Raw genomic sequence first — 57,671 nt, 5'->3', positions numbered from 1 at the left:
CCCCCCTTAACAAGGGGGGAACTTCTGGAGGGGGATCCATCGATAGCACTTCGGGATTGGGTACCCCCCTAACCCCCCTTAACAAGGGGGGGACTTCTGGAGGGGGATCCATCGATAGCACTTCGGGATTGGGTACCCCCCTAACCCCCCTTAACAAGGGGGGAACTGGAGTTGGGGGAACTGGAGTTCACACAACTTCAGTTGAACAGGTCGCCCGTAGCCAGATTATTGACAATTGGGTATCTCAGGATAAGCCAGAGCACTTGAAGACCATACGCGATCGCATTCTCAGAAATGAGCAACGGGCGAGTAGGCTGTTGGGATTGTATCAGCAGGTATTAGATCAGGGTAGTCTTGCCGCTGATGGCAGTGAAGAACAGACAGAATTAAGGCTATCGGGGTTGGTAGTGGAGCGGGATGGCTGTTTGACCGTTAACAACCGGATTTATGGCAGTGTTTTTGATCGGGATTGGGTTAAGCAAGAATTGGCTAGACTGCGTCCCTATTCTGAAGCCTTTACTGCTTGGGTTGAGTCTGGGTGTCAGGATGAAGCTCGTTTGTTGCGGGGGGTGGCGTTAGAGAATGCTCAAGCTTGGGCTAGGGGTAAAAGTTTGAGCGATTTGGATTATCAGTTTTTAGCTGCTGGTCAGGAATTAGACCGCCGGGTATTGGCAGAAGAAAGTCAGATATTAGCGGAGGCTAATGATACGTTAACTGAGGCTCAAAAGAAAGCAAAGCGAATCATCAGCATAGGTGCTATTCTAATGGGTTTGTCCTTAATTGTGGCTGTGGTAACTGGGATCAAAGCTAGAGAGAATTTTCGAAAATCAAAGGAAGCTCAAACAGGTACCCAACTAGAACAACAAGCGCTTAGTATTTTACGGCGGTTACCAGGGGATAATGGTTACTATGGCAATCGAGAGCTTTTATTCTCAGCCATGGATACTGGGCAACAGCTATATAATATCGTGAAAGATGGTCGCCCTTTGGATAACTATCCTGCCATCAGTCCTATCTATGCTCTACAGCAGAGTCTTAGTAAATTCAAAGAAAATAGACTTTTTCGAGGACATCAAGGCCCGGTACAAAGTGTAAGTTTTAGCCCCGATGGTCACATGCTGACTACGGCATCAGACAGTAATATCAGACTTTGGGATTTACAGGGCAATCCATTAGCACTGTTTCAAGGACATCAATCCTCGGTATTAAGTGTAAGTTTTAGCCCCGACGGTCACATGCTGGCTACGGCATCATATGACAATACTGCTAGACTCTGGGATTTACAGGGCAATCCATTAGCTGTGTTTCAAGGACATCAATCCTCGGTAAATAGTGTAAGTTTTAGCCCCGACGGTAAAACCCTGGCTACGGCATCAGAGGACAAAACGGTCAGACTCTGGGATTTACAGGGCAATCCATTAGCTGTGTTTCAAGGACATCAATCCTCGGTAAATAGTGTAAGTTTTAGCCCCGACGGTAAAACCCTGGCTACGGCATCAGAGGACAAAACGGTCAAACTCTGGGATTTACAGGGCAATCCATTAGCTGTGTTTCAAGGACATCAAGACTGGGTAAGAAGTGTAAGTTTTAGCCCCGACGGTAAAACCCTGGCTACGGCATCAGAGGACAAAACGGTCAGACTCTGGGATTTACAAGGCAATCAATTAGCTCTGTTTCAAGGACATCAAAGCTTGGTAACTAGTGTAAGTTTCAGCCCCGATGGTAAAACCCTGGCTACAGCATCATGGGACACTCTCAGAGTCTGGGATTTACAGGGGAATCTATTAGCACTGTTGAAAGGACATCAAGACTGGGTATTAAGTGTAAGCTTTAGCCGAGATGGTAAAACCCTGGCTACAGCATCAGCAGACAAAACGGTCAGACTCTGGGATTTACAGAGCAATCAATTAGCTCTGTTTCAAGGACATCAAGGCTTGGTAACGAGTGTAAGGTTTAGCCGAGATGGTAAAACCCTGGCTACGGCATCATGGGACAAAACGGTCAGACTCTGGGATTTACAGGGCAATCCATTAGCTGTGTTGAGAGGACATCAATCCTCGGTAACGAGTGTAAGGTTTAGCCGAGATGGTAAAACCCTAGCTACGGCATCAGAGGACAAAACGGTCAGACTCTGGGATTTACAGGGCAATCCATTAGCTGTGTTGAGAGGACATCAATCCTCGGTAACGAGTGTAAGGTTTAGCCGAGATGGTAAAACCCTAGCTACGGCATCAGAGGACAAAACGGTCAGACTCTGGGATTTACAGGGCAATCCATTAGCTGTGTTGAGAGGACATCAATCCTCGGTAAGTAGTGTAAGTTTTAGCCGAGATGGTAAAACCCTGGCTACGGCATCAGAGGACAAAACGGTCAGACTCTGGGATTTACAGGGAAAGCAATTAGCACTGTTTCAAGGACATCAAGGACATCAAGGTCCGCTAACTAATTTAGTAAGTTTTAGCCCCAATGGTAAAACCCTGGCTACAGTATCAGGAGACAACATGGTCAGAGTCTGGGATTTACAGGGAAAGCAATTAGCTCTGTTTCAAGGACATCAAGGTCCGCTAACTAATGTAGTAGTAAGTTTTAGCCCCGATGGTCAGATGCTGGCTACGGCATCATGGGACAAAACGGTCAGACTCTGGGATTTAGAAGGAAATCAATTAGCTCTGTTTCAAGGACATCAAGACCGGGTAAATAGTGTAAGTTTTAGCCCTAATGGTCAGATGCTGGCTACGGCATCAGTGGACAAAACGGTCAGACTCTGGGATTTACAGGGCAATCCATTAGCTGTGTTTCAAGGACATCAATCCTTGGTAAACAATAGTGTAAGCTTTAGCCCCGATGGTAAAACCCTGGCTACAGCATCAATGGACAATACGGTCAGACTCTGGCCAGTGGAGGATTTAGGTCAGATGCTGGTTAGGGGCTGTAAGTTGCTTGAAGATTACTTTGTGGAGAATTTTGAAGCTTTAGAAAGCTTAACTACATGTCAAGATTCAGTGGACAAAGTAGCAGTAGCTCCCGGTCTTGTTAAGCAAGGTGAGAAGTTAGCAAAAGAAGGGGATGTCGATGGTGCTATTGCTAAGTTTAAAGAAGCCCAAGAATGGAATTCTGACCTAGAATTCGACCCAGAGAAAAAAGCCAAACAACTAGCAGCACGCGCTAAACTTGAACAAGGTGATAAGTTAGCAGAAGAGGGGGATGTCGATGGTGCTATTGCTAAGTTTAAAAAAGCCCAAGAATGGAATTCTGACCTAGAATTCGACCCAGAGGAAAAGGCAAGAGCGATCGCTAAAGTTAAACAAGGTGAGCAGTTAGCTCGAAAGGGTCAATTAACCAAAGCCCTATCTCTCTACAAACAAGCACAAAAACTAGATCCAAACCTAGAAATTTATGCTTATGATTGGAACTCACTCTGTTGGTTTGGTAGCCTCCATGGATATGCTGTTGAGGTGATGGATGCCTGTGAAAAAGCAGTAGCAAAAGATTCTGAAAATGGAGGTATTCTGGATAGTCGTGGTTTGGCTAGAGCCCTGACTGGGGATACCGCAGGAGCCATATCAGATTTTCAGGCATTTGTAGATTGGACCGACAATGATAAGTTGAAAGCAAAACGGCAAAAATGGATAGATGAGCTTCGGGCTGGTAAGAATCCTTTTACGGAAGAGGTGTTGAAGAGTTTACGTTGGGAGTAAGGGTAGGGAAGGTAAGAGGCAATACGCCCAAGTCAGAAGTTAGAAGTCAGAAGTCAAAAGTAAGCTATGACTAAGTTTCGGAGTTTAGGAGCGATGCAGCGCGGTCTTGGGGGTTTCCCCCACTCGCTATTGCATCAAGACAATGTCAAACATCTAAATGCATAGCGCTATAAGAGGCAAGAGGTAAAAAATCTTGTAGAACTGGCATCTTGCCAGTGTCAATATCTGGCATTTTGCCAGTGTCAATATCTGGCAAAATGCCAGTGTCAATATTTGGCATCTTGCCAGTGTCATGCTTATGGTCGGGCGGGCAGGATGCCCACTCTACTGATATTGATTAGGCAGTAGAACTGGCATCTTGCCAGTGTGAATATATTGTCGCGCGGGCATCTTGCTGTAGAACTGGCATCTTGCCAGTGTGAATATATTGTCGCGCGGGCATCTTGCTGTAGAACTGGCATCTTGCCAGTGTGAATATATTGTCGCGCGGGCAGGATGCCCACTCTACTGATATTGATTAGGCAATAGGCATGCTAGCAATAGGCAAGAGTTTCCCGACTCCCGATTCCCGACTCCCGAAAAGTTTGTTACAAAATTTTTCAAAATATGTTATAATATAATATTTTTTGTGTTATACTATAAAAGTGGGCGCTGAGACGCCCAGAGTCAAGAGCTAGCCCGCTGAGAGTCCAAAATCTACGGGCTAGCTCTGGCTCCCCAATCACAAGGAGATACTTTTATGATGACGTATTCTGAACGCCTTCATCCATGGGTGGTCATGCGGCTGTTACCAAAAATGCAGCGGGTAGTTGTTGCTCGCTTCCGCAATCGGTCGGATGCGGAGGGACATTTGTGGGCCTTGAAACGATTAATGCCTGATGCAAAATTTGTGATTGTATTCGATGTTGGTAATAATAATCCGATGGATGAAGAATCCTAGGAATTTACATGCATCTTGGTGGAATGGGCATCTTGCCCGTTCCACACTGAATACTGATAGCTGTTAGCGTAGCGTGTGCGTAGCGCTTAAGCTGATAGCTAAACATACGGCGGTTTGCATAACTATCAAGTACACTGACTTTTATCCCTATTCCCTATTCTCTATTCCCTCTTACCTGCTCCCTGCATCGCTGCTCCCTAAAACCTAGATATTTATACCTCACAAGTCGTAGAATTGCTTTCAAACATCATGCTAGTCTTAAAATCTTGCGCCCTAATCTTATTCACAACTTGTTTGATCAGTTTTTCTTGGGCAGGCTTGGCTTTATTTACTCGCCCTAATGGAATCCCAAATGGTGTGCGGATCCTGTCTGTATTATGGACGCTATTAATAGTTCTACAGGTCAGTACCATCGTTCTTACTGAAGAAACCAATCTAATCCTAGGTTTAATGGGACTGAGCATCTATATCAGCTCACTAGTTTTGTTTTCGTGGACAGTTAAAACAACTAAGGAAAAGCCTTTGTCTCTTTGCTATTCCGATGATTTACCAAACCACATCTTTACCACTGGCCCCTATAAATTCATTCGTAATCCCTTTTACACATCCTACTTACTCTGTGTGCTAGGTGGTGTTTTTGTTACTAATCAACTCTGGCTACTAATCACAGTAGTAGTAATCTTTGTACCCTACTATCAAGTTGCTCGCCAAGAAGAGGCTAAATTTTTAGCTAGTAGTTTTGCGGCTGACTATAAAGTGTATAAAGAAAACACAGGAATGTTTTTGCCTAAGTTATTGCTGTTTTCTTAGCCTGGGCGGCAGGAAACGTGCAACAGCAAACGGGCAAGATGCCCGTTCCACCAAGATGCCCGTTCCACCAAGATGCCCGTTCCACACTGAATGCTGATTGCTGATAACTGATAGCTTATATTAAAATGGCCACAACCGTTGCAGCAATCGCCAAATTTTAACCACTAGCTCTTCTATCCAAAGTATGGTGATGTCTAACCACTCCAGCACTCGTTCTAAAGGATGTTTAACATATCCTTCTGGAGTTGCTTTAGTTTCAATCCAGTCTTGATTTGGCTCTACATCACTATGGTTTCTAGAGTTAGCGATCGCACTATTTTCTTCTCCCTTAGATCCGTTAACCTTGGTGCTACCAGAGTTAACAACTGCTAGCGGTTGATCTTGAGATTCTTTGGGAGTAGTTTTTCCTAAATTATCCTGAATTTGGGACAGGTCTGGTGATTTATCAGTTTTAGAATTTCTCTTCTGGCTGATCGATGGTCTTGCTTTAACTTTTGAGGATTTATTTCTCGATATAATCAGCTTACCTGGAGCCTTTAGTAAGTGCAGGTATCGCTTAAAGAGGGTCCAAATAGACTTTTCTGACTTCACAGGAATCTTGCTGTTGAATCCTTCGGGTAACTGATGTCTATTATATTTAAGATTAGCAACCGGTAATTCTGCCTGATTTCCGGAGTTGGAGGTTGAGGCAGAGAAATTTTGGGAGTGGTCAGATCCATCTGGATTGCCCCATAAATCATTATCGGTTAACCAAGGCTCCAATTCATCTGATTTAGACCCAGATGGTGTTGAGGTGGATGATCTTAATGAGGGGGAAAGTGGAGGGGAATTATCTCCTGATAGCTGATGGGCTTCTGGGTATAAATTATCCCTGTTTCCTCCTGGTAAAACCTCTCCAGAACCAGAAGCAATTTCAGATTGGTCTGAGGAACTACTCAAACTAAAATTAGATGCTTTTCTACCAAAGAAATAGTCAATCGCAGCATAGATTAAGCTTAAAATTTTAAGTCGGTTAGTGTCAGACCCAACCGTTACCTCCTCTGAGCTATCACCCTTAATAAATGGTTTTTGTAGGGCTTGCCTCAGCTTAACCACCACTTCAGACCCTGGTAATAATTGGTGTGATTCCAGTTCTAGCAATTTGTTATCCAGGAAAGTTAATAGGTCTTGAATTGGGCTAGAAGGTGATAGCTGGAATGGTTTGGGTTTAGGTTGTCGGTGATTAGAGGTGGCTGATTTACCCTTGGAAACAGCTCGAATGATCCTCGATTCCCCGAAAAGATTAATTGCGATCGCTACAGGACTAGTTTGCACCCAGGCCATTAATCGCCAGAATAGCCTGATGGGTGGCAAAATAGGGGGGTGATCTAAGGTAGCAAGGGAAGGGGATGCTTTTTTGCCATCTAACGAGTGGGCTAAACGCCATTTACGCATTAAGTCAGCCACCTCCCAGCTAATTCTGGATGCTAGTTTTTGCTGCTGCTGGGGTGTCAATATATCCAGAATTTGGTTTTGCACTGTCACCAGCACTAGACCCCGGTTGTCCAATAAACAAGCTACTCCCTGAATCAGCATATGCTCATTAGTCGGGGCTTGAGCTGGGGTTTGATTTGGAGTTGCCCATTCTCCTGCGGTTACAGCTTGCCCATTATTTAGGCTGACAGGTTGCCCGTTATTTAGGGATGTTCCCCTTTGCCGTTCGATTAGGATAGGTTGCCCGTTATTTAGGGTAACAGCTTGCCCATTAGACGGTCTTAGGTTGTCTAGACCAAGTTGAAGGTTAAAGCTGCCAAGGTTCAACTCTTGTAAGACTCGCTGAATTGCTGTATCTGCTTCTGGCGGTGTTTCCTGGGTCTGGGCGTGGCTAAATGTCCTTAATTGGGGCAATCCAGCTTTTACTGAAGAGGAGATTTGACGCCCAGCCGATAAACTAGCTTGCACTAGCAGGTAAACCGGATAAAGTAAAATTTGTCCTCCCCATACCGCTGCAACCTTTAAATGCCGTGTTGTACGTTCAATTTGGTCAACAAACCGTTGAGATTGTCGATTGATAAAGTTAAACAATCTACTGCGATAGGGACCTTTGGCAGGGGAAGACATGATGGTTATTGCTTGGGTGAGGGATTAGCTATAGCGATTTGTATCTCGATTGTGAACACACTTATTGCAGGAAAAGGCAAAAGGCAACAGGCAACAGGCAACAGGCAACAGGGGCAAGAGCTCCTCAATTTTATTGTCCAATAAAAAAAGAGCTTTTAGGTTTACATCTCAAATACAAACGCGCTTATCAGCCTGATCGACATTTAAGCTGCATCTATACCAGGAACTGGTTATTGGTTGACAGTTGACGGCTAGCGCTCATAGCACTACCCATTAAGCTGTTTGACATTGATACAAGCTCAAAAGCTGTTGTAGTCAACTTTTAGGTGCGACCCGTGGCGAATTTAATTCTTCATGGGTCAAGGGCACCTTTGCCTCTAGCATGCATGCCTCTTGCCTTGCGCGTAGCGCTATAACTTTCAATAAACCACCAATAACAAATTAATCATAGTCGGTGCCATTGATTTTAGGGAAAATTTGACTAATCTTATTCCAATTACTTAAACCCAATGGATCAGATTAGGATTATTGATGGAATTAATCATGCGATCGCAAAACTCCGTGCTTTAACTCAAACAAATGTTCAGCAGGGTTGGCGATACTGTAATGAAGATATTCCTTACCCTGTGGCCACTCAACCAGAGTGCTGGGAGAATTGGTCAATAGCCCAACGTAATGACAAGGATTACATTACTTGGTCTGCTGGCAGACAAGTGATCTGGTTAACTCAACGATTCCTAGTACCCCAGGATTTGCAGCGCTATCCTTTAGCGGGCTTAGGATTACGTTTGGTATTGACGTGGTGGGCAGAATCGGCTGAGATTTTTGTCAACGGTCAGCTGGTACAAGAAGGGGATTTGTTTGATTCCTCCACACGGATGCTGCTAACTTCAACAGTCGTGCCAGGGGAAGAGTTTGCCGTAGCCCTAAGGTTGGTTAGTCCTGGTCATGATATCGGGGGATTAATGCGATCGCAAATCCTCTACGAAGCCACCAATCATGATATCGATCCAGGCTTTGTAGCTGATGAATTGGCTGTCTTACAAAAGTATAGCGCTAACTTTGAACCCGAAAAATTAGCGACTCTAGCTAAGGCTGTGGCTGAGATTAATTGGGATATGGTTTCACAGCCGACAGAATTTATGCGATCGCTTACCCGATTGCGCCAACAACTCAGTACAATTGAGAATTCAAACTTCAGAATTCAAAATAGTCAAAACTCTATCCAAATGCTAGGTCATGCTCACCTTGATCTAGCTTGGTTATGGCCAGTGAGCGAGACCTGGGACGTAGCTGTGCGTACCTTTGAATCAGTATTAAAGCTACAGCAAGAATTTCCAGATTTCACCTTTTGCCATACCACACCTGCCCTTTATGCCTGGATAGAGCAGCATCGCCCTGACTTATTTAAAGCGATTAAACAACAAGTGGCTGCTGGTCGCTGGGAAATTGTGGGGGGGATGTGGGTAGAACCGGAATTAAATTTAATTGATGGTGAATCAATTGTCCGACAAATCCTCTATGGTCAACGTTACGTCCAGAAAACCTTCGGTCAGTTAACCACAGTGGCATGGGTAACCGATAGTTTTGGCTTCTGTTGGCAACTACCTCAATTGCTCAAACAGGGTGGAATTGACTACTTCGTGACCCAGAAGCTGCACTGGAACGATAGCACCAAATTTCCCTATGGTGCTTTCTGGTGGCAGTCTCCCGATGGCAGTCAAATCTTCAGCCTAATGTCTCCCCCTAACGTTGCTGGTGTTATGGATACAAATCCCATTACTATGGCAAGCTATGCCATTGATTGGGAAATTCAAACTTCACTCAAGGAGGCATTTTGGTTACCTGGTGTGGGAGATCATGGCGGTGGTCCCACCAGGGATATGTTACAAGTAGCAAGACGTTGGCAACAATCCCCATTCTTCCCAAAGCTGGAATTTACCACGGCCAGTGAGTATTTGTTGTTCGCGAAGCGTGGCCTTTTGGCCAAGGTTAGTAGGTTGAAAAGCCCAACCACTAAAGAGATTCCGGTCTGGAATGATGAACTCTATCTAGAATTCCATCGGGGTTGCTATACCACTCACGCTGACCAAAAGCGCTATCTACGTCGTTGTGAGGGGTTATTGTACCAAGCAGAACTGTTTGCAGCCCTGAAAACCATTGCGACAGGACAAGCTTATCCTAAGACTGAACTAGAGCAAGCCTGGAAAAAGGTGTTATTTAATCAGTTTCACGATATCTTACCAGGAACATCAATTCCGGAAGTCTTTGTAGAAGCTAATCAGGCTTGGGAGGAAGTAGAGGAAGTGACGGGAGATATATTGGAGGAATCATTAAATGCGATCGCATCCAAGATCACCCTGCCACCACCACCAAAACCCAATGCTCAAGCGATTATTGTCTTTAATCCTCTCAATTGGCAGCGTTCAGAAGTAATTGCGATTTCTTTAGCTGTTTCGTTACCTGTTTCTATACCGGTCGAGTCAATCGAATGGGAAGTGTATGACTGTTTTGGGGAAAAGATAGTCTCTCAAGTTAGCCACGATCAAGCCCAAGATATCCCAAACCATGACAATAACAATGAAAATCTCTCCTATTCTCAAATAGAATTGCTGTTTCTAGCCAGTAATATTCCTTCGGTAGGATATCGTGTTTTTTGGTTGTGCAGCAATGATGTGGAGTTGACCATAGAGCTATCTCCCGATTCCCGATTCCCGATTCCCGATTCCCTCCTGGGAGGGGTTAGGGCGTGTTTTCAAAGTTTTCCGCAAGATTTAGATCCCCCCCAGCCCCCCTTAATAAGGGGGGAGCCAAACTCAAAGTCCCCCGAGCGAGCAATCCCTCGCTCGGGGGATTTAGCCCCCCAGCCCCCCTTAATAAGGGGGGAGCCAAACTCAAAGTCCCCCTTTTTTAAGGGGGATTTAGGGGGATCTCCGAGTTTGAAGACATGCCCTAGGGGTGGGTACCGATTCCCGATTCCCAATTCCCGATTCCCGATTCCCGATTCCCGATTCCCGATTCCCGATTCCCGATTCCCGATTGAAGATTTAGTCTTAGAGAATCAATACCTACGAGTAGTGGTAGACCCAGAAACTGGAGATTTGAGTAGTGTCTTCGATCAGGTTAATCAGCGGGAAGTGCTTAGTGGTCCTGGAAATCAGCTACAAGCTTTCGAGGATAGTGGTCAATATTGGGATGCATGGAATATAGACCCAAATTATGCTGACCATCCTTTGCCGAGCACTGAGCTGATCGGGATCGAGTGGGTTGAAACAGGAGTATTGAGTCAGCGTTTGCGAGTGGTGCGTCGGCTGATGCGATCGCAATTTTGTCAGGACTATATCCTCTGTGCTGAATCTCCAGTCCTCAAAATTGCCACTACCGTAGACTGGCAGGAACGCCATGTATTAGTCAAAGCTGCTTTTCCATTAGCCATTGATGCGGATTATGTGTCCTATGAGATGCCTTGTGGGGTAATTCCACGTTCTACTAGACCCCAAACCCCTGCTGAACAAGCTAAATGGGAAGTACCTGCTCTGCGTTGGGCAGACTTGAGTGATCAAACCTATGGTGTCAGTTTGCTGAATGATTGCAAATACGGTTATGATGCCCAGGCGTCCCAATTACGTCTAACATTGCTTCGCTCTCCGACGTGGCCCGATCCTGAAGCTGATCAAGGCATCCACCAATTCACCTATGCTCTTTATCCTCATCAAGGCAATTGGCGTTTTGCAGATACAATTCACCTAGCATACCAGCTTAACTTACCATTTCTAAGTTTACTTTGGTCTCCCCCCAATAGTTCTGTTGTCAGTAATAATGTCAGTAATAATAGTCAACCTTCTTTACCATCAACCGGACAACTATTAAATTTGTCAGCCAAGACTTTAATTTTGATGGCACTTAAACAATCCGAAGATATCCCTGATCAATGGATTCTCAGGTGTTATGAATCTCATGGGGAGTCAGCAAATTTATCCTTAGTAAGTGATTTGGGATTAAAAGTAGTTCACCCAGTTGATTTATTGGAAAGACCCGTTAGTTTATCAGAACCATCACCGGATGGAAAAGTAGTTCAGATAGAGCCTTGGAAAATAAGTAGTTTTGCAGTTAGATTAATAACCTAGAAGGGAGTCGGGAGTCGGGAATCGGGAATCGGGAGTCGGGAGTCCGGAGGTAAGCTATCAGCTATCAGCGTGTCGCGTATCAGCTATCAGTTATCAGCTAAAGGCTGAGGGCTGAGGGCTGAGGGCTGAGGGCTGAGGGCTGACCACTGACCGCTGAATGCTTACCTATTTTCTAATCTGCACTGGCATAATCAAATAGGTCATCTTCAATCCCCCTAGAGGCATAAAAATCACAGGACTATTAGCTTCATTCATCTGCATTTTAATCTCAGAGGTAGAAAGGGCTTTTAAGCCATCAATTAAGTACTTAACATTAAAAGCAATTTCCAAACTATCACCCGATATTTCTACTTCCATTGACTCCCGACCACTACCCAAATCTTTTGCCTCTACCGAGAGGTGAAGCCGCTGGTTAACACTATCGATATTAAACTTGACAATATTATTTTTCTGATCAGCCAACACTGCAATCCGTTCTACTGCACTCAGTAATTGACGGCGATCGAGAATGAGCTGACGCTCAAAGTGTTTGGGAAGCAGCTGATGATAGGAAGGGTACTGTCCTTCCAGAGTTCGGCTTGTTAAAAGCTGTTCTCCTCCTTGACAAACAATCTGACCAGGTTCAAACTGAATCGCAATAATATCTTGAGCTTCAGCCTTAGATACTATCCGCTCCAACTCCCTTAACGCTCTAGCTGGTAAAGTAAATTCTAGGGGGAAATCATGATCATCCAATTCTTGGGTAGCTTCAGTCGTTGCACTTTCCTCTATTGTGCGATTAGTTTCCACAACTGCTAGTCGGTGACCATCGGTAGCAGCAAATTCCAATTTGTCCGACTGTACAGTAAGGTGAACCCCCGTCAACACTTGCTTAGTTTCATCAGAACTGGTGGCAAATAAAGAACCCTGCAATCCAGCCTTTAAGACTTCTACAGGAATATGAACCGCAACGGATGTGTTAACTTCCGGCAGTTCGGGGAATTCCTCAGAACTCATGCCTCGAACCTGATAACGTCCGGTAGCCGAGGTTAAGGTCACAATCAGGCTATCACTGTCTGTTCCTGTCCCATCATCCTCTAGAGTAATTTCCCCTGAAGGTAGACGGGAGACAATATCATTGAGCAGTTTGGCTGGCAGCGTAATTTCCCCTCCTGTCTCAACGTCAGCATTAAAGCTAGTCTGGATACCCACGCTCAGGTCGAAAGCAGTTAGTAGCACCCGCTGATTTTTTTGGTCTGCTTCTAACAAAACATTACCCAGCACAGGATGAGTAGGGCGAGAAGGGACTACCCGACTCACTAGTGAAAGGTTTGTATTGAGGTCACTTTGACTGCAAACCAGTTTCATGATTGGTTTTCTAATGGGGCTTGCTTTAGCAAAAAACTATAGTACTCGATTACTAATCTTTCTACAAAACCACCTCAAAAACCTAAGTATTCAGTGGTCAGTAGTCAGCGGTCAGTGGTCAGTGGTCAGCGGTCAGTGGTCAGCGGTCAGTGGTCAGCGGTCAGCGGTCAGCGGTCAGCGGTCAGCCTTTAGCTGATAGCTGATAGCTGATAACTGATACCTGATAGCTGATAGCTAATGACTGATAGCTGATAACTGATAGCTGATAACTGATAGCTGATAACTGATAGCTGATAACTGATAACTGATAGCTGATAGCTGATAGCTGATAACTGATAGCTGAATACTAATTGGGCTAGTAATCCATTTGTGGAAAAAGTTGTGGAAAAATTCGGTGATTTTTCCACAGAGCATTTATACTCAGAAGCCAGAGATTCCAGCAGTAGACTCGATCATAACATCAAGCTCAAGGGGTTAATTAATAAACTTTAATTAATAAACTTTAGTTAATATAGTGTTTTCTAGGCTAATCAGGTACAGAGTATTTTTTCCCTGTTCCCTATTCCCTATTCCCTATTCCCTATTCCCTATTCCCTATTCCCTAAAAGCCAGGACAAAATTACCTCAAACGTCGCTGATAATTGCTATAAACACGCTTTATTTTTGGTTTTGACTCCTGGCTGTCAGATTTATGCGATCGCTTAACTGAGAAAGTTTCTGAGCTAACTCATCATCTTTTTCCCGCAGCTGAGTTATTTTATCGCAGCTGTACATGACTGTCGTGTGGTCTTTGCCCCCAAATTCTTCCCCAATTCGGGGTAGGCTCAATTCTGTATGCTGCCTCATCAGATACATTCCAATTTGCCTAGCCCAACTAATTTCTCGCCTCCGAGAGCTACTTTTTAAGTCTTCCACTGAAAGATTAAAAGTATCAGATATAGTACTTAAAATCACTTCAGGAGAAGCTTGAATCTTCTTGGTCGGTGGGTTCAAAATCGGTGCAATATTTTCCACATTCATCGCTAACCCCGCAATCGATATATAAGTCACAGCTCTAGTTAAAGCTCCCTCTAATTCTCTAATGTTAGAGGTGTAGCTAGCAGCAATGTACTCAACCACGTCGTGGGGTAGACGTATATTTTCGTCCTCTGCCTTTTTTTGCAAAATAGCCATCCTAGTTTCCAAATCCGGTGGCTGAATATCAGCGATTAGCCCCATAGAAAAGCGAGAACAAAGGCGTTCTTCCAAGCTATTAATCTGATTAGGAGGACGGTCTGATGCCAAGACAATTTGTTTACCAGCTTCGTGCAACGTATTGAAGGTGTGGAAAAACTCTTCCTGAGTATATTCCTTACCTTCAATAAACTGAATATCGTCTACCAAAAGTACCTCTGCTGTCCGATAATGTTCTCGGAAGCTCTGGATACTATCCTCACGAATAGCAGAAATTAAATCATTAGTGAACTGCTCAGTAGAAACATAAAAAATTTTAGAGTCAGGGTTATTATCCAAGCGGTAATGACCAATTGCCTGCATCAAATGAGTTTTGCCTAAACCAACACCACCACAAAGAAACAGAGGGTTAAACTCCCGTCCTGGATACTCCCCTACCGCCAGAGATGCAGCATGAGCCATGCGATTATTAGGACCAACCACAAAGCGAGAGAAAACATGCTTAGGATTTAACTTAGCCCGTCTTGGCTGGTTTTTAAAGGTATTTTCGGAATGATTAGTCGCTACGGGAAATGACCAGGAAAAGTCAGCATCAGCAGTCATTGAGTTATTGTCTCCTGTAGCCGTTGTGAAGTTAATTTCCACCGGTTGACCTAAAATATCTTCCACGACATCAGCAATTGTTTTAACGTAATACTTCTGCAACCAATTTCTTGAAAAGGGATTGGGAGTCCGAATCAGCAAGCAATTATTGTCTAGCTGTTGAGCGCTAGTTGTCTTGAGCCAAGTTTCAAAGGTGGGCTGACTCAGTTGTAGTTTGAGACGTTCTAATACCTGAATCCATAGTTCTTCTGGGGAAATTTTCACCGTTTTTATTCTACCGTAGTCAATTGTTTTTAAGCTAGATGTGATCAGCCACAGCCCAGACCAAGGGAATAAAAATACCTTTTCCTATATCCCACCACCCAAAACTGTTTACCAATTTTTAATATATAAAGGTACTGTTTGAGCATTTGATCGAATAAGCTTGACTGATATAGACGTTTGGCTTTTACTATGGTTAGTGAAACACTACAAATTGCTCAGTTAGGCAACCCGATTTTACGCCAGCACAGTCAGGGAGTACATAACTTGCTGGATGAACGCCTTCAACAACTGATTGATCAGCTCATAGCAACTGCTACAGCAGCCAATGGCGTTGGCATTGCAGCACCCCAAGTATCTCAATCCTATCGTTTGTTTATCGTAGCGTCTCGTCCGAATTTGAGGTATCCCCACGCACCCTTGATGGAACCAACGGCTATGATTAATCCTTCCATGATTAGTCACGACACTGACATGGTTAAGGACTGGGAGGGCTGTCTGAGTATTCCCGGAATTCGAGGTTTAGTACCCAGGTATAGTCGAATTGAGGTGGAGTATACTAATCGGTATGGTCAGTATCAGCGGCAACAATTAACAGACTTTGTAGCCAGGATATTTCAGCATGAATATGACCATCTTGAGGGCATTGTATTTTTAGACCGAGTGGAGAGTACCCAAGAGATGATGACTGAGGAGGAATATCAGAAGCAGATTATTGCTAACTTATAGCAGTTGTCAAATCCTTTACTCACTAATTTTAAAATCGCTACAATCTATTGATACTGGACAGTGCGAAGTTCTGTGGTCGGTTGAGTGGTTGAATTACCCCTAAGAAAAGAACACCCCGATCGCGCCTAGGGACGAGAATGTTCCAAACTGGCTGAATCAGAAAAACTCAGCCAGTTTGATTATGGCTCTATATCGTCGAGTCGAGCAAATCTTAGTTGAACTGCGCCCTATGTTTGCAGGTTTTGCCACCTTCGAGTGGTTTGTGTTGCTGCTATGGGGAGTGATCTGATTAGAAAACCTAACACTGAAAACTCCGTCACAAAGCGAGGGGAGATGAAAGTGACTAGCGACTAAAGTCGCCTAGTTTACACTTTTATAGCGCCAGAGTATACTGGAGATATGAGTACAGGCTGAAAAACCGTTCGCGTAGCGTGGCCTTTGGCCTTGGCGCAACCGGAACAGAGATCCGCCACTGCATGACCTTAAAGTAGTAATGCTCGGAGGGCAGGGAAAATCCTCCTTAAAAACCCAATCGTTAATTAACCGTTAACGTGTGAACCCAGAAGAATCACATTTTGAGAAAAAAAACGGTACGGTGGGGCACACCGGAACCAGGTGAACAGGAAGGAAACGGACTTTTTAAGGCACTTCCCTACAAGTAGCCAAACGTCTAAGGAGAATCGCCCTCTGGGTCTGTCGTAAATTGACTGAGAACTTGGTCTTGACGGGTTTTTGGTTAAGCACTGTCCTATTTTTAACGGCGTTAAAGATAGGAATACGGCGGTTTAAGGCGGCTCGTTGATCTAGGAATCCCCGCTCTTTCAAGACGGGGAGTGTCAAACACCCTGTTCATTGTAGAAATCGATAATTAGGACACTAGTAATTCTTATGCTATAATTGGAATATTTATCACATGGATGTGTCCTTAAAACCTGTAGAGTGGGTTGGCAGTTCCTTGGAAGATTTGAAAAAATTTCCCTCAGAAGTTCAGCAAGTGATGGGTTATGCCTTGTACTTAGCTCAATGTGGAGACAAACATCCCGCTGCTAAACCCCTCAAAGGATTCAAAGGTGCTGGTGTACTCGAAGTTATTGACAACTTTGATGGAGACACTTATCGGGGTGTATACACCGTAAAACTCCAAGGTGTAGTGTATGTTCTGCATACATTTCAAAAGAAATCAAAGCAAGGTATCGCCACACCCAAGCAAGAGCTGGAATTAATTGAAGCCAGGTTAAAAAGAGCCAGAGAACATTACTCACAACATTACACTCACGAGTAGAGGTAGTAATTATGGTCAAAGAAATTGAAGTACAAGCTAGTAGTGGTAATGTGTTTGCCGATTTAGGTTTAGAAAACTCTGACGAATTAATCGTTAAAGCAGAACTGGCTCGTAAGATTAGTAGTATTATTGCCAACCAGGGTATGACACAAGCTGCGGCGACAAAGGTTTTAGGAGTAGATCAGCCTAAAGTGTCCGCACTTATCAATGGTAAGTTGGCGGGTTTTTCAATTGTGCGGCTGTTTCGCTTCTTAAACGCTTTGGGTCAAGATGTGGAAATTGTGGTCAAAACCAAACCATTATCTCACCCTGTGGCTCGAACACTAGTGTCGTGAACTAGCTGATGCTGAAGTAGAGTTATTCAGATAGTTGTCCTAATAAAGATGTACGTAACTATCTCAGCTATCAGCCTTTGACCTTGGCTGATAGCTGAGATAGTTAACTGTACTACATCCGCTCCAGTACCTGAATTCCGAGTAAATACAATCCCAGTTTCAGAGTTCTAGCAGTCAAATCACATAGCAGCAGACGGGATGTCCGCTTGGGTTCTTCGGCTTTCAGTACAGGGCATTGGTCATAGAATTGATTAAACTTCTGGCTCAGTTCAAACAAGTACTGACAAAGACGATTCGGCATCAATTCTTTCTCAACTTCACCAAGGACCTCACTCAGTTGCAATAACTTCTTCCCTAGCACCAATTCTGCGTCTTCTTGCAACAAAATTTTGGCATCGGTTCCCAGTTGCTCAAAATCAATCTCCCCTTTGCGGCTAATTCCCTGAATGCGGACATAGGCATAAAGCATATATGGTGCCGTATTGCCCTGGAGTGCCAACATCTTATCAAAGCTGAATATATAGTTGCTGGTACGATTTTGACTAAGGTCAGCATACTTAACTGCACTCATGCCTACGACTTTGGCAACATGCTCTTTAAATTCCTCAGTTTCCTCCCGACCTTCTTGCTTCAGTCTCGATTCTAAATCAGCACCAGATCGTGCGATCGCTTGATCCAACAAATCCCGCAACCGCACTGTTTCCCCAGACCGCGTTTTCAGCTTTTTGCCATCTTCCCCCAGAACCAAACCAAAGGGAACATGAACTATTTCAACATTTTCCGGAAGAATACCAGTCCGCCGAGCAACCTGAAATACCTGGGCAAAATGATTTGCTTGTCCGGAATCAGTAACATATATAATCCTTTGAGCCTGGTCTTGCTCAGTCCGGTAGCGCAGTGCAGCTAAGTCAGTAGTGGCATAGTTATAGCCCCCATCAGATTTTTGCACAATCAAGGGCAGAGGCTCACCATCTTTATTTGTAAATCCCTCAAGGAAAACACATTTGGCTCCCGAGTCTTCCACTAACAAGCCAGACTTATCTAAATAGTCCACAACCTCTGTTAGGAAAGGATTGTAAAAGGATTCTCCCCTTTCGGTGAGCTGAATATCCAGCAAATCGTAGATAATCTGAAACTCCCGCCGAGATTGGTCACACAGTAGTTGCCAAGCACGGCGGCTATCGGCTGCACCAGATTGGAGTTTAACAACTTCGAGTCTAGATGCTTCCCGAAATTCCTCATCTGCATCAAACCGTTGTTTAGCTTGCCGATAAAGGGTAACTAAATCTCCCAAATCCAGGGCATCAGCTGTAGTCAAAGCACTTGGGTAAGCTTCCCTAAGATAAGTGATCAACATCCCAAATTGGGTTCCCCAATCTCCCACATGATTCAAGCGCAGTACATTTTGACCCCGAAATTCTAAGATCCGGGCAATCGAATCCCCAATAATCGTTGAACGTAGATGTCCCACATGCATCTCTTTAGCAATATTGGGAGAAGAAAAATCAACAATGACCTGTCGAGGGGCTGGAGCGACTGCTACTCCTAGACGTGGGTCAGTGTGAATCTCCCTTAGCCGTTCTTCCAAGTAAGCAGGTTTTAAGCTCAAATTAATGAAGCCTGGACCAGCAATAGTCGGGCTCTGACATATGTCAGCCACATCTATATACTGCAACAAAGATTCTGCGATCGCTCTTGGCGGCTGTTTCAAACGTTTGCTCAAAGCCAAGGCCACATTAGACTGATAGTCACCAAATTTGGGATTGCTGGCAGGTACCATCATTGGATCTACCCCTGCCACGTCAGAACCGAAGGCAGCAGTTAAGGCTTGAGTGAATTGAAGTCTAAGTTGTTCAACAATGGATTTCATGGTGCCAGTGCAAAGGGCTCTTCACTAATCTTGCCTCTGAATGGTAACAGCCACTACTTACGGATTAATCCTAGACCTAACCGGACAATTACTATAACTCCAGGTGAATTTCCCGTTTCACTGGGAAGCATCGGAGTAGTTATCCCAAACTGCACTTAAGGGATCCAGCGCTGCCCTGGTTTCCCCCACTTGCGCTTTGCATCAAGACAACGACCAACCGACACGCCCCTGTTGAGGTATGTATCTAAATCTACAAATAGTTACTGAATAATTCTCCCAACTCCCGACTCCCGACTGTCTCGGTGCACTTACAGTCGTCGTATTAAATTCGCGACGGGTCGCACTGCTCCCGACCTAAATCTAAAGAAGCTACCCCTGTGACCTGAGAGCTTACCCCTCTTCCCTTGGTCAGAGCTCGGAAACGGATTCAAAAAAAAATTTTTTAATTCTAAAACCCTTGTCATGCCTAGGTTTCAAGAATTTATTCCCAACAAAGTTTCGGGTTTAGGTTGACAAACCCTTTTTTCCCCTGTAAATTAGTAAATGGCGATGAGGAAAGCCAAGCGCACCGCACCGCCCCGAACCAAGAAAAATCTATAGTTTGAGAGCCAATATACGGTCGCTACTCGTCAAGAAATTTTCAAGTTAGTCTGACCTAATTATAGGACAGATTAGCTAAAACTAAAACCTAAAATTCCGAACTGGTTCGAAGTTAACTGTTTAAGTTGACTAAGGGTCAGGGAAAGAAAAAAAACTGAGTACCATGGAGAGTTTGATCCTGGCTCAGGATGAACGCTGGCGGTATGCTTAACACATGCAAGTCGAACGCCCCTTCGGGGGAGTGGCGGACGGGTGAGTAACGCGTGAGAATCTGCCTTCGGGNTCCTAGCTCTTTCAATATCCATTGTTCCATATTTGTGATAATAGATGCCAGAGGCGATTCTAGCAAGAACACACACTTGACTCTTTTTGTCAAGTTTTATGTTAAGAAAGATGTTTATAAAGCATAGCTTTTTTAAGGGGGGTTAGGGGGGATCTATTGTTTTTAGCTATCAGTAAAACAAGTTATCTTCGGCATTTCAAAACAACAATTTTTCAGCTAGCCGTCGAGAGGAATAAAATCAACTTATTAGTTTATGAACCCGAGCAAGAGGCTATTGTTGAATGGATCACTCACTAAACTATGGCGATATTCTGAAAGAAATCCTGCAAGAGGAAACTCGCGCCCAACCAAGTATACAAGCGATTCGGCTTTATCCTGTTTGCGATACCGAGACTGGTCACTTCCTAGTTCTGGCTACTGGCTGGGATAAACAACGCTGGATTAACTCGATTTTGTTTCACGCTCGCTTGGTTAATGGCCAAGTTGTTATTGAAGAAGATAACTTTGAGGAAGGGTTGGCCTCGGCTCTGATTTCCGCTGGTATCCCTGCAGAACATATTATCACTGGTCTTGATTACCAACTGATGGACTAGTTTCAGTTAGTACAACCTATACCCACCTACCAACATCGTCTCTCTCCCCTGAGCCATTACCCATTGCATCAACTGCTGCCACTCTGGTGACTTCCCTAACCCATCAGCATCAAACTCCCCGCCCCAATTGTTGGAAAACTGGGCAAAATTCTCTGCCCAATGTACTACTGTTTCCATGGGTAAATAAGGACTATAGGGCCAAGCCTGCTGTAAATACTTGATCATTTCCCTGGGATGTCCTGTATTATATAAATACCAAGCAATCCATACTAGGGTTCCATAACGCACCTGATTTTCTAATAGACGGATGCCTGGTGGTAAATCAGCCTGTTGAAAGAAGTTGTCAATGGCTGCCGACAGGGAGCGAGCTTGAGGAAGTCCTTTGTGCATGGCACTTTGGTGATGTTGCCGATAGCCTACGGTTACCTGACGCAACCAAAGGGCAGGACAACCCTTGAGGGCTAATCGTAGGACTATTTCTGTATCTTCAGCGGGTGGAAACCTGGGGTCAAACCCGCCAACGGACTCTAACCAATGGCGACCGAACATCATGGCACTAGGCAGGACTGGCTTCCACAGTAGCCAACTTTCTAAGTTTAATTCTGGTACTTTCTCCCATGGACGTACTGTCATTAGTCGCTTACCCTGGGAATCGACACGGTACCAACCACTATGGACAATTCCCAGATGGGGTTGTGCTTTAAACACTGCTAACTGGGCAGCTAACTTACCTGGCAGAAAAAAGTCATCGGCATCGAGGAATGCGACAAATTCACCCAAGGCTAGTTTAATGCCATGGTTCCGGGCCAGGGAGACTCCTTGGTTTTCTTGATAAATGTAACGAATGCGTCCGCGATAGGGTTGCAACACTGATCGAGTCTGGTCTGTTGAACCATCATCAATGACCACTACCTCATAGGAACAGGCTTCTTGATTCAGCACACTTTCCACTGCTTCGGTAATATAGCGATCGCAATTATAGGCGGGAATAATTACACTGACTTGTGGTATCATTTCTGACCCTCCCATGACCCGATTGAGAACTGCTATAGCCTTATATAGCAAAGGGAACAGGCAACAGGGAACAGCGGATCTGGGAGTAGGGAACAGGGAGTAGGGAACAGGGAGTAGGGAATATGGCATCAAAAATTCTCACAATTCCTACACAAATCCCGATAGTAATTAGGTAAGCATATGCGCTACTTGAGGTGCTGCGCGAACAGCTGTCAGCCGTCAGCCGTTGGCCGTTGGCCAATAGCTGATAGCTGATAGCTAATAGCTGATAGCTGATATAGCAGAACTCAGAACTCAGAACTCAGAACTCAGAACTCAGAACTCAAACTCTTGCGCTTCTTGATGCAGTCGCTCATGGGGGAAACCCCCAAGACCGTAATGGTGCTTTTTCCGTTGGCGAATTAAATTCGCCACGGGTCGCACCTCTGCATCGCTTACAAAGGGTGTGAGACTTTTGTCATGTCCTAACTGCCCTGGCGACTGCTATATATAGCGTTTCTCGTAGCTATGAGGTACACATTATTTTTTCCCTCTTCCCACTTCCGACTTCCCTCTTCCGAAGTCCCTGCTCCGAAGTCCCTGCTCCCTAAAAACCAGAAATTTGTACCTCACAAGTCGTAGAATTGCTATATACTGGTTTAGGTAATCTCGTCGTCTAGGTAATGACTAATAGGTAATTAAAAATAACAAATTGCTAATAACCAGTTACCAATTTTGTGTCCTTTGTTACGGTGATCTGAACTCGTTTTAACTAGACGTTAATTATAAAAACTCTAACGGTTGAAAACCGCGATGCTGGCTGAACGCGGGGGAGAGTTCAACTATCCATCTGCCCAAGCTAGTTCTAACCCCATCATTCAACTCCAAGGGGACTCCCGTTATACCCGAAGGGTTAGGGCGTGTTTTCAAAGTTTTCCGCAAGATATTAGATCCCCCCCAGCCCCCCTTATTAAGGGGGGAGCCATACTCAAAGTCCCCCTTTTTTAAGGGAAACGGGGGTACTCGGAGTTTGAAGACACGCCCTAGGGGGAGGGGAATCGGAGAGTGGATATGTTGCGCTTTTTGATAATCTATGCTAAGATAAAGGCATATTAAATCGCTCAAAAAGTGCAGGTTTGCGCGCAAGCTGAAAAGCCCCTGCTAAGAGCGTAGACCAAAAGACAAGTAAGCTCAAGGATTTAATCGGAGAGTCTAGAGGCTGTTTGGTTCAGCCGTTAAGAGTTTTGTAATCTTAAGAATCCCAGCGACCTAGGAGCCGCTTCGCGAACGCTATAATCCCGTGATTTAGCGATGGGAGTATCAAAGCTGCCTAATGATCAAGGTTGAACCAACTTACCAACAAGTCAAGGCTTATTTAGCCAAGAAGCAATGGAGTCAAGCCGTTGCTTGTTGTCGCCAAGCCCTGAAACGGCAGCCTGATTCTGGGGAATTCAATGTCTTACTAGGCTTTGCCCTAGCTGCTCAGGGAAAGCCCAGGCAAGCAATTTATGCCTATAGTAAAGCGGTGCAACTCCAACCGGAGCAAGCTCAAACTCATGCCTGCTTAGGTGAGTTATATAGTAAACTCAAGGATCTCTCAACAGCAGAATGGCATTATCAACAGGCTGTTTGGCTACAACCCGGTCAGGCTGAGTACCATTACAATCTAGGCATCACCAGGCACAAGCTGTGGGAGTGGGATGCTGCCAAAGAAAGCTATCAGCAAGCGATCGCTCTTAACCCCAAGGATGCTAAAGCCCACTATCACCTAGGAGTGTTGTATGGTCAACGGGGTCAGTTAGCGGAAGCCACCAACAGTTATCGCCAAGCCATTACCAATCAGCCAGATTACCTCAGCGCTTATAATAACTTGGGCTGTGTTCTGTTCGAGCTAAAACAATTCGAGGCAGCAAAGGCGGTCTATCAAGAAGGTATCGACCAACAAGGTATCGACCATAATCCTAAGTGGGGCACTCTGTATAATAACCTGGGTAAGGTGCTGCAAGCACAAGGTCAGGCAGGTCAGGCTCTGGTGGCATACAGTAGTGCGATTGAGTTAAACCCAGAGCTAAAGTCAGCTTACTTAAATCTGGGTCGGTTATGGCAAAAGAAGGGGAATTATCCGATAGCAGTGCAGTATTTTGAAAAGCTGCTTAGTCTGGATCCAGAACAGATATTGACCTACAGTGAGTGCGCCAGCGCCTTGATGGCTCAGGGGAAACTAGCCCTAGCCTTTGACTATTTACGAAAAGCGATCGCATTGCAGCCAGCGTTTGTGGAGGCTTATTGCCAACGTGCTCAAGGTTTACCAGGCCAGGACATTCTTGAGCGATCGCAAATTTATTGTTCTGGATTTCTTGAGGCACTACGGAACAAAGAGGATACGTTTCAAGTCTGCCTTTATTTGTGGCAGACTTATCTGTATTTAGGGGATACCTTGTTTGAGTATGGTGCAGCAAAGCAGGCGGAAAAGTATTACCAGAAAGCGTTACAGATTCAGCCAGACCAGGTTGAGTTGTATATACGGTTAGGGGATTGTTTAGCCGAGCAGCAGCGACTAGATGCAGCAGTGATGACTTATCACATGGGTTTAGCCTTGCAACCAGCTCATCCTCAGATTTATCTACGGTTAGGGCAAGTCTTGAGCAAACAAAAGCGGTTTCAGCAAGCCCTTGAATACTACGAAGCCCTCTGGCATCAACACTTAGAAGAGGGCAAGGTCAGCGGTAAGCTTGGTAGTCTCGGAGTCTTGCCGATAGATAACCTGCCGATAGATAACCTGCCGAGAAATAACTATAGTGCTAAGCCTGTTAGCTCCCAACCTCCTCACCAGATCAAGGGCATTTATGAAGCGACCAGGGACTGGTATATGAGCACAGAGTGCCATGGCTGCTACTACATAGAGGTACCTTGGTCAAGCATCGATAAGCATCTCAACACCATGTCCATGGTAGCGCCGCCAGCTTCTGCCCTGGCTCCTATATCTGTTGAAGCCAGGAAGTCCCAGTCTCAATCCCAGTCTCAGTCCCAGTCTCAATCCCAGTCTCAATCCCGGTCTCAATGTGGCGGTGTTACCTGTAATCGATGTATGAGACGACTGTGTAACCAGTTTGAGTCCATTCATCTGGGGAATAGGGTCTATCAGTGTAACCCACCAGAAACACTGTCTGTGGATTCCCCTACTGTCTTTGTGGCCACTATCCCACAAGGACGGGCTTGGATTGCCCCCCAAAGCAGTTACTGGAAGATTTGTAATGGCATCGCCATCATTACCCCAGATGATTATTTGCTATCTGACGTCTCTCGAAATTACCCATGGTATTTACCTGGATGTGAGAATTATGACCCCAGAAACCATCTAATCTTTAGTCTGGATCAGATGCCGCCGTTAGAGTACATAGATGGCACAGTAGCGGTTCTATCGGGATTGTCGGGAAATGGCTACTACCACTGGATGTTTGATGTCCTGCCTAGACTTGAAATCCTGCGCCGCAGTGGGATAGATTTCACTAAGATTGATTGGTTTTTGATCAACACGCCACAGCAACCCTTTCAACAAGAAACCCTCAATTGCTTAGGGATTCCTGCTAACAAAATTATCTCAAGCGATCGCTACCCCCATATTCAAGCCCAGGAGTTAGTCTTACCCTCCTTTCCTGGACATTTTGATTGGGTACCGAAGGGTACTATTTATTTCCTCAGACAGAGGTTTTTACCGCAAGCTCTGGAATTAAAATACCCAGAGCGTATATACATCACTAGAGCTCAAGCTAGACATCGACAAGTTCTCAACGAAACTGAGGTCAAGGAGCTGCTATCCCAATTTGGTTTTATTACCATTGCCCTAGAAAGCCTGTCTGTGAGGGAACAAGTTGCTCTATTTGCTTCTGTCAAAGTAATTGTTGCTCCCCATGGCGCTGGTTTGACCAATACGGTATTTTGTCGCCCTGGAACTCAAATCATAGAACTAGTGTCACCCAATTATGTGAGAACAGATTACTGGATTATTAGCCAACAACTGGGACTGAAACATTATTATGTAAAAGGAGAAAATTTTGACTGTCAACCTATTCGCAAACTAATGTATAATAGCTCACTAACAGAAGATATATTAGTTAACTTAGATTCCCTTTATTCAGTAATTCAAATTACTGGTCTAAATCAGCTATGCTCAAGGGTGCATAACCAATAAGGAGGCAAATGATGCCATGGATTCAGTAAAAATATTTGGGCTCTACCAAACTTGCTGTGTAACAATATTAGGGAAGAATTGCTATAAATAATCCTTATTGGGCGGGACTTTGAGTTTTTAATAGAATGTTTTTTGAGAAATAACCAGTCCCATCAGACCTAGTGGTCAATAAGCGCGGTTTTATACACACTATGTTCGGTATAACCACTAACTATTTGATAATCAAAAAAACTAATCTTGTTTGTGGCTAAAAATTCTGTAATAAATTATAGTTGATAGGTGGTAATATCAACTAGGATAAAGAAGGAGTTATAGTAGATGTCTTCTATTGTTGCTGACCCAGATCTTGAAGTTATCCCAACTAATGAAGATGGCTTCGTGATTTTAGGACCAGAGGATCAACCAACTAATATTGATGGCAGCGATGGTCTAGATGTTATTCAGACTGGTGATCAAACCGATGACATTAGCGGTGGTGAAGGGGATGATGTGGCCCTGGGTGGAGCCGGAGATGACCAAATCACTGGCGATGAAGGGGATGATGTGGTGCTGGGTGGAGAAGGAAATGATAACCTGATCATAGGACCAGGCACTGATGTGGCGATCGGAGGTCCTGGAGAGGATACATTTACCTTCGAGTTCTTTGACGATCAACCGGATATTATTACTGAGTTTCAGTCTGGAGAAGATAGAATCGTGATTCCAGGGGTTAGTGACCAGACTAACGTGACTTACGACCCGATCACTGGTCAGCTAAAAGTCGATGGGCAAACCATTGCTCAATTGAGTTCAGGTTTGGATCTTGAAATTAATCAAACTGACGATGGTTTTGAGATACTCTAATAGCTAAGCAATCAGCTATTAGCAATCAGTAATTAGCAATCAGCATATGCGTATTCGCGCACGCTACGCTAACATCAGTCAGTAATCAGCTTAAGCGCTACGCGCACGCTACGCGAACAGCTATCAGCAAGCAGCTATAAGTTTTTAGCTATGAGCTTATGTGCTACGGGAACGCTACGCGAACATCCAAAGGCAAACGGCTGACCACTGACCGCTGACCGCTGACCGCTGACCGCTGTTCGCGTAGCGCATATGCTTGATTTGAGTTGTGAACATACTGTAATTAAGGAAAGGTAACAGCCAAGAGTTAATCAAGTAGCGCTGCTCCCTGTTCCCTGTTCCCCGTTCCCTGTTCCCTCTCATGTACACTTACTTAACTGACGCAATTACCGCTTGTGAGCAAGCTTTGGAAAGTCCATCCCCAAATCGAGCTGATTTTGCCTCGACTTGCCGAGTTTTAGGCAATATCTTGCAAGGGATGGGTCGGTTCGACGACGCAATTTTCTGGCACTCTAGAGTGTTCGATGACAAACCGAATTTAGTGCAAATTTATGCTAAGCTAGGTGGTTTATACACTAGCCAACAACAGTGGGAGCAAGCGATCGCATCCTACTATCATGCTCTTAGCCTCCAGCCAGATTTTGCTGAGGCTTACTGGAGTTTGGCAGAAATCTATTCTCAGCTGGGGAACAAAGACGAAGAAATTGAGTGTTGGTATCAGACTCTGAGGCTGAAACCCCAATCAGCAAAGGCTCAGGGACATTATAAACTAGGGAAAGCGTTCTTGGCTCAGGGTAAACCGGATCGAGCCATTGCTTGTTTCCAAAGTGCGATTGAGCGTGACTCCAGCTTATGGGCAGCTTACTACGAGTTAGGAGAGTGTTTGATAGCCCAGGGGAAGTGGGATAATGCGATCGCATGTTATCGTCAGTTACTCGACCTTGACCCAAATCAAGCTAAGGGGCACTATAAAATTGCTGGGATTTGGCTCAAACAAGGAATGGTGGACACAGCGATTGCAGCGTTTCGCCGCTCGATTGAGGTTGATCCAAATTTCCCTGGAGCTTATCGGGAACTGATCCAACTGTTGATTCAACAGCAGAAGTGGGATGAAGCGATTGTCTCATGCCGTGCGGTAATTGCGACAGTGGGTGACTATCCCTGGACTTATGTTAAACTCGGGGATGCTTTGGTAAAAAAAGGTGAATTGACCGAAGCCTACACCTGTTATCAAAAAGCTGCTCAATTGCGGGGTTGGCATCAGTGTGCTCAGAAGGATTATCGATTCACTGAGGATCGGTTTACCTTTAAAATTCCGGTCTGGGAAGAACACTTGCAGCCCCTAGCTGGTGTGGCTGATGCTCAGTGTCTGGAAATTGGGAGTTTTCAAGGTAATTCCGCTTGCTGGTTACTTGATAAAATCCTGACTAACTCCTCAGCTCGATTAACCTGTGTTTCGCCATACTTTCAGGAAGAGTTTGCTGCCAATATCGCTAAAACTGAAGCAGCGGAAAAGGTGACTAGGTTAGAGGGAAAACCTGAGCAGTTGCTTAATTCCCTTGATAGCAATTGCTATGATTTAGCTAACATTCGCGACAGGCGTCACAAAGCTACCATTGCTGAGCAAAATGCTTTACTTTGTTGGAAGCTGCTCAAGGTTGGGGGGCTGATGATCGTTAATAACTATGGATGGAGCAATCCGGCTAAACCACAAGAAGCGCCTAAAATTGGGATTAATAGGTTTCTAGATTCAGTTAAGGGTCAGTTTGAGATTCTGCATCAGGCTCGTCTACTGATTGTTAAAAAAATAGCTTCTTAACGGTAACGATGTCAAGGGATATCAAGCAATCTTCGGGTCATGATCACGACTCTGTTGACCAAACCCAGAGCCAGCTCAAGGTGGTGAAAATTCAATCAAAGTTGGCTAAAGACCATGCTAATCGGGGTAGTCTGTATGCTCAACAGCAACAGTGGCCGGAAGCGATCGCATGTTACGAAAAAGCGATCGCAATTGACCCGACATTTGCTGGAGCTTACCGTAACTTGGCTCGGGTTTTCGCTCAGACTGGTCAACAGGACGAGGCTACGGAGTGTTGGTATCAAGCCCTCACCCTAGAGCCGAATTGGGCTAAAGCCGAGGAGCATGTTAAGTTGGGCAACAGGCTGTGGTCTCTAGGCAAACCAGACCAAGCCATCACCTGTTATCGACAAGCCCTTGAGTTAAAGCCCAATTTACTCCAAGCTTACTATCGTTTCGGGGAGATACTCAAATCCCAGGGCAAGATGGAAGATGCGATCGCACTTTATCAACAGGCGGTCGAGAATAATCCCCGAAATCACCAAGCCATGAACTATTATCGACAAATAGTCGATAGTCATCCCAACTCTAGCGCTAAAGATTATCATCAGTTGGGTCAACTCCTCAGAGGGCAAAGTCGATTCAAAGAAGCCATTGAGTCTTATCAAAAAGCGATTGAGCTTGACCCCTGTTTTAAGCGAGCTTATGTAGACCTACAGTACACCTGGATTGGATCAGAGCAGTTAGAGCAACTTATCACCTTTTATCGACAGTGCATCAAACGGCAACCAGATTTTCCTCTAGCTTGGGGCAATTTAGGGGATGTGCTAACCCAGCAAGGGCAACTTGAAGAAGCGATTAGTTGTTACCAAACTAGCGCTTATACAAACGCAGTTGCATCCAATCCCAACCTGGCCGAGGTTGACTGGAAACCTAAAAAAGAGCATGGTCCAGACTTCGTTATTATTGGAGCGGCCAGATCTGGTACATCTTCATTATATATGTATCTGAGTCGTTATCCACAAATTATGTCTCCTCATAAAAAAGAGTTAAATTTTTTCAGTAAATATTATAATCAAGGGATTGATTGGTATCTCGCTCATTTTCCATCCATTACCGACACTCCTAATTTCTTAGCTGGGGAAGCAAGTCCTAATTATTTTGACTGCACTGAATCTGCCCAACGGATGTTTCAGTGTTTTCCCAAGGTTAAGCTAATCGTTTTATTGAGAAATCCCGTTGATCGCGCCATCTCTTGTTACTATCACAATTTTTATCATGGTCGAGAAAAGCGCAGTCTAGAAGATGCCCTAGCTCTAGAGAAGCAACGACTGGAAACGTTGACAGAATCAGAGCTATTACAGACCGGGTATCGACACCCAAATAATTTGTTAGGAAGTCTTTACGTCTATAAGTTGAAACGATGGATGGAGATTTTTCCAAAAGAACAATTTTTAATAGTAAAGAGTGAAGACTTCTATAGCAATCCCAAGACTGTCATGAGTACCATCATTGAATTCTTGGAGTTATCTGATCAGAAGTTTTTTCAATACCCCAAATGCAATGGTAGATCTTACACTCCCATTAGTCAAGACTTGAGACAAATGTTAACTGACTTCTTTCGACCTCATAATCAGAAGTTAGAAGAGTATTTAGGAATAACGTTTAATTGGGATTAGACTAAATAAAGTGGCTCTATTTACTAATGTCACCTGTTACTTAAATTTACATATTATTAAAAATAATATTACCAAATATAAATAAAAAATTGTTATAATAAAAACTGTACCATTTAATTCAGTAATTGCGAGGGCCCCATGGTTAAAACCACCTCCAAACTCACTTTTGAGGAATACCTGGAATATGATGATGGCACAGATAATCGTTATGAGCTGTTTGATGGGGAGTTAGTAGAATTGCCGCCTGAGAGTGAACCAAATCATTGGAGGGTAATGTGGCTAATGCTCCAATTAGCACAACTAATTAAACGCCGGTTAATTAAAACGCACAGTTGTGAATTACAAGTTCCAGGAAATCCTCAAAATCGCTATCCAGATTTAGTAGTAATTAGAGAAGAACATCTTCTCCAAACCGAAAAACGCCTAACTATCACCCTTGATATGCTTCCACCACAGTTTGTAGCTGAAGTAGTTAGCCCCTACAAAAACCAAAGGGATGAAAACTACCGACGTGATTATGTAGAGAAAGTACAACAATACCAAGAAAGGGCTATTCCTGAATATTGGATTATTGACCCCCAAGAGCAGTTAGTAACTGTGCTGGTGTTAAACAATGGTAGTTATGAAAAACAAGAATTTCGTGGTAATGAGCAGATTGTTTCCCAGACTTTCCGTGATTTTAAATTTACGGCTTTACAGGTAATAAGTGCTAATTGATATAGCAGCTGCGTAGGGTGCGTTAGGGACGGCTCGCCCTGATATTACGTTTCGCAGTCAGTGTTGACATAGCCCGTCCCGTAACGCACCACCGGGTCTGGGAACAAGAAATAACGAATTTAAATTTACATCAGCTTACCTGCGTTCCCTAAAGTTATGCGTTCGTTTTTTTAAATTCATTCTCAAATTAACTCCCCAAAAAAAATTTATAAAAACCCTTGACAAATATAATTATAATCATTACAATAATCATTGTAAACATAATTCAGGTTCTTAACCATGTCTCAAAACTTTATCCCGAATCAAAACAATAATCCTGAGGAGTCTAAGCAAAAGAAACAACGAATTAAGTACATTAAGGGCTCTCCTGAAGGAGTCACCAATACTATTTACTCCCTTTCTGCACTCGGGTATGCAGAGGTTTCCGACTGGAGTCCTTTGCAGCCGACGGGTATTCCAGGGCAAGTAATTAGTTTTGCAACCAAGTATTCGACTTGGCGTTAACACGTTAAATTTCTGGGGGGGTTTCCCCCCTGGCAACGACTCCGGTCTGTTCGCGTAGCGTGGCCTTTGGCCAATCAAATAAGATCACATCCGGATTGATTCGGAAAGTGAGAGACATGACATAGTGTTTACAGCACTGAAATAGCCGTGGATATTATTTCTACGGCTATTTTTTTTTGCTATAGATGGGTGTGGAATGTGAGTTAAGCAAGCGATTGATTGCTATCATCGTGTTATTGCGAACGCGCCCCGCGTGACCTACGGTCAATCGCACAAGCGCGGAAGCTTCGCTTCATCCCGTAGCGTGGCCAACGGCCAATCGCATCAGATTCCGATTGGAGTTATTTTCAAATAGCCCAATCTCAATCACAGCAAATTCAGTACAAAGAAGCACCGTCAAACCCTCTCCCCTGCTGTCATAACAATATAATTTAAATCAAGACCAGCTTAGGATAAGTCAATCTTGATCTAAAATATCAGAAGTAAAAGGACAATTCTGGGGGAAACTAACAGATGGATAATTCCTCTTCACCTTCTTCAGTGGATATCTGTAGCAATCCGTAAAGACCGATTCAAGATAAGGCTTGAGGCTAGGAGATTCAGACAACAGAAGATTAATCTGTTCTCTTTGTTCATCGATAGTATTTTCCCAGCCTCGATAATCAGGCTCTGAATCTACGTACTGCCTTTTTAGCAAATGTTCCATCAAAACCTTAAGTCGGCTCTGAAGCTCTCGTCTATCGGATCTTCCCAAGGATGCTATCTCCTCAATTAAATTGTCTATATCCAACTCATCAAAGTTTCTGGTTTTGAGTTGCTGGCAAGTTGTCTCAGTCCACAGAACGAAATCCTGATCATACAAGTCACTATTATTCATTGCTGGTTCATCCTTTTCTATTTTTTTTGTAACGATCAGATGCTCTCCCGTTTTCAGGTAAAACTGTCGGCAAAAAATAACACTACTCTTGAGGATTTCAGATAAAAAATTAACAGCATAGAGTCAACTAATCAAGGGGTATTTTATAGTTGATATATCCTCTTTTTTTATCTTACCACAGGCAATCCTATGGGGAGCTTCTGCATTATCAAAATAAAAGCCACCTGGTAGCTTTTACTAACAAGAGAAAGTTTTTGGCAGGGATTCAACACGTGAAGCTTCTGCCTCAACTCTATAATCAAGTCATTTTTTTGCGTTCGCGTAGCGTGACCTACGGTCAATCGCATCCAACTATAATTGGAGTTATTTTCAAATATCCCAAGCTCAATCACAGCAAAGTCGGTACCAAGAAGCACTGTTGTACTATTGCATAACTAGTTAACTTGACTCATAATTGTCTAAACCCTATATAAAGATCCAGTTTCTCCCCATTAACTCTGAGCAGCTGGATGACTATGAATGATATCATGTCAGGATAATTACCCTTAATAAAAATCTCCCCCATCTGGCCATCTGGCCATCTGGCCATCTCCCCACACTTCCCACCCTCCCCACCCTCCCCGGGCCCGGGCTCCTTAATTATGGGTATTCAACCAAACTTGATATGAGGGGGTTTGGGGTTTGGGGGAGCTATAAAACCCCTGGGCTTAAGGAAGCTTAGCGGGGGATATAGGCTTTACAAATGAGTTGTAAACTAGATTGTAATTTTTTCTAATCAAAACAAACGCTGTATTGCTGACTAAGGTTACCAGATCCAGAGTTTTATGTTCCCTAAAGCGTTTAATCCTATGTTTACATCTCAAATAGAAATACTATACATGAACTCCCCCAAGTTAAGTTAAGTTACTCAATGTCACTTAACTTAACAATTAAAAGTGTTTAGCTTACCAGTAAATAGTGTATAATCACTGCATACAGCTTTTCAAGCTATGCAGCGCGGTCTTGGAGAGTTTGAAGTTCCCGTAGAACAGGGTCGCCTTTCTGGGTGCTCGGTTATCCATAAAAGGGTTAAATATGCATGTAATAAGGCGACCCTGTTCAAGGTTTCATCGACCCAGCGCGGTCTTGGGGGAAACCCCCATGAGCGACTGGATCAAGACACTGTGAATACTAACACTCAAATACTGCTACCGACTCTACCCCGATGCTACTCAACAGCAAACGCTGATTGAGTGGATGGAAATCTGTCGGACGACCTACACTATGGGTGGCGATAGATTAAAGATTGGTGTAACAGTCGGAAGGAAAAAAACGACTCCCATAGCTTTGGATGTTTTTGGTTCATCTGTTATTAACGTGACGCAAGGAGCAGAGGTAGAAGCAATGTATTCGAGAGACTTAAAGTTTGATATTGAGGGTTTACAACAAGACGTTATTACACGACTGGATCAAATCAGTGAACTGATGACGACTGCTAGTAACATACTAGGAGAAGAAAATTTAAATAAAAAATACACTAAATTTAAGCAGGAAGTAGATACTGCCAAACAGCAGGTGGAAAATCTGGAATTAGTCATGTCGATTATCGCGCCCATGAAGGCAGGTAAGTCTACAGCTATCAATGCGATTGTTGGGCAGGAACTTCTGCCTAGCCGCAGTGATGCCATGACCACACTCCCTACAGAAGTTGTCTTTAAAGCTGAATTAGAACAGCCAATTTTGAAGTTGAGTCAACAAGTAGTTTCTGTGTTTAGCAAGACAATTGCGGCTTTGCGGAGCAATCTTCAAGAGTTTGACACTGACCAAATGAAAAGGATCAGGGCTAAATATGGACATCTGGATTACTTATTTAAATTATTTGAAAAAAAACAAAATCCGTCTTCACCTTCACTAGTCCCTAAACAGGAAACCTTTGACTTGAATGACATCCGGGGAACTCTGACTGTTTTGAATGACATTATCCGTTTGTGCAGCCTGATCGATGGAGTTGAAGATCCTATTGGTGAACTTCTCGGTCTTGATTCTCCGCGCATTGAAACTCCCTTTTGGCAACAAGATGCTCAGGAAACTGCAAACGTCGGGAATCTAGTAATTATTGATACCCCTGGCTCTAATGAAGCTGGACAAGAGCAGAGACTAGAGACTGTGATCAGAAAGCAGATTGAAAAAAGTGCAGTTGTTTTGATTATGCTCAATTTTGGCACAATCGGCGCAACTGATAACGATAAAGTTAAAACTGAAGTTGAGAACGTAAGAAAGTTACAAGGTAGAGGGAAGGATAACCTATACGTTTTGGTAAACCAGATTGACAGACGTGGAAAAGGTTCCAGGACTCCTGAGCAAGTCAAGGAGTTTGTCAAACAGGCATATGGCATAGGTGATTCTGGTGATAATAAAGATACAAATAGAGTTTTTGAAATATCAGCTCACTGGGCACTGTTCTCTGCTAATTTCTTTGTTCAAGGACTAGATAAAAATAAAGATAAAGCTAAAGATGATATCAAAAGCCGACCAGATATTGCCAGAGATTTACTAGGAGCAGAGTGGGAAGAAGATCTTGAAGATGCCTCTTTGGAGGAACTGGAGCGTAAAGTTAGGAGGCTGCGAGAAAGATCAGGTTTTGATAAATTTCTTAAGAAAGCCATTGAGGAGTTAATGCTCTTTGCAGCGCCTAAATCCATGAAGGAAGCACTTCAAGAAAGTTGCAGCTACTTAAATAAAATCGAAGAGGATGTAAGATTACAGAAAACAGCTATTGACAAAAAGGTAGAAGAAACCCAAAAGGACAAATATGAATTAGAATCTAAAATACATAGTCTTAATAATTGTCGCAATAGGCTTAAAATACAAATAGATCAAAAACACAAAAAACTTAATGACAAACTAGAGGGACTTATTATTCCCCTAAAGGAAGCAGCACGAGTGACTAGTAACGATTATTTTTCAAATGATCGAAATAAAGCGTTGAAAAAATGGATTCAATTGGCGCATCAACAAGATGTAGCAAAAGAGATTGTAAACAAGATAATCGACGAATTTATTTCTTTTGAGGTATGGATTAAAGAGAAATCAAATTTACCGTTCAATTGGAAGGATGTCAATGGTAATAATGATTATTCAGTTAAATTCTCAAGTCAAGCAGATGCAGAAGAATTTGCTAAACTGGCAGTTGATTACGCAACTGGAAGAACAGAAAAGTTATTTGACAGTATTCGTAACGCGACTAAACAAGAACTAGAAAAATCCCGTCAAGAGCTGAGATCCTTATTAGATAGTCAGACAAAGCAAATAATTGAGGAGGCGATGGAGCAACTATCAAAAGCCTTCGATTTGGAAATTCCACCACCACCACCACAGCCACAACCAAAAATAGACCTAGATTCTATTCAACCTTCAGTAAATCAGTTACCGGAGTATGGATACGTACAAGAATATGAAACTTACAGACCATTTTATTTTCTTTGGCTTGTTAAAATAAAAAAGAAAGTTGAGAGATATCGACAAGTAGGTAACAAATACAGTGTCTACCTGAACGATTTAATTACTCAAATTAATGAATTAATCGATACAAACATTGACAGAATTTATCAGGGCAGTAAACAGTACATTATTGAACAATTTGAAAAGGATACTGAAACCTTTTTCCAAAATCTTCAACAGTACTTAGGTGAATACCAAGACTTGATGAATTGGTCACTGACAACTCAGCAGCAATCTGAGGAAAAACAGAAAATAATGGTGGAAAAAATCAATATTTTAGAAAATTATTATAACGAACAAATCACAAAGGTAACTAACCATCTCAAACAGATAGAATCCTTATTATTAAATAATGGTTAATTACATAACACATCTTCAAAAACTAGACTCTCAGTATCGAGTCCCTATCCTTAGGGATAAAGCTCTGATTGACCTAATAAATGGTATTCAGGTCAACCGCGACCTCATCAGCTATGGTAAGAAGCAAAGGAGTCTGGGTCGCCTGTGGGACTTACTAACTGGCAGCGACTCCCAGCGCCAATCCCTCTTAGCTGAAAATATAGTCGCTGGTCAAAATACACTGTACCAATGGGCATTAGAAATAACTCGTTCCCAAGATATTAGTCAAGTAGCACTGGCTGTTACCCAGGAAAAATTGCTGGAAGCCCGTGAGGCTATTCGCCGCCAGCAACAACTAAATAGTCAACATCAAGAACTAAGAACTCTGCTGCAAGGTTTGACTAAAGAGATTGACTCACGTTTCTCGAAACTGGATGAAAGGATAAATAACCTAGAAGTAAGTACGGCTGCTCATCTGGAATTTGAGAGGATAATAACTTCCTGGGAAGCAAAGAGTACTTACACAAAGCTACCTTGGGTAGTACAGGTAGCCTTTTTAGCACGGCAAGTTTTCAGTGGTGCAGTTGCCAGCTATGAACTCGAATCTAATGATAAAGAATATGATAAAGAATATTTTCGTAAGTGGTTCGTCGATCGAATTGTCAAGTCTCCGAGAAGCCAAGAGATCCCGGACCCCCATATAACTCCTGATAATCCATTCTGTTCCCTTGCAGACCTTCTAGAGCAAACTAGGTCAGACATGGCAGACAATGACCGCACATTAGAATTCGCAGCCGCGTTGTTGGAGGTTCGGTCAGTGCCGCGAGAGCGTCTTTTAAACACTCCTTTGCTATTCACTATTGGTACAACTCTGGAACTGGCCGCCCTCCCTCCTGAAGCTAGACCACCAAAGCCCGCACATTGTGCAATTGGGCTATGTCGCGCTCACATTCAACCCATCGACCAAACCACAGATCGAAGACAATTTGTCGAAACCATTGTGCAGGAAACTGCTAATGACTGTATGGCAATCATGGCAACCCGTCCTACTATCACAAGTTGATCTCTATGGAACACACAAACCCCCAATTTGGACTTGTACTAGCTGGTGGTGGTGCTAAAGGAGCATATCAGGCAGGTGTATGTAAGTATCTTGCCGAAATTGGACTAGAGCCAAAAATTATTGCTGGCACTAGCATCGGCACCCTTAATGGCGCTGTTCTCGCATCCAGTCAATCATTTGCGCAAGGTGTCCAGCGATTGAATCAACTTTGGGAGCAACTAGGTCAAAAACAGGTTATCCGTCCCAATAAGAGTGCAGTTCTTAAAATGTTAAGCTATGGTGCTAAAGCTTTCATCCCAAGTCTGAGAACGTGGTGGTTTGATTTCTTAGTAAAGATAGGGTTGCCCAAAGACCACAACGCAATCTTTGACCCTGAACCTGTAGAAACTCTATTACGGGAAGCCGTAGACCCGGCTAAGCTGCGACAGGGAGTTGAGTTATGGGCAACAGTATTTCCAGCACTGAAAATACCAGGCTTAGACTACGATTTACTGATGCCCTTAGTCGATCTTTTGCGAGCCCAAGCTGGTACATCCGCCCACTGGCTTCGCGTGCAGGACTGCCAAGATGATGAAACTCTCTATAATTTACTCCTTGCCAGTGCTGCCATTCCCTTGGCATTTCCTCAACGAGAAGTTAATGGTCAGTTCTATGTAGACGGTGCTTTCGGAGATAATATCCCCTTGGGAGCATTAGCCGCTCGTGGATGTACTTTTGCCATTGTAATTCACTTAGATAACGGAGAAACCTGGAGCCGCCACAACTTTCCAGACCAAACCATCATTGAAATTAGACCAGAACAACAAATCAATAAATCGAATACGCCAGTTATCGGTTTCATTGATAGTTTGCTAGACTTCAGCCCTGAACGCATCACAGAACTCAAAAAGCGTGGTTATGAAGATGCCCAGCGCTACTTGAAGCCGATTCTCGAAACCTTTATAGCGATTAGAGCCATTCGTTATTCTGATCAAAAAGTGCTCCCACTGATACAGAAGTTGCAGAATGATCGACCACTATTGGATGATCAACAGGTGTGATAAACAAAGGTTGACAATTGATGTAGTCAAGGGACACAACTATAAATCCCTACAACCATCAACTGTCAACCTTTAACCAATAACTATTGCAATAAGCGCGTTTATAAATGAGATGTAAACCTAGCAAGGATTTTGTTATTGGACAATAAAACTGAGGATCTCTTTACCCTCTTGCCTTTTGCCTTTTGCCTCTTGCCTTTTTCGCCAAGAATTGTGTTTACAACCCAGATACAAACGCGCTTTGTGACCTCTAAACCAGCCACTTAATACTAGAAATTCATTTCAGCAGCTTGCACCTTCTCTACTTGCTTCTTCTTCAGAACTAGCAAAACTTGAGATAGCATAATCGCGCCGATGAAAAGCATCAACCACTTAATCCGAGCTGGGTCTTGTAAGACCACTTCCACATCCCTTTGACCAAATCCACCAACATTAGGATCAGTACTCAGAGCTTGTCCTGATACTACCTGATCTCCTTCAGCAACCAGTAACTCTGGGCCAGGGGGAACCGTATCAACTACAGTCTCGCCATCTGGGGTCTTGATAGTGACGTCGTAGCCAACATATTCTTCAAATGTAATTTTGGTAATTTCACCAGTGGCAGAGGCATTAAAAGCATTATTATTGCTAAGGTCCCCAGTGGGGTAAACCTGACCGCGTCCCCGGTTACCACCGACATGAAGCTGGTATTTACCAAAATAGATATCTTGCTCAGTTCTGGGGTCAGGAGACAGAACTGGGAACACAATTTCTTGATACTCCTCACCTGGTAGAGGACCAACGAGTATTATATTTTCCTGGTCTTCGCTGTAAGGTTGGTAGTACATGTCCTCGGTTTCTTCTTGCATTTCCTCCGGAATCCGGTCAGGAGGAGCAATCTTGAAACCTTCGGGTAACATCACCACGGCACCGACCTGTAAGCCACCTTTAGAACCATCACCATAGACCTCTTGTGCTTCTAGGTCATAGGGGATCTTAACCACAGCTTCAAATACAGTATCTGGCAGTACCGATTGGGGAATTTCCACTTCTGTCGGTTTCTCTGCTAGGTGGCAATTAGCACAAGCCAGCTTACCAGTGGCATCACGAGGGGTTTCTGGCGCAGTTTCCTGTGCCCAGAAGGGATAGGCAGCAGCTGACTGGGGAACTGCCAGATCACTGGCAAAGAAAAGGGCCACAGCTGCCACAACCAAGACAATAGTTCTGGCAATCATCCCCTTGCCACGGTTAACCATCACCGATACATCAGGTGTTCTCATCACTAAGCCAAAAAACTCAAAAATTGGTAATTTAAAAATTGCAACTTGTTAATTGCTAATGGTTGATTAGCACTAGTCAATTAACTAAAAACTAAGGACTAAGGACTAAAGCAATTAACTCCACCAAGGTTCTTCACCAGTACGGAAGTCAGTTTCTTTCCAGGGGCTGAAGACTAGGGTGTCGTTTTCCGTTACCGTAGCGTGTGCCAAAGCTAGAGACAAAGGCGCTGGTCCGCGTACTACCTTGCCAGTATTGTCATACTGAGATCCATGGCAAGGACAGATGAACCGGTTCTTGCTAGCATTCCAAGGCACAACACAGCCTAAGTGAGTGCAAACCGCATTGAGACCGTAAGCTTCGAGACCTTGATCTTCAGTAACAATCACATAGGTGGGGTCCCCTTTGAGACCTTGAGTCAGGGTGCGATCGCCTACATTGTGACTAGCTAAAAACTCGCTGACCATGATGTCATTGCCCAAAGCATCTTTAGCTGTGACACCACCACCAGCCCCACCACTGGATGGGGGGATAAAATACTTAACGATTGGGTAGAGAGCTCCAACAAATGTGCCCGTAATTGTCCCAAACGCCAAGAGGTTCATAAATTGGCGACGCCCCATATCTGGAACGTCTGCAGAGCCAGAAGCTTGAGCCATAACTGAACGCCTAAAGGTATACTTTTTTTACAATTCTGGGAAAATTACCAGAATTTTTTGAACCCTGCTTTTATAACTGTAGTGTGATTCAACCACTGGACAGGGTTGCCCAAATCCCTGCAATATAAGGATTCACGGCTTCAACTATAAGTATTATTACATTCTTTTACGCTTTATCATAAAGTTAAGAAGCGTTGTATTTGTAACGAAATGTAAACATTAAGTTAGGGCAAGAGCTATGACAGGACAGGACTTGCACCAACTCCTGCTCAATAAGTGGGGACGCTCCTATGACATCCAGATTCGGAGGACTCAAGGGAAAATCTTTGTTCAGATTATGTGGAAGTATCTGGAGCAGCAATCCTTTCCCCTTTCCGAAGCTGAGTACCTAGAGCATTTAGATACAGTAGCCAACTATATCCGAGGTTGGGGAGGAGCCAGCCAGGTGCAACAATTCATTAACAACACCCGTGAGCGTCCACGACTGGGGAAAGTGGTTTCTATTCCGATAGAACTAGGTGAGCGGTCCTCAGAATGGATGCTGGAGGATTTTTAGGCAGTCGGGAATAGGGAGTAGGGTGTGGGGTGTGGGGTGTTGGGTGTGGGAAGTTTAGACAAAGGCCAAACTAGGTAATAGGTAATAGGTAATAGGTAATAGGTAATGGGTAATAGGTAATAGGTAATAGGTAATGGGTAATAGGTAATAGGTAATAGGTAATAGGTAATAGGTAATAGGTAATAGGTAATAGGTAATAGGTAATAGGTAATAGGTAATAGGTAATAGGTAATAGGTAATAGGTAATAGGTAATGGGTAATAGGTAATAGGTAATGGGTAATCTGTATTTCGGACCGGTCCGTTGACCCCGACCAGTCGGGGAATATGGGGAGATGGGTCAGTAATCGGTCCTCGTCTCGCTATCCATCCCAGAGACGAAACCGATAGATAGGGTCGCCAAAATCGGCAAAGTTTTAACCCTTTTACCCATAATCGACTAACCATAAAGGCGACCCTATCCTTACGGTAACTTCAACACCTTGAAAGAAGGTGGGGAATTCCGCGAGTTTTGTTAAAGCTGTTTGACCCGGTGGTGCGTTACGGGGCGGATGCTGCTGGCGAATTCGTGAAACCCTTATTCTGCCGTAATCTGCTCCCCTCTCCCAAGGTTGGGAGAGGGGCTGGGGGTGAGGGCTGAGGGGGCTTCTTGGTTTGTTAAGAAATATTTCACCAACAGCATCCGGGGCGGGCTGTCTCAACAAGGCGCGACCTTTATAGCAGAAGTCAGAAGTCAGAAGTCAGAAGTCAGAAGTCAGAAGTCAGAAGTCAGAAGTCAGAAGTCAGAAGTCAGAAGTCAGAAGTCAGAAGTCAAAAGCAAGCTAGGACTAGGTTTCGGAGTTTAGGAATGTCCTAACAGTAGCGCGTAGTGCTATATCACGCACCCTACGCCTCTTACCCCGATTCCCGATTCCCGATTCCCGATTCCCAATTCTAAATTCTAAATTCTAAATTCCCAATTCTAAATTCTAAATTCTAAATTCTAAATTCTAAATTCTAAATTATAATTAAAATCGATTTTCATACTCTACAGTTATCTTGGTATCGTCTGAAAAATCCGTAGCACCGCGCAGCAGAATTTCTTCATTAACTCGATAGCGCAAGTTGTACTGAATTGGCTGATCAGTAGTCAACACTTTTAACAAAGAAAATGATAAATTATTAGTAATATTAATTCCTGCTTCAGCACCTAGCTCTAAGCTATCAGTGCGCCTATTATCATCTGTCACTGTAGTAGGGAAAATGCGAAACTCATCTAATCCTGCTGCATCACCAATCAGGTTGCTGACATTACTCAGTAGTGCTGACCCAGCCAGGTTTGCCAAACCCAAGGTAGTATTGCCTCGACCCAAGGTATCCACAAAGCCACCCCCTAATAGGGCAACAATTTCCCCTTCACTACGTTTTGGCATACTATTGAGTTCCACTCGGTCAAAGAGCTGACTTGCTAGCCCTTTTACTTTTGCTTGAACCCGAATAGTTTCTGTACTGCCAAAATTAGTTGGGCGATCGCTAATTTCATTAGCAAAGGTTTCACTGGTAATCGGTTGTTTCCTAGACTCAATTACTGATGCCACCATCTGCACATCTAACTCTGGGTCTCTGCCAAGAGCTGCTACAAATCGAGCGTTGTTGTTGTAATTTTTATCAAGACGAAACTGGGTGGTAAAGAGATTGACCTGACCGCGCAGCAGCTGAATGGTTCCTTCTGGTCTAATATCGCTCATGTCCCCATTAATTAGAAGGGTACCGCTGGCGAGAAAATCTAATACTGGTAGCTGTCGAACTAGGATATTTTTACCTAAGGTTAACTGTAAGTTATTGAACTCGATTAGTTCGTCACCAGCCGATCCGCTACTCCCGATCGGGGCAGTTTGAGATTCAGAAATGGGTACTTGACCATCAAACAATTCGATGTAACCACCAATTCTAGGATTAAATAGAGTCCCAGTAATGATGGTCTGACCTTGAACACCACCACTGTAAATCCCTTTGAGATTGATGGCTAGTTGATTGAGGTCAACGGTGAGGGGATTCTCTAATGCTCTAGCTAGGTCTTGCAATGGCAAATTCCCTACCGCTACTAATTTACCACCACCAAAATTCCCTTGTAAGGTGTCTACAATTTCCATCCGGTTGAAGTTAAACCGGATTTTGCCATTGACTTCTGTCAGGGGTTCGGGTAAGGCTTGGGCAGCAATGGTAGCGTTTTCTACATTAATGTTACCGATAACGGTAAGTTGCTCCAGTTGCTCTCGCCAATCTTGGTCTTGGTCAAAGGTACCGGAAATATCTAAATCTACTTGTCCTCTACCATCAACCCAAGCGATTTGTTGATTGGTAAGCATATTTAATCGGGCAAGTCCTTCGTTTTCAACCTTGAGTTGTACACTGACTTGCCGATTTTCTGGCTCTACTTCGGCAAAGGGTAACTTGTAGGGGATTTTGGCATTTACAGTTAGGGGTTCAGACTCTTTGGTCAGGAAACTTTGGGCAAAGACGTTCAACCGCGCATTGTTGTAACTAAAGCTGCCTTTGATGGATTCGAGGGGTGTTCGGTTGAGGCTGGCATCCACTACGGATATTGCTCCCCTTGCTTGGGGATTGCTTAGACTTCCATAAAAGTCCGCTGTGGCATCAACAAATCCTCCGTAACCAACAGAGCTAGGAAATCTGAACACTTCTCGAATCAAGGAAACCGGGACTTTCTTGAGCCTGAGCTGACCCGATGGACCTTGTTCACTGATACTACCGGACAAGGTGGCTAGGCTCTGACCCGATTGAATCCGCACAGGTAAAAGATTCAGTACCCCTTCTGCAAAATTTCCTTGGGCAATAATTGTCTCAGCTTTATAGGAACCCCATTGCCAGTTTTCCCCTTGGAAATTAAATTCAGCACGGATGCCATCTTTGACTGAACCGACCAGACTGATACTGCCAGTAAAAGCACCATTGAGCTCGGTAAGCTCTGGTAACAGAAAGCTCTCTTGACGCTGCTGCCGTTGTCTGTTTAGGAGCTTGACTATTTCTGACATCCGCCGCAGGGGTTTTTTGAGACCATTTTGTGAATTACCTACTCCACTAACGGCAAGATCAGCGGCTGTGCCGTAGACGGGGGTTTGGAAGCCTCGACCTAGGTCAGTGATCTCAAATAGTTGTAGGGTAGTTAGAACATCCTGGATTTCTCCGAGCTTAGCCTGGAGTTCCCCGTTAAATTCTGGTCCGTTGGGGGTTGGGGTGAGGTTGAGAGCAAATAAGTATTGACTATCACCTTTTTGAAACAAGCCATCGGTTAGAGTAATCTTTCCTTGCTGGTATTGGAAAAAGCCTTGTAACAGCTTACCTCTGAGGTTGTCAAAGATGGGATTTGCGATCTCAATTTCACCGGATGACCCAAAAGTCTTGAGGTTCAGAGCCATGTTCCCAGAGATGTCTCCCGCCAAGGGTTTGCTTAACCATGGTTCGAGGTTTTGACCGTCTACCATACCACTACTCAAAGCCAGACTCTTAATGGTATTGATCGGAAGATTCTCCACGGTCATTTGTAGCTCATCCCCTGACCGAATCCCACTAGCGGTCTTGTCCTGATACTGCACCAAAAAGGATACGGGTTGGTAATTGGGGTCTAGCACAACCTCCAGTTTTTCTTGATTCCCTGCTAGCTGGAGATTTACCCCTGACTTTGGTGCTATACTTACTCGACCTGTCAGTAGGGATTCAAACTCCAGAGGACCAGCAAAAAAGTACCGCAGTCTTAAGTCACCGTTAATTGTCGGAGCTTGAGGAGTACCGGCAATCCGACCGTTAAAACCGACTAAGCCTCCTAAATTTAACGCATAAGGCAGGTCAGCCGGTAATCGTTGCAAATTCAAATTCTCTGCTTGTACCTGGAAATCAAAGGTCTTAATTGCTTGTAAACCCTGACTGCCTGGGTTTAGATTGACAAAACCATTAGCATTGAATCCCTCGGCTGTGGCTTCTTTAATCTCTAGCCTTTGACCATTCCAGTCAAAGGATGTGGCTAGGGAACGCTCAAGTACAGAAATGCCTTTACTAAAATTAAGCTTACCCTTAGCTTGGATTGCTGATAGAGCTTTATCTGGTGTCAATAGCAACGGAGCAGAAATATTGACACTGCCATTGAGACGTCCTCGTAAATCGGGATTAATCTCCCACAACTGGAGATTAGTAGGCTGGAAAACCCCCTGAAATTTACCATTGCTAAACTCAGCTGTTCCTAGTAATTGACCACCAGCAACATTCAGTTGTCCAGACCCTTTGCCCTGAATGGCGTCAATGGTTAAATTATTTAGATTACCAGAGACAGTGACATTCCCGGAAACAGGGCCATTGAATTGGGGCGGGACCGGAGCAAGAGCACCCAAGTCGAGGTTAGAGGTTTGTACCTTGGCCTGGAAGTTACCATTGGCAATATCGATTTGAGAAGCCTGAATTCTACCCCCTTCCACATCTAAAGTACCAGACCCACTAGCAGTAATGGTGCTAGGACTTACCGAATCTAGATTCCCTGAGATGGTAAACTCCCCGGACGCTGGACCGTCGAATTGGGATGGTATTGGTCCGAGACGACCTAACTTGACATTGGATGCTACGACTTGAGCTTTGAAGTTACCTTTAGCGATATCTACTGCATCAGCTTTAATGGTTCCTCCTGCTACATCTAAACTACCAGACCCACTAGCGGTAATGGTGCTAGGACTTACCGAATCCACATTCCCTGAGATGGTAAACTCCCCGGAGGCTGGACCGTTGAATTGCGGAGGTATTGGTCCGAGACGACCTAACTGGAGATTGGATGCTACTACTTGAGCTTGGAAGTTGCCATTAGCGATATCGACAGCATCAGCTTTAATGGTTCCTCCTGCGACATCTAAACTACCAGACCCACTAGCGGTAATCGTACTAGGACTGACCGAATCCACATTTCCTGAGATGGTAAACTCCCCGGAAGCTGGACCGTTGAATTGGGGGGGTATGGGGGCGAGACGACCTAACTTGAGATTGGATGCGACTACTTGAGCTTGGAACTTGCCTTTAGCGATCGCGATCGCATCGGCTTTAATAGTCCCTGCTGCTAGGTCTAAACTACCAGACCCATTAGCGGTAATCGTGCTAGGACTCAAAGACAATACATTCCCTGAGATAGTCAACTCCCCTGAGATGGGACCTTTAAATTCAGAAGGTACTGGTGCTAAGGCTTCTAGAGGAATATCAGAGGCTTGGACTAGGGTAGAAAAACCACCATTGATCAGTTTTACCTTGGTAGCACGCAAGGTACCAGCATCAACCGTTACGCTGCCGTAACCGCTGGCACGGAGGGTTTCTGGTTGGAAAGAATCAAGACGACCGGATAAATTAAATTGACCATTGAACGGTCCAGAGAATTGTGGCGGTAGAGATGGTGCAGGCAAAGTTTTGATGATTGGTGCCACGGAAATATTCTTAGCTTCTACTAACCCCTGCCAGCGCCCACCCCCCACTTGAACATTAGTAGCTCTGAGAACACCATCACCCATGGGCAGATTAGCATAACCAGTGGCACGAAAATTCTCGGGCTTGTCAAGGGGAGAAAAGATCTGGGTTCTGCCATAAACTCGACCCAGAGGAATGGGTAGATTAAATCCATACTGTTTTGCGATCGCATTCGCAGGCACATTCACAGCTTTAAGATCAAATACTGCCCCCCCCTGATCCATAAATTTGATATCCCCCTTGCCTGTGACTAAGCCACCCACTGTTGGTTTTGCCTGCAAGTTTCTAATGGCCAGCTCAGTATTAATAACGCTAAAGTCAGCAGTAATAGAGCTGAATTTCACCTGGTCAAGGGTGGCGGGAGTGGTGGTAAACGCCTCTCCAATCACAATCGGGTTGTCGATAGCTCCAGTGACCTGAAACGTAGCCTGTGCTTTACCTAAAGTTTTTACTGGTAGCTCTTTGATCCCAAACGTCTGTGCATACTGCTGTATCTCAACCGGTTCGCTTTTTACTCTGAGCTTGTAGCCTGACTCAATATCCAGCATTCCCCCAATTTGGGCAGGTACTTGACCGAATCTGGTAGTTATGTTATTGAGCCAAATCTGACTTCCTCGAAAGCTCAGCTTACCGTTGCTTTCAGTGAACAGTTGGGGCAAGGGTTCTAAGCGGGCGATGGTGTCGGAAAAGTTGATCGTACCCCAATACTGCCAAGGCTGTTCAGCATTATTCCGTTGTATTCTCAGGTTGCCACCCAGTTTACCCCCTTGAAGCTTCAGGGGAATCAGAAGTACTTTACTAACCTCTGCCGCACTCACGTTATCGACATCAAGGTGCAAGTCAGTTTCTTCTTGAGAGAGGCGGTAATCTCCCTTAACCTTTAAATTTCCCCCACTTAACGGCTGACTATTTACATCAAAGCGAATCAGCTCACCTCCGTCGATAAATTTACTTTTCCCCCTAACCTCAGTAAATCTCATCGGTGGTTGTTTGATTCCCACTTCAGATCTTGGCACCACCACCACATCCGCATCCCGCCACCGCACCACCTTTGGGTCTACCTTAAACGCAGAATCTTGGGCAGTTTGTGTAAATGCTGTAGACACCCAGTTTAAATCTTTGTCCTGTTCAACATATATATTAGGTTCAACTAGGGTTACATCCAGTTCTAGAGTTCTGGTAAACAGCAGTTTAACGGGGTTATAGCTTACCTTCACTGCCTCGGTAAAAAGATGATCGGGATCCGTAGGGGTAGCTGGTATTTGCGAAGAACCAAACCTTACACCATTTAGGGAAAAGCCCTCCACTGGTCCGACATTGACTTTCCGGTTAAGAAAGCTAGATAAATTTTTCTCTACCGTTGGTGCTAATTGCTTCTGGATGAAATACCAAGCAAAAAGGCTTCCGCCCCCTATCCCAGAAACTAGAATCATGACCATAAGCATGAAGACCGGACGTAGCAGCCTCTGCCAAAACCCTCTACTTACCGTAGGTTCTGGAGTATTTTCCGGAGTAGGCTCTGGTAGATTACCAGGATTGGGAGAGTTACTCATCTTGATTGGTTTGCACCTTACAACTGGAGTTCCGAGGGAATATGGGGGCATCGTCATCTTAATTTATCAGGGAAATACAGGGAGTAGGGGTATCAGTTATAGGTGCCTAATACCAAGTGCGTTTCAAGAGGATATCACCATTCCCAATCATGATTAGGAAGAAGGGGCAAAGGGGGAGGAGATGGAAGAAGGTGCTATGTCTCAATGGTGTGAATGCAACTCGGGATCAGGCAGATAAGACTACTACTTTTTTTCTCTGACGAAGCTCCCTATCTTGATAGTTTCCAGAGCCAAGATTGATCCGTAGGTTTAACCCTATAGTTATGGGTGGTTTCAATTCCCTGACGCAATTCCTCTGACGGTCGATAAAGTAAAACATTTTTGAAACCCTCCGGAATCTCCGGTATGTTGGTAGAGCTATTGGATTTATCCAATAACATCAGCTGTACATCCGGACGAAGTAGATGACACAGAGATAGAACCCTACCGGGAATTTCATTACTGATCAAGAGTGGTTGTGGGATTTGATTAATCCAAGCGGCTACGGGGGGATTATTGCGACTCTTTGCATAGCTCTTGTGCCACCAAACTGGCAGTTGAGAGCTGACGATACAGGAGAGTATGCCGCTAAATGCCAGAGCAATTGCTATAGACTTCCAAGTTTTAGGATTTTTTCGGGTTTTTTCCATGGGCACCATGTCATGGTCACCCCTTACTTGCCCATCTTGTCTATCTTCGGTATTTGCTAAATTTCCATTCATCATGCCCATGGTGGGCAATCCCTTTTTTCCCTTATCTTTGGTAAGTTTTCCTGAGTTTTTAGCTTGGGTTGTCAGGAAATAAGCAATAGCTAACTGAATGCCTAGATAACAGGGAATAGCATAGCGAGTAATGCTAGAACGGCGACCACCTAAGAGCACATCTGGACCGATTAGAGCAATTCCTGTCACTCCAATTAAGGTAATAATAAATACCCAAGCATGCTGAGGAGCCTTACGACAAAGATAGTAGAGGGCGTATACTGCTAAAAATAAACTGAGATAGTGGAGGGGACTCAAAGGATGGATGCCTTGGTTAACATCAAAGAAAATCCGACTGAGGTTTAAGGTCCAAAATAGGGGTAAGAAGCCTGAACGACTATGATTAACTGAGTCAGTATTAGCGATAAATTTGGAGAAATTAGTGATAACAATGATTAGCCAAGGGGAGAATAGCAATACTCCTCCTAAGGAGGCTAGTAAATAGCTAGTTACTCGCTTAGTCCAGCGACCACCTTCGGTAATTAATACATACAATCCCTGTCCAATTAAGACAAAGGCTGAGAAAGGGTGAGTATAAAGTGCTAAGGCAACAGTAAAGCTATAGATAATCCATTGATAAGGTTTTTTAATGAATTGCTTTATTCTAGAATAATTCATTGCCCATAATAGGACTGCACTAGAAAGCAAAATGCTAACAGTCCATAAACTATATTCTCGGGCTTCTTGGGCATACAAAACATGAAAGGGAGAAATAGCAATTATGGCAACAGCTACCCACCCGATTAATTTTGAACCAAATAGTTCTAAACACAGCCAGTAAGCACAGGGCAATGCTAATAAGCTAATTATTACTGATAGCAGTCTAATAGTTACTACGGAATTGCCAAAGGTTTGTAACCATAACCTCGCCATTAGGTAGTAAAGGGGCGAATGTTCTGGATTACCTGCTAGGGAATTAATGGTGTCATTGATATCTTTTTTATGATTAGGAAATTGGTAGTATTTTAACAAATTTTCTACGCTGATAATCTGACCATCGAAAATTGTTTCTACTAGTTCGGTTCGAGTGTGACCAGAAATTCGAAGGGAGGTCATAGTCTCGTCGTACCAGTAAACTTTACGGTCTAGGTTGTAAAATCTAAAGACTACTCCCAGTACGATTACGATGATCAGTAAATTTCTAAACCAGATAGAATCAAGAGTAATTTTCTTGATCATGCTAACTACGATAATTAGGGGATAATTGAAACTATAGCAAAGGGAACAGGGAATAGGGAACAGGGAGTAGGGAGTAGGGAGTAGGTAGTAGGTAGTAGGGAGTAGGGAGTAGGGAGTAGGGAGTAGGGAGTAGGGAGTAGGGAGTAGGGAGTAGGGAGTAGGGACTTCGGAGCAGGGAGAAATAGGAAAGAGATCCAAAGAGTTTTTGATGTTATGATCAATCATCAAGATTGTTAATGAGCTATTTATAAATGCTATAGTAAAGATGGTTTTAAGGGAATTAGCATCAAAGAAGACTGTACCTCATAACTCCGATAAACGCTAATCTAAAATATAAAAAGGATACTTGAAAAGAAATACCTTAAAATTGGCAATTATAGCTTTTTTTATCCTAATGAGGTACATTCAAGTTTCTTACCCCGACTCCCTACTCCCTACTCCCAGATCCGCTGTTCCCTTTCCTTAATTACCAAGTAACAGCAACGTTTCTCAAAATTGTCATTGGACCTTGGTCTTTCAGACGTTTCATTTGCTCTTGGTTTCGGACTAGGAGAGCTCCGGCAAATCCGAGGGAATTGACCCCAATTGACTGGAAATCTGGTTGAGAACGGGGTAAAAGCAACATCCATTGCCTTGTGGCGAGGAGATTGTAGGCACCAGATTGCTTGTTACCATTGGCATTATTCCATGGCAACCCCACTGCACTCAGTAATCTATGGTACAAATCAAGGCTGGCTTGAGCAGCATCCCACGGAGAGTTTACCCAACTAGGGTCAAGCTCAGCAATAGCATGGATGAAGGGCAGGGTTGGGATGGTGCCAACAGAGTCCTGAAAGCTAGCTGATGCGATCGCATTTTCGATCGGGATGTTAACTCCTTCAGGAGCTAGGGGCAGAGGAACTAGTTGCAAGTGCTTGTGTCGTTGACTCGCACCACCAATCTTTCCAGCATTATAGAATGCCAAGCCATCAATTTCCCCAAGACATGCCCACATAGCTGCAAAATCCTGCAAGGTCAGCCAAGTATCTTGCTCCTCGAAGGCACGGGTGATGATCAGCAGGTGATGGTCAACTACGTTGTATTTGTTCAACAGACACAGGTGGGTGTCGGAAAGGTCTGCTACAAATAAATCTTGTTCGTAGGGAAGAAAAGGGTTGAAATCCTTCGATGAAGTAGCTGTTTTTTCGTCTTGCTTCTTCTTGGCTTTGTCTTTCCATACCAGATTAGACAAAATCCGCACCAGGAAGCGAATACCCTCCTGTTCTACGAATTCGTATTCTGTCGCTATGGAGTGGAGTGCTTTACATTCAAGAGCGTGTTGGGTTTGTGCTTTCAGTTTCGGCCACAATGTACCTGGTTCTAGTACTAGTGTTCTTTCGGTAATTGGTTGTTCTTCAATCATAGCGATCGCATTTCCTTCAGCTTCTATTGCAATCTTAAATCATTTGTCAAAAAGCAAGCATTCAGCGGTCAGCCGTGAGCTAAAAGCTCACGCTACTTGAGGTGCTTAAAATAAACCTCGAATAGGGACTTCGGAGCAGGGACTGAGGCCGTAGGCCACGCGGGGCGCGTTCGGAGCAGGGGGAAGAAAGTTGACTGTACCTGATCAGAATAATAAACGCTATACTATTAGCGATTAACCTTCAAAAAAAAGTAACCCTATCACTTAAAAATAAAGTAACTATTTTAAAATATAAACTACTATAGTTATTTTTAGTAATATGTATTAAAATTGATTTAGAATAACTCAAAAAAACTCTGATACCTTTGCTACTACTCCCGATTCCCGACTCCCGACTCCCGACTCCCGATTCCCGACTCCGACTCCCGACTCCCGACTCCCGACTCCCGATTCCCGACTCCGACTCCCGACTCCCCAAAAACTAGTACAAAAGTTACTCAACCAATTGAGCACTGCTATCAATAAAAGTAATCCTAAAGAGGTAATCCTATACCATGATCACAGGAAATTATGAACTGGCTGAACACCGGGTAATTTGCAAAAATGTCAGTTGGCAGATATTTGAACAATTACTCACAGAATTAGGAGAAGACCGCTCCACTCGCTTGGCTTACGATGACGGAACATTAGAAATTATGACTCCCTTAGGTCCCCATGAAAATAATAACCGCTTTATTGAACGCTTGATTGGTGCGATCGCTGATGAATTAAATTTAACTATTAAAACCTTTGGCTCCTTGACTCTTAAGCGAGAAACACGGTTAAAAGGGGCAGAGCCTGACTCCTGTTACTATCTCCAAAATGAGCCATTGGTAAGACATAAGCAAACTATTAATTTAGATCATGACCCACCGCCTGATTTAGTCTTAGAAATCGATATAACCAGTGGTTCTTTAGATAAGCGTCCTATTTATGCAGCGCTTGGTGTCCCTGAATTGTGGCGTTATAATGGACAAAAATTATAAGTTTTTGTGCTACAACAACCGATTTTAATTTATAATCAAGTAAATCAGAGTCCAACCTTCCCTTGGATGCCTTTGAATGCTATACCTAGGTTTATTAACCAAAGTTTAGTTGATGGCGAAACAGCAACGTTACGGGCGTTTAGGGCTTGGGTTAGAAAACAAAATAATTTTGAGTGATAACTGCTAGCTTATTAGCTAGTATCTCAAAATAGATAATGACCTAAACACTGATTTATAATAACACCAAATAATATAGCAATTATTATAGCTATGAGGTACAAAGCGATCCCCCTAAATCCCCCTTAAAAAGGGGGACTTTGAGGTTGAGAAGCGTACCTCACAACTGCAATAAACGCTATAATCGGATTTCTTTACTCCTGTTCCCTATTCCCTACGGGTGCATCTCATTTTTGCTATTTGACCCAGTGGTGCGTTACGGGGTGGGCTATTTCAAAGCTGGCGAAGAGCTGGAAAATCAGGGCGATCCCACCCCTAACGCACCCTACGCAAAATTTACTGTTCCCTATTCCCTGTTCCCGACTCCCTCGGTGCGCTTTCCGTGATGGCGAGCAATCCCTCGCCATCACGGGTCGCACCGCTCCCGACTCCCGACTCCCTAAACAAATGACTAAAAACTTAATTCCCGAGAGTGAAGCTCCTGCTTCTCCTAAAGAAACGCTACCTACCATGTATGACCTGCCGAGTGAGAATCCGGAGGAACCTGGTTTGCCAGACGAATTTCACGATTTACAACCCGAATTATTAAGTCGCACCTTTCGTTGTCAGTATTACCCTTCTGAGGCAGTATTTATTGGTACAGATTTAAATCTTTACTATGATGTGCGCCATCCTCAATGGTATAAACGCCCAGATTGGTTTTTAGTGGTAGGAGTTCCCCGTTTATACGAAGGCAATGATATTAGATCTAGCTATGTAATTTGGCAAGAAGGAGTTAATCCCTTTGTAATTGTAGAATTGCTGTCACCCACAACTGCAAAAGATGATTTAGGGGATAATCTAGAGCAAGAATCTGAAGCATCTAGAAGAGTTGCTGGAAATAGTGATAAGATTCAACTACACGATAGTAATAAAACTAGTAATAGTAGCAGTGAGCTTACCCATCAAACTATTCCTTCTAAGTGGGAAGTCTATGAGCAACGATTACGAGTACCTTATTATCTCGTGTTTAGTCGCTATACCAACCAAATTCGGTTTTTCAAATTAGTCGGAGCTGGTTACCAAGAGCAAGGGATTTTAGCTGATCCACCCCAGATTTGGATTCCAGAACTAGACATAGGTTTGGGATTGTGGTGGGGAGAGTATGCAGGGATAACTCGTAATTGGTTACGCTGGTGTGATGGTTCGGGAAATTGGCTTCTGACTGATACAGAACAGGAACGGGAAGCAAAAGAACAAGCCCTAGCCAAAGCAGACGAAGCTCTAGAAGAAAAAGAACAAGCCCAGCAACAAGTGAAACAAATTGTAGTCAATCTTTTGAAATCAGGGATGAATATCGAACAAGTTGCTAAGATAACTGGAGTTGATCGGGAGGAAATTAGAGAGTTGCTAGGAGAATCTGAGGGGAGCAGGTGAAAAGTAAGCGGTCAGCGGTCAGTGGTCAGTGGTCAGTGGTCAGCCTAATGTTTAATGCTTAAAATAAGGCGTTGCGTCAGTCTTTGAATGAATAAGAGTGGGGTGGGCATCCTGCCTGCCCGAGGCAGGAAACGGGCAAGATGCCCGTTCCACAGGTGGGACCCGTGGCGAATTTAATAATTAGATGCGGAAAGCGCACCTAAAAGATGCCCATTCCACAAAACTATTAAAATAATTCCATTATTAAGCAACGCGAAAATTTTTGGGTCAGCCAAATGCCTTGGAGATCTGGTTTCTGACGATTAGATGCGTTTGCCCTTAAAATAACACTTATCCGATTTTCACCCACCTGCAATCTGCAATCTAAAATCTTTTTTTCAGGAAGCTTGCCCCTCATCTTTACATACGAGAAAGAGCAGTAATCTTGGCCAGCTTGTCTCGCTCCAGAAACTTTAATTCCTCTAGATCCAGCCATCCCTCTTTGAGCAACCTGGCAAAGACGAAGATGAGAGATGAATACCTGTAGTCGTACTTGCCATCGATATCATGCCTCCTCGCACTCAATAAGTCGTGCAACTGCCACACTCCGTCAATTTCAGAAATCTCACTCCCTTTTTGCTTAACTTCGTCAATTAAAGTCTCGATTTCTCGCTCGTAAGCTTTTTTAAAAGCCTCCTGAGCTCCTTTCTTTTCACTTTCAGACCAGTTACTCTCACTCATGCCGTTTTTAATAAAAATATTTAATATAAATAAATACCATATAGGGAGCATCCTCTGCCAGAGAACACTCACCTACTTTTTTCGTAATTGGTTAATTGACTCCCACAGGGATTTATGACTCTTTCGGACTGACTATGCCAAACTGTTAGTTAAAACGATTCCAAAGGTAGCTATAACTGGTTTTATCACTCAAACTTCTAAACCAACGGTCAGCAATGTCCCAAACTATTGCTAGGCAATAATTTGGGGCATCATAGGAAGCAATTTAGCATAACAGGTACGGAAGAGCCAGATTGATTCTAGCGAGCTAAGTTTAACAGTTCTTTCGGGGATGCCAACAAATCAATCGCCACGAAGAAAATCTGGTTTTCTGGGTTTAGCAAAAAGCGCCAAGCAACATTCATGCCCACGTCACCACCAAACCAAGGAGTTTGCACTTTCCCAGTCACTTTAATTTGAGTGTAGTTGTCCTCTGCTGGTTCAGAGACTCCTTTTTCTGGGATTAACTTGAGGTTTTGGCATTCTTCTCGGAAAAACCGCAGCACGTTATCCTTGCCCACAATCGGTTTTTGGAAGGGAGGTTGCAAAGCCCCATCAGGAGTAAACAGGGTAATCAGCGCGTCAAAATCGTTGGCATTTAAGTTGTTCATGTATTTGAGTACAGTGGGATTCGTCACCCCCTCAATCTTGACTTGAGTCCGCTGGGATATTTCTTTGGGTGGCACCACGGGTTCTGATACTCGGGTATAGTTGCCCAATTTACTCGAACTGAAGCCCATATCAACTACACAATTACGCAAGACCGTAATTTGCTGACCGGGATCAAGTCCTTCAATGGTTGCCAGGACCGCTGAGGCATTGGCAGAAAGCTGATAGCCTTCGGGAATAGGAGCGACAAGTCCCTCGTCCATCCACTTTCCTAGCTGATACCAAAACCCTAGCTTGATATTGACAGACCAGGTACCATAGGTACGGCAAATAGGGGTATCAGCGCGGTTAGCTAGGTCACACATGGTTTGGCTTTGCTGCATCGGGGTCATCTCCCGAATTTCATTCAGGGTATTCTCGGCCAACACCATGCTCGCTGCTCCAAGAGCAGCAACGGTAATGGTCTTACCCATTTCCAGGTAAGCAAACCAAATCAGAGCGAGTTGGTCTTCAGCACTTAGCTGATTGAACCGAGCAATAGTAGCGGGAACAACATCAGCAGATAGAGTGCCGGGAAAGATCCCACGAGCTGATTCAATAGTAAATGGCATAGGGTTGCCTCAACTAGTTTTAAAAACAACCTACCATGATTTTGTCCCCTACGATACACTTCCTGGCTCTTCTCTGCGCCGATAAATCTTGGGTAACTGCCACCAGGGAATGTCTGGATGTTCGTGATGTTCTTGATGATAGCCAAAGTGATAGCAGGTAATGAATGACCAAAACAGTGGAAGTTGATTGCTTTGAGCACGATGGGGATGGCGATATCCTCCCTTGGGTTCCCGATGAGGTAGGAAGGTACCAAAATAAAATAATTGCAGGGAACTCAACATCGAGGGCACCAAGACAAACAAAAAGAGATTGAGTGGACAGATGTGCAATCCAGACCAGATCAGGCTAAGAATGGCAAGCAAGCTTCCTAGTCGCCTCCAACTCCAGTAGTTTTTCATAAAGTGAGAATACCAAGGCCAAAAACTACCATTTCTCCCGTCATGGAAATCCGGGTCGAGAGAACTGGCAGGATAGCGGTGGTGCAACCAATGCTCAGTCAATAGTTTTTTATAGGAAAAAAGACCGTATAGCTTGATAGCAGCAGAACCGATCAGATGATTGAGTTGAAGGTTGTGGGGGCAAAGTAGCCCGTGCATCCCTTCGTGGGCAGTAATGAATAAACCTGTGTAAAGAAAAGTCTGCCACCAGATCCCTAGTAAGATTTGTACCGGATGGCTCTGAGAAATTTCCCAAGTGAATAAGAATAACAGAGAGCTTGTCCACAGCCCAATAATGCTCAAGGCAATGGCGATACCTTGAATCTTTTCCTGAACTGTTCTCTCTGGTGTGATATTGATTGAATGTGGCATAAAAGGTGGTGAGACTGTTTGCGGTTTTCTGTTTTCTGTCAAATTCCCTGACCGTCAGGATAAATTGACTAAATCACAGAGTACCTATCGCTTTTGGCTTTTGATTGTGAACATACTCTCAAAGGCAAGAGGCAAGAGGCAAGAGGCAAGAGGGTAAAGAAAGCCGGAATTTTATTGTCCAATAAAAAAAGACCATACAGGTTTACATCTCAAATACAAACACTATATATTTTCTCCTGTTCCGGTGATCCGCTGTTCCCTACTCCCGATTCCCGACTCCCGACTCCCTAAACAAATGACTAAAAACTTAATTCCCGAGAGTGAAGCTCCTGCTTCTCCTAAAGAAACCCTACCTACCATGTATGATCTGCCGAGTGAGAATCCGGAGGAACCTGGTTTGCCAGACGAATTTCACGATTTACAACCCGAATTATTAAGTCGCACCTTTCGTTGTCAGTATTACCCTTCTGAGGCAGTATTTATTGGTACAGATTTAAATCTTTACTATGATGTGCGCCATCCTCAATGGTATAAACGCCCAGATTGGTTTTTAGTGGTAGGAGTTCCCCGTTTATACGAAGGCAATGATATTAGATCTAGCTATGTAATTTGGCAAGAAGGAGTTAATCCCTTTGTAATTGTAGAATTGCTGTCACCCACAACTGCAAAAGATGATTTAGGGGATAATCTAGAGCAAGAATCTGAAGCATCTAGAAGAGTTGCTGGAAATAGTGATAAGATTCAACTACACGATAGTAATAAAACTAGTAATAGTAGCAGTGAGCTTACCCATCAAACTATTCCTTCTAAGTGGGAAGTCTATGAGCAACGATTACGAGTACCTTATTATCTCGTGTTTAGTCGCTATACCAACCAAATTCGGTTTTTCAAATTAGTCGGAGCTGGTTACCAAGAGCAAGGGATTTTAGCTGATCCACCCCAGATTTGGATTCCAGAACTAGACATAGGTTTGGGATTGTGGTGGGGAGAGTATGCAGGGATAACTCGTAATTGGTTACGCTGGTGTGATGGTTCGGGAAATTGGCTTCTGACTGATACAGAACAGGAACGGGAAGCAAAAGAACAAGCCC

The 57,671-nt window shown here is 43.9% G+C and carries 41 protein-coding genes and 2 pseudogenes (1 of these 43 cut by a window edge); 26 read left to right on the top strand and 17 right to left on the bottom strand.

Going from position 1 to position 57,671, the window contains the following annotated elements:
- On the top strand, nt 1-3,698 hold the 3' portion of the coding sequence (locus F6K63_RS02455; protein WP_287310630.1) for a WD40 domain-containing protein. 922 nt of this gene lie to the left of the window's left edge; 3,698 of the gene's 4,620 nt are visible here — the last part of the coding sequence; its start codon lies off the left edge, out of view; the stop codon is at nt 3,696-3,698.
- A gap of 145 nt (nt 3,699-3,843) precedes the next feature.
- Here F6K63_RS02455 and F6K63_RS02450 read toward each other — a convergent pair whose 3' ends face one another.
- The gene (locus tag F6K63_RS02450) at nt 3,844-3,978 is read right to left on the bottom strand and encodes a hypothetical protein (protein ID WP_287310629.1); all 135 of its coding nucleotides are present in this window, start codon (nt 3,976-3,978) and stop codon (nt 3,844-3,846) included.
- Between the two features lie 462 nt (nt 3,979-4,440).
- On the opposite strand from F6K63_RS02450, the gene F6K63_RS02445 reads away from it, so the two are divergent.
- Nucleotides 4,441-4,638: a hypothetical protein gene (locus tag F6K63_RS02445; protein ID WP_044493793.1), complete on the top strand. Its 198-nt coding sequence runs from the start codon at nt 4,441-4,443 to the stop codon at nt 4,636-4,638.
- A gap of 249 nt (nt 4,639-4,887) precedes the next feature.
- Nucleotides 4,888-5,448, top strand: a complete 561-nt coding sequence (locus F6K63_RS37060) for a methyltransferase family protein (RefSeq protein WP_353812794.1) — start codon at nt 4,888-4,890, stop codon at nt 5,446-5,448.
- A gap of 120 nt (nt 5,449-5,568) precedes the next feature.
- On the opposite strand, the gene F6K63_RS02435 is transcribed toward F6K63_RS37060, so the two are convergent.
- Nucleotides 5,569-7,548: a hypothetical protein gene (locus F6K63_RS02435; protein ID WP_287310627.1), complete on the bottom strand. Its 1,980-nt coding sequence runs from the start codon at nt 7,546-7,548 to the stop codon at nt 5,569-5,571.
- Nucleotides 7,549-8,057: 509 nt separating this feature from the next.
- Here F6K63_RS02435 and F6K63_RS02430 point away from each other — a divergent pair.
- Nucleotides 8,058-11,675, top strand: coding sequence for an alpha-mannosidase (locus F6K63_RS02430; protein ID WP_287310625.1), 3,618 nt, complete (start codon nt 8,058-8,060; stop codon nt 11,673-11,675).
- Between the two features lie 165 nt (nt 11,676-11,840).
- On the opposite strand, the gene dnaN is transcribed toward F6K63_RS02430, so the two are convergent.
- Nucleotides 11,841-13,022: a DNA polymerase III subunit beta gene (dnaN, locus tag F6K63_RS02425; protein ID WP_008186326.1), complete on the bottom strand. Its 1,182-nt coding sequence runs from the start codon at nt 13,020-13,022 to the stop codon at nt 11,841-11,843.
- On the opposite strand from dnaN, the gene F6K63_RS02420 reads away from it, so the two are divergent.
- The gene (locus F6K63_RS02420) at nt 13,021-13,218 is read left to right on the top strand and encodes a hypothetical protein (protein WP_287251292.1); all 198 of its coding nucleotides are present in this window, start codon (nt 13,021-13,023) and stop codon (nt 13,216-13,218) included. The two genes, dnaN and F6K63_RS02420, sit on opposite strands and share 2 nt — an antisense overlap.
- A 461-nt stretch (nt 13,219-13,679) precedes the next feature.
- On the opposite strand, the gene dnaA is transcribed toward F6K63_RS02420, so the two are convergent.
- On the bottom strand, nt 13,680-15,062 hold the full coding sequence (dnaA, locus tag F6K63_RS02415) for a chromosomal replication initiator protein DnaA (RefSeq protein WP_287310623.1): 1,383 nt from the start codon (nt 15,060-15,062) through the stop codon (nt 13,680-13,682).
- Nucleotides 15,063-15,251: 189 nt separating this feature from the next.
- Between dnaA and def the strand changes: the two genes are divergently transcribed.
- From def to F6K63_RS02400, 3 genes are all read left to right on the top strand, one after another.
- On the top strand, nt 15,252-15,788 hold the full coding sequence (gene def / locus F6K63_RS02410) for a peptide deformylase (RefSeq protein WP_008186333.1): 537 nt from the start codon (nt 15,252-15,254) through the stop codon (nt 15,786-15,788).
- A gap of 913 nt (nt 15,789-16,701) precedes the next feature.
- Nucleotides 16,702-17,070 carry a type II toxin-antitoxin system RelE/ParE family toxin gene (locus F6K63_RS02405; RefSeq protein ID WP_008186335.1) on the top strand — a complete coding sequence of 123 codons (369 nt, stop codon included), beginning with the start codon at nt 16,702-16,704 and terminating at the stop codon, nt 17,068-17,070.
- 11 nt (nt 17,071-17,081) lie between these two features.
- Entirely contained in the window at nt 17,082-17,405 is a 324-nt protein-coding gene (locus F6K63_RS02400) for a helix-turn-helix domain-containing protein (protein ID WP_287310621.1), read from the top strand.
- A 112-nt stretch (nt 17,406-17,517) separates the two neighbouring features.
- On the opposite strand, the gene argS is transcribed toward F6K63_RS02400, so the two are convergent.
- Nucleotides 17,518-19,275, bottom strand: a complete 1,758-nt coding sequence (gene argS / locus F6K63_RS02395) for an arginine--tRNA ligase (RefSeq protein WP_287310619.1) — start codon at nt 19,273-19,275, stop codon at nt 17,518-17,520.
- 1,039 nt (nt 19,276-20,314) lie between these two features.
- On the opposite strand from argS, the gene F6K63_RS02390 reads away from it, so the two are divergent.
- Nucleotides 20,315-20,455 (top strand): element excision factor XisH family protein, encoded by a 141-nt coding sequence (locus tag F6K63_RS02390; RefSeq protein WP_287310617.1) that lies wholly within the window; start codon nt 20,315-20,317, stop codon nt 20,453-20,455.
- Nucleotides 20,440-20,751 carry an element excision factor XisI family protein gene (locus tag F6K63_RS02385; RefSeq protein WP_008186771.1) on the top strand — a complete coding sequence of 104 codons (312 nt, stop codon included), beginning with the start codon at nt 20,440-20,442 and terminating at the stop codon, nt 20,749-20,751. The genes F6K63_RS02390 and F6K63_RS02385 overlap by 16 nt, the downstream gene beginning before the upstream one ends.
- A gap of 6 nt (nt 20,752-20,757) precedes the next feature.
- Here F6K63_RS02385 and F6K63_RS02380 read toward each other — a convergent pair whose 3' ends face one another.
- A complete protein-coding gene (locus tag F6K63_RS02380) occupies nt 20,758-21,780 on the bottom strand; it encodes a glycosyltransferase family 2 protein (protein ID WP_287310722.1) in 1,023 nt (340 codons plus the stop codon).
- Between the two features lie 1,297 nt (nt 21,781-23,077).
- Here F6K63_RS02380 and F6K63_RS02375 point away from each other — a divergent pair.
- From F6K63_RS02375 to F6K63_RS02350, 6 genes are all read left to right on the top strand, one after another.
- Complete coding sequence (locus F6K63_RS02375; protein ID WP_287310616.1) at nt 23,078-25,936, top strand: tetratricopeptide repeat protein; 2,859 nt, start codon at nt 23,078-23,080, stop codon at nt 25,934-25,936.
- Nucleotides 25,937-26,254: 318 nt separating this feature from the next.
- The gene (locus tag F6K63_RS02370; RefSeq protein ID WP_287310614.1) at nt 26,255-26,779 is read left to right on the top strand and encodes a calcium-binding protein; all 525 of its coding nucleotides are present in this window, start codon (nt 26,255-26,257) and stop codon (nt 26,777-26,779) included.
- 361 nt (nt 26,780-27,140) lie between these two features.
- On the top strand, nt 27,141-28,598 hold the full coding sequence (locus tag F6K63_RS02365) for a tetratricopeptide repeat protein (RefSeq protein WP_287310613.1): 1,458 nt from the start codon (nt 27,141-27,143) through the stop codon (nt 28,596-28,598).
- A gap of 8 nt (nt 28,599-28,606) precedes the next feature.
- Nucleotides 28,607-30,256 carry a tetratricopeptide repeat-containing sulfotransferase family protein gene (locus tag F6K63_RS02360; RefSeq protein WP_287310611.1) on the top strand — a complete coding sequence of 550 codons (1,650 nt, stop codon included), beginning with the start codon at nt 28,607-28,609 and terminating at the stop codon, nt 30,254-30,256.
- Between the two features lie 138 nt (nt 30,257-30,394).
- Nucleotides 30,395-30,973, top strand: a complete 579-nt coding sequence (locus tag F6K63_RS02355; RefSeq protein ID WP_287310609.1) for a Uma2 family endonuclease — start codon at nt 30,395-30,397, stop codon at nt 30,971-30,973.
- Between the two features lie 279 nt (nt 30,974-31,252).
- Nucleotides 31,253-31,477 (top strand): hypothetical protein, encoded by a 225-nt coding sequence (locus F6K63_RS02350; protein WP_287310608.1) that lies wholly within the window; start codon nt 31,253-31,255, stop codon nt 31,475-31,477.
- A gap of 457 nt (nt 31,478-31,934) precedes the next feature.
- Here F6K63_RS02350 and F6K63_RS02345 read toward each other — a convergent pair whose 3' ends face one another.
- Nucleotides 31,935-32,354: a DUF29 domain-containing protein gene (locus F6K63_RS02345; protein ID WP_008186795.1), complete on the bottom strand. Its 420-nt coding sequence runs from the start codon at nt 32,352-32,354 to the stop codon at nt 31,935-31,937.
- Between the two features lie 167 nt (nt 32,355-32,521).
- Entirely contained in the window at nt 32,522-32,770 is a 249-nt protein-coding gene (locus F6K63_RS02340; protein WP_287267760.1) for a hypothetical protein, read from the bottom strand.
- A 751-nt stretch (nt 32,771-33,521) separates the two neighbouring features.
- On the opposite strand from F6K63_RS02340, the pseudogene F6K63_RS02335 reads away from it, so the two are divergent.
- From F6K63_RS02335 to F6K63_RS02320, 4 genes and pseudogenes are all read left to right on the top strand, one after another.
- A pseudogene (locus F6K63_RS02335) lies at nt 33,522-33,602 on the top strand (helix-turn-helix domain-containing protein); the annotation flags it as partial.
- 15 nt (nt 33,603-33,617) lie between these two features.
- On the top strand, nt 33,618-36,194 hold the full coding sequence (locus F6K63_RS02330; RefSeq protein ID WP_287310606.1) for a dynamin family protein: 2,577 nt from the start codon (nt 33,618-33,620) through the stop codon (nt 36,192-36,194).
- Entirely contained in the window at nt 36,187-37,236 is a 1,050-nt protein-coding gene (locus F6K63_RS02325) for a diguanylate cyclase regulator RdcB family protein (protein WP_287267757.1), read from the top strand. The genes F6K63_RS02330 and F6K63_RS02325 overlap by 8 nt, the downstream gene beginning before the upstream one ends.
- Nucleotides 37,237-37,241: 5 nt before the next feature.
- Nucleotides 37,242-38,276 (top strand): patatin-like phospholipase family protein, encoded by a 1,035-nt coding sequence (locus F6K63_RS02320; protein ID WP_287267756.1) that lies wholly within the window; start codon nt 37,242-37,244, stop codon nt 38,274-38,276.
- Nucleotides 38,277-38,545: 269 nt separating this feature from the next.
- Here F6K63_RS02320 and petA read toward each other — a convergent pair whose 3' ends face one another.
- Nucleotides 38,546-39,535, bottom strand: coding sequence for a cytochrome f (gene petA / locus F6K63_RS02315; protein ID WP_287310720.1), 990 nt, complete (start codon nt 39,533-39,535; stop codon nt 38,546-38,548).
- 114 nt (nt 39,536-39,649) lie between these two features.
- Nucleotides 39,650-40,192 carry a cytochrome b6-f complex iron-sulfur subunit gene (gene petC, locus F6K63_RS02310; RefSeq protein WP_287293344.1) on the bottom strand — a complete coding sequence of 181 codons (543 nt, stop codon included), beginning with the start codon at nt 40,190-40,192 and terminating at the stop codon, nt 39,650-39,652.
- 238 nt (nt 40,193-40,430) lie between these two features.
- On the opposite strand from petC, the gene F6K63_RS02305 reads away from it, so the two are divergent.
- Nucleotides 40,431-40,748 (top strand): DUF3067 family protein, encoded by a 318-nt coding sequence (locus tag F6K63_RS02305; protein ID WP_287310604.1) that lies wholly within the window; start codon nt 40,431-40,433, stop codon nt 40,746-40,748.
- A 70-nt stretch (nt 40,749-40,818) separates the two neighbouring features.
- Here F6K63_RS02305 and F6K63_RS02300 read toward each other — a convergent pair whose 3' ends face one another.
- Nucleotides 40,819-41,193 carry a hypothetical protein gene (locus F6K63_RS02300; protein WP_287310603.1) on the bottom strand — a complete coding sequence of 125 codons (375 nt, stop codon included), beginning with the start codon at nt 41,191-41,193 and terminating at the stop codon, nt 40,819-40,821.
- Nucleotides 41,194-41,375: 182 nt separating this feature from the next.
- On the opposite strand from F6K63_RS02300, the gene F6K63_RS02295 reads away from it, so the two are divergent.
- Nucleotides 41,376-41,591, top strand: a complete 216-nt coding sequence (locus F6K63_RS02295; RefSeq protein ID WP_287262922.1) for a hypothetical protein — start codon at nt 41,376-41,378, stop codon at nt 41,589-41,591.
- A 162-nt stretch (nt 41,592-41,753) separates the two neighbouring features.
- On the opposite strand, the gene F6K63_RS02290 is transcribed toward F6K63_RS02295, so the two are convergent.
- From F6K63_RS02290 to F6K63_RS02280, 3 genes are all read right to left on the bottom strand, one after another.
- Nucleotides 41,754-47,792, bottom strand: a complete 6,039-nt coding sequence (locus F6K63_RS02290) for a translocation/assembly module TamB domain-containing protein (RefSeq protein WP_287310601.1) — start codon at nt 47,790-47,792, stop codon at nt 41,754-41,756.
- A 269-nt stretch (nt 47,793-48,061) separates the two neighbouring features.
- The gene (locus F6K63_RS02285; protein ID WP_287310600.1) at nt 48,062-49,996 is read right to left on the bottom strand and encodes a glycosyltransferase family 39 protein; all 1,935 of its coding nucleotides are present in this window, start codon (nt 49,994-49,996) and stop codon (nt 48,062-48,064) included.
- Nucleotides 49,997-50,237: 241 nt separating this feature from the next.
- Nucleotides 50,238-51,173: an ATP adenylyltransferase family protein gene (locus F6K63_RS02280; protein WP_287310599.1), complete on the bottom strand. Its 936-nt coding sequence runs from the start codon at nt 51,171-51,173 to the stop codon at nt 50,238-50,240.
- A gap of 554 nt (nt 51,174-51,727) precedes the next feature.
- Here F6K63_RS02280 and F6K63_RS02275 point away from each other — a divergent pair.
- A pseudogene (locus tag F6K63_RS02275) lies at nt 51,728-52,375 on the top strand (Uma2 family endonuclease).
- Between the two features lie 447 nt (nt 52,376-52,822).
- A complete protein-coding gene (locus F6K63_RS02270) occupies nt 52,823-53,791 on the top strand; it encodes a Uma2 family endonuclease (RefSeq protein WP_071107172.1) in 969 nt (322 codons plus the stop codon).
- Between the two features lie 399 nt (nt 53,792-54,190).
- Here the strand turns inward: F6K63_RS02270 and frp are convergent, their stop codons facing one another.
- From frp to crtW, 3 genes are all read right to left on the bottom strand, one after another.
- Nucleotides 54,191-54,511 (bottom strand): fluorescence recovery protein, encoded by a 321-nt coding sequence (gene frp, locus F6K63_RS02265; protein ID WP_071108109.1) that lies wholly within the window; start codon nt 54,509-54,511, stop codon nt 54,191-54,193.
- Nucleotides 54,512-54,810: 299 nt separating this feature from the next.
- Nucleotides 54,811-55,770 (bottom strand): orange carotenoid-binding protein, encoded by a 960-nt coding sequence (locus F6K63_RS02260; RefSeq protein WP_071107171.1) that lies wholly within the window; start codon nt 55,768-55,770, stop codon nt 54,811-54,813.
- 48 nt (nt 55,771-55,818) lie between these two features.
- Nucleotides 55,819-56,580, bottom strand: coding sequence for a beta-carotene ketolase CrtW (crtW, locus tag F6K63_RS02255; RefSeq protein WP_071107170.1), 762 nt, complete (start codon nt 56,578-56,580; stop codon nt 55,819-55,821).
- A 93-nt stretch (nt 56,581-56,673) separates the two neighbouring features.
- On the opposite strand from crtW, the gene F6K63_RS02250 reads away from it, so the two are divergent.
- Both F6K63_RS02250 and F6K63_RS02245 read left to right on the top strand, forming a co-directional pair.
- Nucleotides 56,674-56,871, top strand: coding sequence for a hypothetical protein (locus F6K63_RS02250; protein WP_137985819.1), 198 nt, complete (start codon nt 56,674-56,676; stop codon nt 56,869-56,871).
- A 4-nt stretch (nt 56,872-56,875) separates the two neighbouring features.
- A partial coding sequence (locus tag F6K63_RS02245) for a Uma2 family endonuclease (RefSeq protein ID WP_287310718.1) occupies nt 56,876-57,671 on the top strand: 796 nt, incomplete at its 3' end.

Origin of the sequence: Moorena sp. SIO1G6, from assembly GCF_010672795.1 — a bacterium.
In the GTDB taxonomy this organism is placed as follows: Bacteria; Cyanobacteriota; Cyanobacteriia; order Cyanobacteriales; family Coleofasciculaceae; genus Moorena; species Moorena producens.
This window is presented reverse-complemented; position numbering and strand designations above follow the sequence as displayed.

Bases quoted from the DNA above. Each gene is read 5' to 3' on its own strand.
- F6K63_RS02450 (WP_287310629.1), bottom strand. From the start codon at position 3,978: ATGCCAAATATTGACACTGGCATTTTGCCAGATATTGACACTGGCAAA.
- F6K63_RS02445 (WP_044493793.1), top strand. From the start codon at position 4,441: ATGACGTATTCTGAACGCCTTCATCCATGGGTGGTCATGCGGCTGTTA.
- F6K63_RS37060 (WP_353812794.1), top strand. From the start codon at position 4,888: ATGCTAGTCTTAAAATCTTGCGCCCTAATCTTATTCACAACTTGTTTG.
- F6K63_RS02435 (WP_287310627.1), bottom strand. From the start codon at position 7,548: ATGTCTTCCCCTGCCAAAGGTCCCTATCGCAGTAGATTGTTTAACTTT.
- F6K63_RS02430 (WP_287310625.1), top strand. From the start codon at position 8,058: ATGGATCAGATTAGGATTATTGATGGAATTAATCATGCGATCGCAAAA.
- F6K63_RS02420 (WP_287251292.1), top strand. From the start codon at position 13,021: ATGATTGGTTTTCTAATGGGGCTTGCTTTAGCAAAAAACTATAGTACT.
- dnaN (WP_008186326.1), bottom strand. From the start codon at position 13,022: ATGAAACTGGTTTGCAGTCAAAGTGACCTCAATACAAACCTTTCACTA.
- def (WP_008186333.1), top strand. From the start codon at position 15,252: ATGGTTAGTGAAACACTACAAATTGCTCAGTTAGGCAACCCGATTTTA.
- F6K63_RS02405 (WP_008186335.1), top strand. From the start codon at position 16,702: ATGGATGTGTCCTTAAAACCTGTAGAGTGGGTTGGCAGTTCCTTGGAA.
- F6K63_RS02400 (WP_287310621.1), top strand. From the start codon at position 17,082: ATGGTCAAAGAAATTGAAGTACAAGCTAGTAGTGGTAATGTGTTTGCC.
- argS (WP_287310619.1), bottom strand. From the start codon at position 19,275: ATGAAATCCATTGTTGAACAACTTAGACTTCAATTCACTCAAGCCTTA.
- F6K63_RS02385 (WP_008186771.1), top strand. From the start codon at position 20,440: ATGGATCACTCACTAAACTATGGCGATATTCTGAAAGAAATCCTGCAA.
- F6K63_RS02380 (WP_287310722.1), bottom strand. From the start codon at position 21,780: ATGGGAGGGTCAGAAATGATACCACAAGTCAGTGTAATTATTCCCGCC.
- F6K63_RS02375 (WP_287310616.1), top strand. From the start codon at position 23,078: ATGATCAAGGTTGAACCAACTTACCAACAAGTCAAGGCTTATTTAGCC.
- F6K63_RS02370 (WP_287310614.1), top strand. From the start codon at position 26,255: ATGTCTTCTATTGTTGCTGACCCAGATCTTGAAGTTATCCCAACTAAT.
- F6K63_RS02365 (WP_287310613.1), top strand. From the start codon at position 27,141: ATGTACACTTACTTAACTGACGCAATTACCGCTTGTGAGCAAGCTTTG.
- F6K63_RS02360 (WP_287310611.1), top strand. From the start codon at position 28,607: ATGTCAAGGGATATCAAGCAATCTTCGGGTCATGATCACGACTCTGTT.
- F6K63_RS02355 (WP_287310609.1), top strand. From the start codon at position 30,395: ATGGTTAAAACCACCTCCAAACTCACTTTTGAGGAATACCTGGAATAT.
- F6K63_RS02350 (WP_287310608.1), top strand. From the start codon at position 31,253: ATGTCTCAAAACTTTATCCCGAATCAAAACAATAATCCTGAGGAGTCT.
- F6K63_RS02345 (WP_008186795.1), bottom strand. From the start codon at position 32,354: ATGAATAATAGTGACTTGTATGATCAGGATTTCGTTCTGTGGACTGAG.
- F6K63_RS02330 (WP_287310606.1), top strand. From the start codon at position 33,618: ATGGGTGGCGATAGATTAAAGATTGGTGTAACAGTCGGAAGGAAAAAA.
- F6K63_RS02325 (WP_287267757.1), top strand. From the start codon at position 36,187: ATGGTTAATTACATAACACATCTTCAAAAACTAGACTCTCAGTATCGA.
- F6K63_RS02320 (WP_287267756.1), top strand. From the start codon at position 37,242: ATGGAACACACAAACCCCCAATTTGGACTTGTACTAGCTGGTGGTGGT.
- petA (WP_287310720.1), bottom strand. From the start codon at position 39,535: ATGAGAACACCTGATGTATCGGTGATGGTTAACCGTGGCAAGGGGATG.
- petC (WP_287293344.1), bottom strand. From the start codon at position 40,192: ATGGCTCAAGCTTCTGGCTCTGCAGACGTTCCAGATATGGGGCGTCGC.
- F6K63_RS02305 (WP_287310604.1), top strand. From the start codon at position 40,431: ATGACAGGACAGGACTTGCACCAACTCCTGCTCAATAAGTGGGGACGC.
- F6K63_RS02300 (WP_287310603.1), bottom strand. From the start codon at position 41,193: ATGGTTAGTCGATTATGGGTAAAAGGGTTAAAACTTTGCCGATTTTGG.
- F6K63_RS02290 (WP_287310601.1), bottom strand. From the start codon at position 47,792: ATGAGTAACTCTCCCAATCCTGGTAATCTACCAGAGCCTACTCCGGAA.
- F6K63_RS02285 (WP_287310600.1), bottom strand. From the start codon at position 49,996: ATGATTGATCATAACATCAAAAACTCTTTGGATCTCTTTCCTATTTCT.
- F6K63_RS02280 (WP_287310599.1), bottom strand. From the start codon at position 51,173: ATGATTGAAGAACAACCAATTACCGAAAGAACACTAGTACTAGAACCA.
- F6K63_RS02270 (WP_071107172.1), top strand. From the start codon at position 52,823: ATGACTAAAAACTTAATTCCCGAGAGTGAAGCTCCTGCTTCTCCTAAA.
- frp (WP_071108109.1), bottom strand. From the start codon at position 54,511: ATGAGTGAGAGTAACTGGTCTGAAAGTGAAAAGAAAGGAGCTCAGGAG.
- F6K63_RS02260 (WP_071107171.1), bottom strand. From the start codon at position 55,770: ATGCCATTTACTATTGAATCAGCTCGTGGGATCTTTCCCGGCACTCTA.
- crtW (WP_071107170.1), bottom strand. From the start codon at position 56,580: ATGCCACATTCAATCAATATCACACCAGAGAGAACAGTTCAGGAAAAG.